Source organism: Dietzia massiliensis (assembly GCF_018390595.1).
Classification (GTDB): Bacteria; Actinomycetota; Actinomycetes; order Mycobacteriales; family Mycobacteriaceae; genus Dietzia; species Dietzia massiliensis.
In genome coordinates, this window is sequence record NZ_JAHBAV010000013.1 from 1 (window position 1) to 56,939 (window position 56,939).

A 56,939-nucleotide genomic window follows, 5' to 3' on the forward strand; every position below is an offset into this window, starting at 1 on the left:
CTGCGGTGACCACGGCGACGAGGGCGGCGCGACGCATGGGCACTCCTGTGGCGGGGGCGGGGGGCGGGGGCGCCCCCGGGGGCGCCGCCCCCCCCCCCCCCCGGGCCCCCCCACCAATTCTTTTCCTGCCCCCTCCCCCCTCTCCGCCTGCCCCCCCCGGGGGGGGCCCCCGCCGGGCCCCCCAACCCCCCCCGCGCCCCCGCCGCGCCCGCGCCCGCCGCACCGGCGTCCAAGTCCGGCCGGTGCGTGCGCCTCGCGCAGGCGCCGGACGACCGGTGCCTCCAGCGTCGACGACGCGGACTTGACGAACTCTCCCTGATCGCGGAGCTTCGTCAGAAGTTCTTTACTGGTGATACCGAACTCTTTGGCCAGTTCGTGTACCCGGGGCTTGCCTGCCACTGCTCTCCTCACTGCGAGGTCTCACGGCAGGGCTGGCCGCGCGACCTCGGTCTACATTCGATGGACGTTCATCGCTGGAGCTTCACGGTGTGCTCATCGTGTCTGGTCCGTTCCTCTTCTTGTGCTCCCCCGCCGGGCCGTACGGCCGACGGGTGGTGTCGTGCCCGGGGCGTAAGGCCTCGAGCACCTCCGAGATCGCGTCCTGGGACACGTTCCCGGCGACCCGCAGCGACCTGATGAAGGCCTTGCGGTCGAGTGCTGTCGCGATGCACCGCTCGTCGCGGTGCACCCAGGCTCCTCGTCCCACCGCCCGCCGGCGTGGATCGGGCGAGAGCGCCGCCGTCCGCGGATCGTGGACGATCCGCAGTAGCCGGGAGTCATTATCCCGGCCACGGCAACCGACGCAGGTCCGGATGGGACCCCCAGCCTCGATGGCGTCTGTCCGCCGATCCTGACGACCCGACATACGGCCACCTCGGTCTCTCGCCGCCCGACCCGTGGGGGCGGGTGAACGTGAAGTCACTGTGACAACTGATCAGTCTACAGAAGATGCTGTGTCGACACGAACGGCGCGCCCGACCGCGTGGCGCGGTGGCCGACGGGCCTCACTCCGCGTCGCTGTGGATGTCGATCCGCCACTGGGTGAGGCGGTGTGCCAGGCGGGCGTTCTGCCCTTCCTTACCGATCGCCAGGGAGAGTTGGTAGTCCGGCACGACGACCCGGGCCGCCCTCGCCTGCTCGTCCGCGACGGTGACCGAGATCACCTTCGCTGGCGACAGGGCGTTCCCCACGAACACGGTCGGGTCATCGTCGTAGTCGACGATGTCGATCTTCTCGCCGTTCAGCTCCGCCATCACGGCACGGACGCGTGCGCCGTTCGGGCCGATGCACGCACCCTTGGCGTTGAGACCGGAGATGGTGGACTCGACCGCGATCTTCGTGCGGTGCCCGGCCTCCCTCGCGATCGCCGCGATGCGCACCGAACCGTCGCCGATCTCGGGAACCTCGAGGGCGAAGAGCCCACGGACGAGATCCGGGTGTGTCCGGGACAGTGACACGGAGGCCCCGTGCGGACCCTTGTGGACACCCACCACGTGACACTTGATGCGGTCGCCGTGCCGGTAGCTCTCGCCGGGCACCTGCTCGGCCGGGGCGATCGTGCCCTCGGTGCCGCCGTTCTCCGGACCGATGTGGACCACCACGATGCCCCGGGCGTTGGCCCGCGAATCGGACTGGATGACGCCGCTGACGACCTCACCCTCGCGCGTGACGAGATCACCGTAGATGCGATCGGTCTCCGCTTCACGCAGGCGCTGCAGGATGATCTGCCGCGCGGTCGCGGCCGCAACCCGCCCGAAGTCGGAGGGGGTGACGTCGAACTCGCCGATGCGGTTGCCGTCCTCGTCGACCTCTGCTGCCAACACGGCGACGGTGCCGGCCTTGCGGTCCAGCGCGATCCGGGCCACGCGGTGCGCTCCGTCGGTTCGCTTGTAGGCGGTGAGAAGCGCGTTTTCCAGCGTCTGCACCAGATCATCCAGCGGGATCTCGCGCTCCAGGGACAGCATGTTGAGCGCTGCCATGTCGATGTTCAACGGTCTTCTCCTTCTCGCGCGCCACGACCGGGGTCCCCCGGCTCCGACAGCAGGTCCAGCTCGTCCTCCGGGGCGGGCCGGAACTCGACCCGGATCACGGCGTGGGCCACCTGGTCCAACGCCACCGGCTCCACCTTCTTCTCCCGCGCTCCGGACACGAGACGGACCACTCCCGCGCCCTCGTCCAGGTCGCCGACCCGTGCGCGGGACGGGCCCTTCGCGCCCTGTACGTACGTGATATCCACCTGGCGCCCACGGGCCCGACGCCAGTGCCTCGGCTGCTCGAGGGGTGCGTCGACCCCACGGCTGGTCACCTCGAGGGTCACCGGTCGGTCGGGCCCGCCCCATCCCTCGGCGAGCGGATCGAGGTCGGTCGACAGATCGGCCAGGTCGTCGAGTGAGACCCCGGCGTCCCCGTCCACGACGATCGTCACGCGCCAGGCGGACGAGCGGGCGTCCTCCCGGATGTCCTCGAGATCGAGGCCGCGGTCGGATACCGCTCTGAGAATGTGGGCCCTGTCGGGCTCGGGGACGATCACTGTGCTCCTGGAGTGCGGGCCGGGGAACCCGTCCGGGACGCGGACGGGCCGCATCACTGTACCGCCTCGACGCCCCCACCTCCGAGCCCTGGCAGGATGTCGGAGTGCCCCATTCCGCCCCCGTGGTCCTCTCCCGCCGTCGATTCGTGGGCGCGGCCGTCTGCGTCACCGGGTTCGCGGTCGCCGGCGGCTGCGCGCTGCCCGCGGTCGTCGACCGTCCGGACCCGCTGATCCCGTTGATCGACGCTGCCACCCGCGACGCCCGCGAGTTGGCGGCTGCGGACGCCACCCACGGGGACCGCGTCGGCGCGTTGCGCCGGATCGCCGACGCCCGTCGGATGCACGCCGACGCGCTCGCGGGACTGACGGACACCGCGGACGAGGGCGAGGGCGAGGAGCAGCCGGCGACACCGGCCCCGCCTCCGGTGTGCCCGCCCGTCGACGAGGTACGGGCCAGGTTGCGTGCGGACGCGGCGCTGGCCGCGGACGTCGCGGCGGAGATCGACGGGGCCCGCGCCGAGATCGCCGGTGCCGTCTCCGCGGCGTGCACGGCCGCCGCCGAGGTGGTGCTCGCATGAGCCGGGCCGTGGGACTGGCGGCGGAGGACGCCGCGGTGTACGGGTACGGACTCGTCCTCTCCCGCGCCGACGCGAGTATCCGCGCGGCCGTCCGGCGCGAACTGGCCGCCCACCGTGCCCGCCGCGACGAGGCGGAACGACTGTGGCCGGGATCCCCGCCGGCGCCGGTGGGGTACCTCGCGGGACCGGAGACCCCGTCCTCCCCGGTCCTCCTGGCCATCCGACTGGAGTCGGACTGCTGTGAGGCGTGGCGGGTGGAGCTCGGCCGTTCGGACTCGCCGGAGATGCGCAGGTTCTGCGTGGACGCCCTCAGCGCGGCGGCGGTGCAGCTCGCGCGATGGAGGACGTTGGTCCCGGGCGCCCCGTTCGAGGCGTTGCCCGGGTTCCCGCCCTCCGCCTGACGGCTCTAGTGCCCGGCGCCGATGAGCCGGATGATCTCCTCGGCGGCACCGTCGACCGCCACCTGCGTGACGTCGCCGGTGGCGCGGTGGCGGAGCTCGACCGTCCCCTCGGACCAGCCGCGACCCACCACGACGACCCAGGGCACGCCGATGAGTTCGGCGTCCTTGAACTTCACGCCCGGTGAGGCCTTGCGATCGTCGAAGAGGACCTCGAGTCGCGCCCGGTCGAACGCCTCCACGAGGGTCGCCGCCCCGTCGATCGCTGCCTGGTCCTTGTTGGCGATCACCACGTGCACGTCGGCCGGCGCGGCCTCCGCGGGCCAGACGAGGCCCTTGTCGTCGGCGAACTGCTCGGCGAGGACGGCGACCAGGCGCGAGACGCCGATCCCGTACGAGCCCATCGTGACGCGTGCGGGCTTTCCGTTCTCCCCCAGCACGTCGAACCCGAAGGCATCGGTGTACTTGCGGCCGAGCTGGAAGATGTGGCCGATCTCGATACCGCGGGCGAGCGTGAGGGTGCCGTGACCGTCCGGTGCCGGATCGCCCTCGCGGACCTCGGCGACCTCGATCGTCCCGTCGGGCGTGAAGTCGCGCCCGCACACCAGGTCCACGACGTGGCGGCCCGGCGCGTCGGCGCCGGTGATCCATGCGGTGCCCTCGACCACCCGGGGATCGACCAGGTACCGGACCTCGTTGTCCCGGAGCGCCCGGGGGCCGATGTACCCCTTGACGAGGAAGGGGTTGGCGGCGAAGTCGGCTTCCTCCAGGATCGCGACCTCGGCGGGCTCGAGGGCGGCCTCGACCCGCTTCATGTCCACCTCACGGTCGCCGGGCAGGCCCACCGCCAGGAGCTCCCACTCCTCGCCGGGGCGGCGCACCTTGAGCATCACGTTCTTCAGCGTGTCGGCGGCGCCGACCTCTCGGCCGAGACCGGCGGTGTTCGCCCACGCGACCAGCGAGTCGATGGTCGGGGTGTCGGGTGTGTCGTGGACGGTCGCCTCGGGCAGCCCCTCCAGCGGACGTGCGGGGGGCGCGGGGGTGACGACGGCCTCGACGTTGGCCGCGTACGCTCCGTCCGTCGATCGCACGAACGTGTCCTCCCCGGCGGCCGACACCGCGAGGAACTCCTCCGACGCCGATCCGCCCATCGCGCCGGACGTGGCCGCACAGATGACGTACTCGATGCCCAGTCGGTCGAAGATCCGCTGGTACGCGTCACGATGCGCCTGGTACGAGCGCTCGAGCCCGGCGTCGTCGACATCGAAGGAGTAGGAGTCCTTCATGACGAACTCGCGGCCGCGCAGGATTCCGGCGCGGGGCCGCTCCTCGTCGCGGTACTTGGTCTGGATCTGGTACAGGGTGACCGGCAGGTCCTTGTACGACGAGTACTCGCCCTGCACCGTGAGCGTGAAGAGCTCCTCGTGGGTGGGCCCGAGCATCATGTCGTTGCCCTTGCGGTCCTTGAGGCGGAACAGGGCCGGACCGTATTCGGTCCACCGGCCGGTGGTCTCGTACGGCTCGCGGGGCAGGAGCGCGGGCAGGCTGATCTCCTGGGCGCCGAAGGCGTCCATCTCCTCGCGGACCACCTGCTCGACCCGCCTGAGCGTGCGCAGCCCCAGCGGGAGCCAGGAGTACACACCGGGCGCGACGCGGCGGATGTAGCCGGCGCGGACGAGCAGCTTGTGGCTGAGGACCTCGGCGTCCGACGGGTCGTCGCGGAGGGTGCGGAGGAACAGGTGGGACAGGCGCGTGATCACGGTGATCCAGAGTAGCCGCCGGGGGTGCCGGACCGGCCCGACGGTAGCCTCTGCCGGGTGCGTATCCTCCTCTCGCCTTCCGAGACGAAGTCCGTCGGCGGCTCCGGTACCCCGCTCGATCTCACGGCGCTCTCGCTACCGTCTCTCGGCGACACCCGGAAGATGGTCGCCGACTCGCTGGTCTCCCTGTGCACCGGTGACCCGGAGGCTGCGCGCGCCGCTCTGGGGCTGAGCGAGCGACTCGCGGGCGAGGTCGACCTGAACGCGCAGCTGTGGTCGTCCCCCACCGCCCCGGCCTTGAGCCGGTACACGGGCGTCCTCTACGACGCGCTCGACCAGCCGTCGCTGAGCGGCGCCGCGCGATCACGGGCCGAGGCGCGCCTGTGGATCGGCTCCGCGCTCTACGGCCTCGTCGGCGCCTCCGACCCGATTCCCCACTACCGGCTCTCCGCGGCGACGAAACTGCCCGGGCTGGGGACGCTTCGCTCGGTGTGGAAGCCGTCGCTCACCGCCGCCACCGCGGCGTGGGCCGACGACCTCGTCGTGGACCTCCGTTCGGGCGGCTACCACCAGCTCGGTCCAGTCCCGGGCGCGGTGACGGTCGACGTGGTCACGGAGTATCCGGACGGCACCCGCAAGGTGGTCTCCCATTTCTCCAAGTTCCACAAGGGGCTGCTCGCGCGGACCCTCGCGACGTCGCGGGCGGAGATGGACGACGTCGCCTCGCTGCTCCGGGTGGCACGTCGTGCCGGCCACACGGTCGAGCACGAGTCCGACTCGGTCGTCACGATGGTCACCGCCCCCTGAGCCGACGACCCCGCACGGGGCATCGCCCCCGGGCGGGCCTCCCCGGGCGGCCTCCCCGGGCGGGCCACCGTCACCCGGCGGGGATCAGCGCCAGCCCAGCTCCGGCGCGACATGGTTGAGGATCGACTCGAGCAGGTGGGCGTTGTAGTCGACGCCGAGCTGGGTCGGAACGGTCACGAGCAGGGTGTCGGCCGCGCTGATCGCCTCGTCGGCCCGGAGCTGTTCGACCAGCTCCTCGGGCTCGGCCGCGTACGAGCGGCCGAAGACCGCACGCAGGCCCGGTTCGATGTCCCCGAACTGATCTCCGCGTTGCCCGCCGCCCAGGAAGTAGCGCCGGTCGGCGTCGGAGGTGATGGCGACGATCGACCGGGATACCGAGACCCTCGGCGCGAAACCGTGGTCGTGGCGCGCCCACTCCTCCCGGAACGCCTCGATCTGCCGGCGCTGCTGGACGTGCAGCGGCTCTCCGGACTCGTCCGCCTTCAAGGTGGAGGACATGAGGTGCATCCCCGTCGAGGCGGCCCACCGGGCGGTCGCGTCGGAGGCGGCGCCCCACCAGATGCGTTCCCGCAGGCCCTCGGAGTGGGGCTCGATGCGCAGGAGCCCCGGCGGGTTGGGGAACATCGGACGCGGATTGGGTTCGCCGAACGCCGCGCCCTCGACCGCCCGGAGGAAGACCTCCGTGTGGCGGCGGGCCATGTCCGCGTCCGTCTCCCCCTCCCCGGGCCGGAAACCGAAGTAGCGCCAGCCGTCGATCACCTGCTCGGGCGATCCACGGGAGACCCCGAGCTGGACGCGCCCGCCGGCGAGGAGATCGGCAGCAGCGATGTCCTCGGCGAATCCGAGCGGATTGACGTAGCGCATGTCCACCACGCCGGTACCGATCTCGATCCGACGGGTCCGGGCGCCGACGGCCGCGAGCAACGGGGCGGGGGTCCCGAGCTGGCGGGCGAAGTGGTGGACCCGGAAGTACGCGCCGTCCGCGCCGAGTTCCTCCGCCGCCTCCGCGAGCTCGACGCTCTGGAGCAACGCGTCGGAGGCGGACCGGACCGCGGAGTCCGGATGGTCCATCCAGTGTCCGAAGGACAGGAAGCCGATCTTCTTGGGTGTGCCCACGACGCCATCATGCCGGAGGTCGGCGCGGAACCGCGGCGCCGCGGGCGCGACCGGGTGCGTCAGTCGGCGGCGAGCACCTGTGGGAGGCCGGTGACGTCGCCGATCACGACGATGGCCGGCGGCCGCACCTCGTGCTCGTCGAGGGTCGCGGCCAGGGTGCCGAGGGTGCAACGGTATGTCGACTGGCCCTCGAGGCTGCCGTCGACGACCACCGCGGCCGGAGTCTCGGGCGACCGGCCGCCGGCCATGAGCGACCCGGCGATCGCCGGCGAATTCTTGACGCCCATCAGCACGACGAGCGTGCCACGCATCCGTGCGAGCGCCTCCCAGTCGATGAGGGACCCCGGGTGCCCGGGGGGGAGGTGTCCGGAGACGACGGTCAGCTCGTGGGTCATCCCGCGGTTCGTGACGGGGATGCCCGCGAGGGCGGGTACGGCGAGCGCGCTGGACACGCCCGGCACGACCGTGCACGGGATCCCGGCCTCCGCGCAGGCCTGGGCCTCCTCGAAGCCACGTCCGTAGAGGAAGGGGTCGCCGCCCTTGAGCCGCACCACGAACTTCCCGGCCCGCGCCCGGCTCACGAGTACCTCGTTGATCGCGTCCTGGGCCATCGCGCGGCCGTACGGGATCTTCGCTGCGTCGACGATCTCGACGTCCGCGCGTAGTTCGGCGAGCGGACGCTGCGGGGCCAGCCGGTCGGCGACCACCACGTCGGCGCGGGCGAGCAGTCGGCGCCCACGGACCGTCATGAGGTCGTCCGCCCCCGGCCCCCCTCCGACGAGGGCGACGGTCCCGCGTAGGGATTCGTCGACCTCCGGGGCCTCGGCACCGGCCTCGTCGAGGGCCTTCGCGACGACGTCGCGCGCCTCGGCGGTCCGGTCGCGGTCACCGGTGAGGACCGACACGAGCATCTGCCCCCGCCGGACGACGGCGGGGGTCACGGCTGTGCCGGACGTGACGGCGTCGGAGCGGACGCAGAAGGTACGGTACTGCTCCGCCTCTGCGGCGACGCGGGCGTTCACCAGGGAGTTCCTGGTCGCGGCCACCGCATACCACGCGCCCTCGAGATCCCCCGTCCGGTACTCGCGGGGTTCCCACCAGACACGGCCCGCGTCGATGAGCCCCTGGAGAGTGGGCGTGACCTCCGGGCTGATGAGGTGGACGACCGCGCCGGCCTCGAGCAGCACGGGGACGCGGCGTTGCGCCACGGATCCACCGCCGATCACCACGACGCGACGGCCCTCGAGGTCCAGGCCGACGGGGTACGGGTTCACTGGCCGGATCATGCCCCGATCCTATCCGCCGTCGGCGGCGTCCCGGTCGTCGACCCGGGCCGTGTGAGACGACTCATCCCCCGGCCTCGTCGAGGAGGCGGCCGGGGGATGAGGGCGTCGGGACGGCGGCGCGACGGCGCCGGTCGATCAGACCTTCTGGTCGAGCTTGAGTGTCCGGGTGGACCGCTCGAACTGCTCGGTGAACAGCGCCGGCTCCTCGGCGAGCTTGCGACCCAGCGACGGGATCATCTCCTCGAGCGCGGGCTTCCACTCGGCGAACCGGCTCGGGAAACAGCGCTGGAGCACGTCGACCATGGCGTCGACAGCGGTGGAGGCGCCGGGCGACGCGCCGAGCAGGCCGGCGATGGACCCGTCCGCGGCGTTGACCACGGCGGTGCCGAACTCCAGGGTGCCGCCGCGACCGTTGGGCTTGATCACCTGCACCCGCTGGCCGGCGACGACCTTCTCCCAGTCGCCCTCCTGCGCGGACGGGACGAAGTCGCGCAGGGACTCGACGCGTGCGCCGTGGTTCTTGGCCAGCTCGGTGATGAGGTACTTGACCAGACTCATCTCGGTGAGACCGATGTTGGCCATGGGCAGGAGGTTGCCGAGCCGGATGCTCGACGGCAGGTCGAGGAAGCTGCCCATCTTGAGGAACTTGGGGGTCCAGCCGGCGAAGGGACCGAACAGCAGGCCCTTCTTGCCGTCGATGACGCGGGTGTCCAGGTGCGGAACGGACATCGGGGGCGCGCCGACGGAGGCCTGGCTGTACACCTTGGCCTGGTGCTGCTCGACGAGCTCGGGGTTGGTGCAGCGCAGCCACTGGCCGCCGACCGGGAATCCGCCGATGCCCTTGATCTCGGGGATGCCGGACTTCTGCAGCAGGTGCAGGGCACCGCCGCCCGCGCCGACGAACACGAACTTGGCGTCGACGGTGCGCTCGTCACCCGTGTGGCGGTTGGCCACCGTGAGGCGCCACGTCCCGTCGGTGTTGCGCTCGAGGTCCTTGACCTGGTTCTGGTAGTGCACCTCGGTGCCCGTGCGGGTGAGGTACTTGACCAGCTGACGGGTGAGGGCGCCGAAGTTGACGTCGGTGCCGTTGGAGAAGTGGCTCAGCGCGAACGGCTGCTCGGGCGAGCGGCCCTTCGCCATGAGGGGGACGAGCCGCTCCAGCTCGGAGAAGTCGGTGGTGTGGTTCATGCCCGGGAACAGCGGGTGTCCGGCGAGCTTGTCGTACCGCTTCTGCAGGTAGTCCTGGCCGTCCTTGCCGGCGACGAAGCTCATGTGCGGCACGGGACGGATCCACTCCGTCGGGTCGCCGAGGATGGTGTTCTCCACCGCGTAGGACCAGAACTGGCGGGAGACCTGGAACTTCTCGTTGACGTTCACGGCCTTGGTGATGTCCACGTCGCCGTCGGCGGTCTTGGGCGAGTAGTTGAGCTCGCACAGGGCGGAGTGGCCGGTACCGGCGTTGTTCCACGCGTCGGAGGACTCCATGGCGGGGCCCTCGAGCCGCTCGAAGACCTGGATGTCCCAGTCCGGCTGGAGCCGACGCAGCAACGCCCCCAGGGTCGCGCTCATGGTGCCCGCGCCGATGAGCGCCACATCCGTCGTTCCGTGCTTTGCCACCTGGTCTGAAGTCACCGGCTACCCTCGCTCATTGGTCGTGGACCCGAATCTCACGTCGACGCGGGGCGGTCCCTCGGGGGCCCGCGCCCACAGGGCTACAAGCCTACTCACGGGGACGCCGCCGCGGCACACCGGACTAGGGTGGTCGTCGTGTCGCCGCACTCCCCCGATCCCGCCGCCCACGGAGACGACCCGCGATGGATCCCCGATCTGCTGGGCCCGTCCTATCGTCGGCGCGAACTCCCGCTCGGGACCGATCCGGACGGCGAGGGGCCGATCTCGGCGACCCTGGTGCGGCACGAGGACGCGCCGTTCCGGCCGGACGCCGCGGTTCTCGTGGTCCACGGACTGTCCGACTACTTCTTCCACACGCACCTGGCCGAGTTCCTCGCCGCGCGGGGGATGGCGACGTACGGCATCGACCTGCGCAAGTGCGGCCGGTCGAGGCGGGAGGGTGTGACGCCCCATTTCACGACGGACCTGGAGAGGTACGACGACGAGCTGGATCAGGCGCTCGAGGTGATCGTCGCCGAGCACCCGGGCGTGCCCGTGTTCGTGTTCGCGCACTCCACGGGTGGCCTGGTGGTCCCCCTGTGGCTGGCGCGGCGTCGCGACCGGTCCGCGCTGGAGCCCGTCGTGGGAGTGGTGCTGAACTCCCCCTGGTTCCAGCTCGACGTGCCGGAGCGCGCCCGGGCCGTGCTCGATCCGGTGATCCGGACGTTGGGCTCGGTCCGCCCGTTCTACCGGCTGCCGTTGCCCACGTCGGACCGGTACGTGATCAGCACCCACGTCGACCACGACGGTGATTTCCACTTCGACACCACCCTCAAACCCCCCGGAGGGGTGGGTGTCCGCGCCGGGTGGCTCGCCGCGGTACGCCGCGCCCAGCGCCGCCTGCAGGCCGGCGTCGGTCTGCCGTTGCCTGTGCTGCTGTTGCGTTCGACCGCATCGTCGGTGGGGACGAGGTCCCGCGGCGGCGAGATCGACGTCGACACGGATCTCATCCTCGACGTCCGGTCGATGCAACGGTTCGCCGATCGCGTCTCCGCGGACGTCACGGACGTCGCCGTCGACGGCGCCCGCCACGATGTCTTCCTCTCCCGCGCCGACGTGCTCGAGGTGGTCTTCGATCATCTCGGGCGTTGGCTCGACCAGACCTTGTCCGCACACCCCAAGGAGTCCTGACCGCAATGACACAGACCCCCTGCCGCCACTTCGATCTCGTCGTCATCGGCACGGGCAGCGGCAACTCGCTGGTCGACGAGTCGTTCGCCGACAAGTCCGTCGCGATCTGCGAGAAGGGGACGTTCGGCGGCACCTGCCTCAACGTCGGGTGCATCCCCACCAAGATGTTCGTCTACGCGGCGGACACGGCCACCTCGGTCACCCATTCGTCGACCTACGGGGTCGACTCGACGCTTGACGGCGTCCGGTGGCCGGACATCGTCTCGCGGGTCTTCGAACGCCGGATCGACCCCATCGCCGCCAGCGGCGAGGACTACCGGCGTCACCGCTGCGACAACATCACGGTGTACGACGGTCACGCGCGGTTCGTCGGGCCGCGCACGATCGACACCGGTACCGGGGAGATCATCACCGCCGACTCCGTCGTCATCGCCGCCGGCGGCCGTCCGTCGATCCCCGACATCGTCACCGAGGCCGGCGTGGCCTACCACACCAGCGACGACGTGATGCGTATCCCGGAGCTGCCGAAGTCCATCGTCATCCAGGGATCCGGCTTCATCGCCTGCGAGTTCGCACACATCTTCTCCTCCCTCGGTGTGGAGGTCACCGTGATCGGCCGCTCCGACGTGCTGCTCAAGCATCTCGACCGCGAACTCGCGGAGCGGTTCACCGCCGCGGCCGGGCGTCGCTGGGACGTGCGACTCGGTCAGGAGATCACCAGCATGACCGCGACCGGTGAGGACCGTCGGGGCGTGGAGATCAGCTTCGAGGACGGCTCGAGCTGCTCGGGCGACGCGCTCCTCGTCGCGACCGGGCGCACGCCGAACGGCGATCTGCTCGGGCTCGACTCCGCCGGGGTGGAGATGGACGGCGCCCGGGTCCGGGTGGACGAGTACGGCCGCACGACCGCCGACGGGGTGTGGGCGCTGGGCGACGTGAGCTCGCCGTTCCAGCTCAAGCACGTCGCCAACCACGAACAGCGCGTGCTCGGGCACAACCTGCGTCACCCCGACGATCTGCACCCGTTCCACCACAGCAACGTCCCGTACGCGGTCTTCACGTGGCCGCAGATCGCGTCGGTCGGCCTCACCGAGTCGGAGGCGCGGGCCGCGGGGTACGACGTGACCGTCAAGACCCAGGACTACGGCGACGTGGCCTACGGCTGGGCGATGGAGGACTCGGTCGGCTGCTGCAAGCTCATCGCCGACCGGGCGACCGGCCTCCTGCTCGGCGCCCACATCATGGGTGCCCACGCGCCGTCGCTGATCCAGATCCTCATCCAGGCGATGGAGTTCGAGATCACGGTGCCCGATCTCGCGCGGCGTCAGTACTGGATCCATCCGGCGATGGCCGAGGTGGTCGAGAACGCGCTCCTCGGGCTGGACTTCCCCGACCGCGGTTTCTAGTCCGCGGCCGACGCGGTCAGGTGAGGACGAAGTCCTCCGGGTCCACGGCGCGGACCTGCTCGCGGTACCGGAACGTGAACGTCGGCCACTGCAGCGAGTTCCGGCCGCGCGAGTCGATGTACCAGCTCGAGCATCCGCCCTGGTTCCACACCGTGTGGGCCAGCTCGCGGTCCATGCGATCGGCGTAGGCCCGCTCCACCTCGGCCCGCACCTGGATCGTCCCGCTCCCCGACCGCTCCGCCAGTTCGACCAGGCGGAGGACGTGCCCGGCCTGCGATTCCAGCATGTACACGATCGACGAGTGCCCCAGATTGGTGTTGGGTCCGTAGAGCAGGAACAGGTTGGGGAAGTCGGCGACGGTGACGCCATTGTGGGCGCGCGGGCTACCGTCCCAGTGCTCGGCGAGCGTGCGGCCGTCCGCTCCGGTGATCACCTTCGAGATCGGTGGCTCGGTCGGCTGGAACCCGGTGCCGAAGATGATCACGTCCGCCGCGTGCTCGGTCCCGTCGTCGGCGACCAATCCTCGCGGCGTGACCGCGGACGCCGCTCCGGGGACGAGGGTCACGTCGGGGCGCGTCAGTGCGGGGAGCCAGTGGCTGGTGAGCAGGACACGCTTACAGCCGATCGAGAAGTCCGGGGTGAGCGCTCTGCGCATGCGGCGATCGCGGACCTTGAGGAAGAGGTAGAACCGCGCGAACCACTCGAAGAAGCGCAGCAGGAACTGCGCGCGGGTGAACACGACGACGTACAGCTCGCGCCCCAGATAGATGCGCCCGCGGACGAGTTTCTGCAGGATCGGCAGTCGCCGGTACAGCTTCTTGCGGCGTTCGGAGATCGGACGGTCGAGCCGGGGCAGGATCCACCCGGGTGTCCGCTGGAACACCGTCACGTGCTCGGCCGTCCCCGCGATCTCGGGGACGAACTGGACGGCGGAGGCCCCGGTGCCCACCACCGCGACCCTCTTGCCCTCGAGTGGGATGTCGTGTCGCCACCGGGCGGAGTGGAACACCTCCCCCTCGAACGAGTCGAGTCCCGGGAGACGGGGAACCGACGGTGCGGAGAGAGCGCCCGTCGCCGCCACGAGGTGACGCGCCCGCACCTGCCCGCGACTGGTGTCGACGACCCACGTCCCCTCGGTCGCGTCCCACTTCGCCGCGGTCACCTCACACGACGTGACGAGCCGCTCACGTAGGCCTATACGGTCGGCGACCGACACCAGGTAGGAGTGGATCTCGGGCTGGCGTCCGAACGAGTGCGACCACCCGGGGTGGGCGTGACGGGACAGCGAGTACAACGCCGTCGGCACATCGCAAGCGCAGCCCGGGTACGTGTTGTCGCGCCAGGTCCCGCCGACCTCGTCGGCGGCCTCGAGGACGAGGAAGTCGCGGCCCCGCCCCTCGCGCAGGAGACGGTCGGCCATGGCGATACCGCCGAAACCGGCGCCCACCACCAACAGGTCGATCTGGTCCACGGGTCCGCGGGGCGAGTCGATCATGCTGGACAGTATGCACTGTCGTGTCCACGCTCGAGGCCGCATCGGGACGACCGTCCATATCCCGGTCGCCACGGGCCGGGCGCGCGCCCGGCGACATACGGGCCGGGCCGCGTCCGGTCCGGGCGGGTCAGGAGCCGGAGGGCAGGGTGAGGATCTCGTAGCCGTCCTCGGTCACGACGACCGTGTGCTCGAACTGAGCGGTCCACGCCTTGTCCGCGGTCGTCACGGTCCAGTCGTCGTCCCAGACCTCGAATCCCGGGCCGCCGAGGGAGATCATCGGCTCGACGGTCAGCGTCATGCCCGGCTCGAGCACCTCGGTCCGCGACGGGTCGTCGTAGTGCAGGACGACCAGACCGTTGTGGAAGGTCGGCCCGACGCCGTGACCCGTGAACTCACGGACCACCGTGTAGTCGAACCTCCGGGCGTAGGACTCGATGACGCGACCGATGACGTTGACCTCGCGTCCGGGGCGGATGGCCTTGATCCCGCGGTTCATCGCCTCCTCGGTCCGCTCGACCAGCAGTCGCACCTCGTCGCTGACCTCGCCGGCGAGGAACGTCGCGTTCGTGTCGCCGTGCACGCCTTGGATATAGGCCGTCACGTCCACGTTCACGATGTCTCCGTCCCGGATCACCGTGGTGTCCGGGATGCCGTGGCAGATGACCTCGTTGAGCGAGACGCAGCACGACTTGGGGAACGCCTTGTACCCCAGCGTCGACGGATAGGCCCCGTGGTCACACAGGTACTCGTGGACGACCCGGTCGATCTCGTCCGTGGTCACGCCCGGCGCGACGGCCTCGCCGGCGGCGACGAGCGCGTCCGCCGCGATCCTGCTGGCCACGCGCATCGCGTCGATCACCTCGGGCGGCTGCACCCACGCCTCGCCGTTGGCCTCGTCGACGCGGTCGCGCCACACGTACTCCGGACGCGGGATCGAGTCGGGCACCGTCCGTATCGGGGTGGGATCACCGGGGACGAGGGGCTGGCGGGTGGAGGTGGTCATACCACCAGGATAGGCCGCGTCGAGCCGACCGGCCCCGCCGGTGCTCACGGGCGGGGGCGGCGGGTCACCAGATGACGAAACAGATCGAGGCGATGATCACCATGGCCCCGAAGAGGCACATGGTGAGCACGTCGCCGCCCGGGGACCGGCCGGTCTCGTCGGGCTCCACCCGGTCGTCCTGCTCGGCCCCGGTGTCGGGGTTCTGTCGCGGATCCATCACATCACCCCCAACCGGCTCAACTCGGAGACCATGGCCACGCCGAGGATGACGAACACGACGCCCATGAAGGCGGTGTAGGTCCAGCGCCGGGCGTGGTCGGACGCCCAGAAACGCCGCACACTCACCATTCCGTTGACCACGGCGATGACGCACAGCGCGATGCCGACCGGGGCCGCCACCCACCCGGACAGGCTGAGCAGCGGCACGAGGATCGGGATCGCGAGGTACGTGATGAGGCAGCGCACGGCGGACACGAGAACGGAGATCCGGAACGCCCGGTGCGCGCCCGAGCCGGCCTTCCTGTCGATCTCGTGGATACCGAGGAGGCGTCGCATGACCCGGTCGGCTCCACGCTGCGACCGGAAACCCGGATCGGCCACGGCACCGCCGACCGGCGCCCCGGTGACGGGCGCAGTCGTGACGGCCGCGGTGGTGACGGGCCCAGTGGTGACGGGCCCAGTGGTGACGGGTCCAGTGGCTGGGGCGGGAACGCTCACGCGGCCCTCCCCTGCGAGGTGCCGTGTCCGGTGATCACCGTCGCTGTCCTGTCCATCGCCGTCCTACCCTCCGTGCGATTCGAGAAATCCGAGCTCACGATCCGACTTCCGGTCCACTGTCCCACAGCGCCCGACCCGGGCCGAAGCCGCGGTGGCCGCGGTACCCCGCTCGGGGTCGGGCCCGCGCGGCGGCGGCCGTGCCGATCACAGCAGGACCGTCGCGTAGTCGACGGCGTCGGTCATGCCGACGCGGCGGTAGGCGGCGCGGGCGGCGACATTGGCCCCGTTCACCACGAGCGACGGCGTGAGCCCGCGGGACCGGAGCGCCGCGCACACCGCGGCCGTCCCCCCCGATCCGAGACCGGCGCCCCGCTTGTCCCGGTGGACCCAAATGCCCTGGATCTGCGCGACCCGCGGGGCGAGAGCGGCGACGTCGGCCTTGAAGACCACCTCGCCCCGCTCGAGCCCGATCCAGGTCCGTCCCCGCGCCAACGAGCGGGCGACGCGACGACGGAACGGGATCCCCGCTCCCACGGCGAACGGGTCGGCGCGCAGCTCCTCGCGATACATGGCCGCGGCGGCCGCCAGAACCGGCTCGAACTCCTCCAGGGTGGCCGGACGGATCCCGTCGGGAATCATGGCGGGATCCACCGGGCGCTCCAGCGTCATGAGGTACTGCTGGTCCCGGTACTCCCTGGCCTCCCCCCAGGCGTCACGGAGGGCCGGCCACAGGGAGGCCACCTGCTCCCGCCGACCGTGGACGGACATGGGACCGAGCCCGAGGCCGGCGACCGCGCGGCCGAGCGCGCGGTGATCGGCGTCGTCACCGCGCAGCGGCAGCACGGAGCTGCCGACGAAGACCAGCGACCGCGCGGGACCGCCGAGGGTGAGGAACCGCCCGTCCGCACCGGCCACCACGCCCGACGTCGCGAACTTCTCCGCGGCGGGCGCCGCGACCAGCGGATCGGACGCCAGCACATCGGACACGGCCCGGGACTCGCCCGGGCCGACCTCCCGGCACCCACCGATCCCGGTGTCCGGCGCAGCCGTGTCGGTCACGGCCTATCGCGTGACCTTGACCTGGGGGCCCTGGCCCTCAGTGGCCTCCCCCACCGTCTCGCCCATCTCGTCGGCGATCCGCATGGCCTCCTCGATGAGGGTCTCCACGATCGCCGCCTCCGGCACCGTCTTGATGACCTCGCCCTTGACGAAGATCTGCCCCTTGCCGTTACCCGAGGCGACACCCAGATCGGCGTCACGCGCCTCGCCCGGTCCGTTGACCACGCAACCCATCACGGCCACGCGCAGCGGAACGCTCATCCCCTCCAGGCCGGCGGTGACCTCCTCGGCGAGCTTGTACACGTCGACCTGCGCGCGACCGCAGGAGGGGCACGAGACGATCTCCAGCTTCCGCGGTCGCAGGTTGAGCGACTGCAGGATCTGCGCGCCGACCTTGATCTCCTCGGCCGGCGGGGCCGAGAGGGAGACACGGATCGTGTCGCCGATGCCCTCGGCCAGCAGGGCGCCGAACGCGACGGCGGACTTGATGGTGCCCTGGAACGCCGGGCCCGCCTCCGTCACGCCGAGGTGCAGCGGGTAGTCGGTCTGGGCGGCGAGCTGTCGGTACGCCTCGACCATGATCACCGGATCGTTGTGCTTGACCGAGATCTTGATGTCACCGAACCCGTGCTCCTCGAACAGGGACGCCTCCCACACGGCGGACTCCACGAGCGCCTCGGGCGTGGCCTTGCCGTACTTGGCCAGCAGCCGCGGGTCCAGCGAGCCCGCGTTGACGCCGATACGGATCGGGATGCCCGCGTCACCGGCCGCCTTGGCGACCTCCTTGACGCGCCCGTCGAACTCCTTGATGTTGCCCGGGTTGACGCGCACCGCCGCACACCCGGCGTCGATCGCCGCGAAGATGTACCTGGGCTGGAAGTGGATGTCGGCGATCACCGGGATCGGCGACTTGCGGGCGATCGTCGACAGCGCGTCGGCGTCCTCCTGACGCGGGCAGGCCACGCGGACGATGTCGCAGCCGGACGCCGTGAGCTCGGCGATCTGCTGCAGCGTCGAGTTGATGTCGTGCGTCTTGGTGTTGGTCATGGACTGGACCGAGACCGGGTGATCACTGCCCACGCCGACCGGGCCGACGTACAGCTGCCGGGTTCTGCGCCGCGGCGCCAGCACCGGCGGCGGTGCGTCGGGCATACCCAGTCCGACCGGGATCGAGGATGAGTCGTTCACAACAGGCCTTCCGTAGGGGCTGCGGGCCGGGTGCCCACGAGTCCCGACCGCCATTATCCGGGTAACCGGCGACGGGGGCGAGGTGGGTGTGGGTCGGCTCAGCCCGGCAGCAGGATCGGGTTGACGAAGTCGGCGGTGATGACGATCGCGGACACGCCGATCAGCAGGACGAACACCGCCATCGTCAGCGGCGCCAGCTTCTCGTAGTCGGCCGGGCCGCCGGGGGCCAGCCCGCGCAGCCTCCGCACCGCGTCGCGGATCTTCTCGTAGAACACCACCGCGATGTGGCCGCCGTCGAACGGCGTCAACGGCACGAGATTGAACGCGCCGAGGAAGAGATTGAGCCCGGCCAGGAAGAGCAGGAACAGACTCCACAGCCCCTGCTCGACCGCCTGTCCGCCGATGTAGCTGGCCCCGACCACTGACACCGGCGAGTCCTCGGCCCGCTCCGCTCCGAAGATCGACGCCGCGACGGCCGGGATCTTCGCCGGGAACGAGATCAGCCCCTCGACGGTCGCCTCCACCATCTCGCCGGTGAAGACGAAGGTCGCGGGCACCGCGGAGAGCGCGTCATAGGTGTTGACGGTCTGATACGCGGGGTCGTCGAGGATCTCCTGCGGGATCCCGTCCTCCGAGAGCCGGACACCGAGCGCTCCACGCTCCTGACCGTCGACGGTCGACGACGTCAACCTCGTCGTCGTCGTCACCTCCTCCCCGTCCCGCTCCAACGCCACCGGCACGGTCTCGCCGGGGCGCGCCGACACCACCTCCGACAGGTCGGCCCAGCTCACCACGGGGACCCCGTCGACGGCGGTGATCCGGTCGCCCGGGAGGATCCCCGCCTCACCGGCGGGGCCCACGCCGATGCCACAGTCGTCCGCACTCGCGCACGTGTCACCGACCACCGCGGCGACCCGGTCGGTCGGGATCGGTTGGACGTCCCGGTTGGCCAGCCCCCACCCCAGGGCGACCGTGTAGAAGAGGGCGATCGCCAGCACGATGTTCATGAACGGCCCCGCCAGCAGCACCGCGACGCGCTTCCACCACGCCTGACGCCACATGGCCTTCGGCTCGTCCTCAGGAGGCAGCCGGTCGTACGCGGTCATCCCCGCGATGTCGCAGAAGCCTCCCAGCGGGATCGCCTTGAGCCCGTACTCGATCCCGCCCCGCCGCACCGACCACATGGTCGGGCCGAAGCCCACGAAGAACCGGCGCACCTTCATCCCCGACCACAGGGCCACCCTCATGTGCCCGTATTCGTGGAGCACGATCGATACCATGATCCCCAGCGCGAACAGGACGATCCCGACGATCAGCACGACTCAGCCCTCCAGGCCCGTGACGATGGCCGCGGCGTGCCGCCGCGCCCAGGACTCCGCCGCCGCGACGTCGTCGGGATCCCGCGGATCAGACGACCACTCGTCCGCGGCGCCGACGGTCTCCGCCACCACGTCCACGATGTCCGTGAACCGGATCCGACCGTCGAGGAACGCCGGCGCGGCCTCCTCGTTGGCCGCGTTGAACACCGCCGTGCGCAGGCCACCCGCCTCGCCGGCCGCGCGGGCCACCTCGACCGCGGGGAAGGTCCCGGTGTCGACCGGCTCGAACGTCCACGTGTGCGCGCGGGTGAAATCCAGCGGCGTCGACGCACCCGGGATGCGGTCGGGCCAGCCCAGGGCCAGCGCGATCGGGAGCTTCATCGACGGCGGCGACGCCTTGGCCACCGTCGCGCCGTCGACGAAGGTCACGGCCGAGTGCACCACCGACTGCGGGTGGACCGTGACGTCGATCCGGTCGTAGGGCACCCCGAACAGCAGGTGCGCCTCGATGAGCTCGAGAGACTTGTTGACCAGCGTCGCCGAGTTGAGCGTGATCATCCGGCCCATCGCCCACGTGGGGTGGCGCAGGGCCTCCTCGGCCGTGACGTCGGCCAGCTCCGCGCGCGTCCGACCGCGGAACGGGCCACCGGACGCGGTGAGGACCAGCGAGGCCACCTCGTCGCTCGCGCCCGCACGCAGGCACTGCGCCATCGCGGAATGCTCCGAGTCCACCGGGATCAACTGCCCCGGCGCGGCCGCCCCCGTGACGAGCGCGCCCCCGGCGACGAGCGACTCCTTGTTGGCCAGAGCGAGCCGGGCGCCCGAGCGCAGGGCGGCGAGGGTCGGCCCCAGTCCCCTCGACCCGTCGATGCCGTTGAGCACCACGTCCGACTCGACCGCGTCCACCAGTCGCGTCGCCGCGGACGGGCCGGACAGGACCGTCACGTCCGGGAACGCCGAGCCGATTCGCCCTGCCGCGGTCGGGTCCGACACCGCGACGAAGCGCGCACCGGTCGTGCGGATCTGCTCCGCGAGGAGATCGACGCGGCCACCACCGGCGGCCAAACCGACCACCTCGAAGCGGTCGGCGCCGGCCTGCGAGGTCACCTCGAGTGCCTGGGTCCCGATCGAGCCGGTACTGCCGAGGACGAGAACGCGCGTGGTCACCCCGCCATTGTCCACGCCGACGGCCGTGTGTGCCGCATCGGACGACCCCCTCGGGGCCTCCCGCGGCGGGTTAGGCGTCGACCTGAGAACGCGGTGTGACAAACTGGGCACGATGTCGGCGGCCCGCAGGGCTGCCAGCGAGCCGTGAGGAGAACCGGGGAGCATGAGCGCTGACGGACACCACACCAGCAGGGAGATCGTCGTCAACGGGATCAGTTCCGTGGACGAGCCCTCGGTCGCCTGGGGCTGGCACAAGCACAGCAGGATGGTCGGCGTCGCCGTGGGCGGGTTCTTCGTCCTGTTCCTCCTGGCGATGCTCTTCGGGAACCACATCGGCCGGGTCGAGAACATCTGGCTGGTGAGCATCGCCGCGTTCCTGGCCATCTGGATGGTCATCTCGCTGCGTCCCAAGAAGGACGACACCCTCAAGAAGAGCCGGATCCACGAGGTCTCCGCTCACCACTACGCCGCGGCCAGCGCTGTCGCGACCGGCGAGGCAGCCCGGAACCCGGAGGGCGTCGCTCCCGCCAAGCACTGACGACGGGCGGACCATGACGAAGGGCCGCCATCGCTCCCCGGAGCGGTGGCGGCCCTTCTCGTCGGTGAGGCGATCAGCCCTCGGCCGCCAGCTGGCCGCACGCGGCGTCGATGTCCGACCCGCGGGTGTCGCGGACGGTGCAGGAGACGCCGGCAGCGCGCACGGCCGCGACGAAGGCGTCCTGCTGGTGGCGGGGGCTGGCGTCCCATTCGCTCCCCGGGGTCGGGTTGAGCGGGATGAGATTGACGTGCGCCATGGGTCCGAGCCGCTGCGCGAGCAGCCGACCGAGCATCTCCCCACGCCAGACCTGGTCGTTCACATCGCGGATCAGCGCGTACTCGATGGACACGCGCCGGCCCGTGGCGTCGGCGTAGTGGCGGGCGGCGTCCATCACCTCGGTCACCGGCCACCGGTTGTTCACCGGCACCAGGGTGTCGCGGAGCTCGTCGTCGGGGGTGTGCAGCGACACGGCGAGGGTGACCTGGAGTCCTTCCTCGGCGAGCTTGTGGATGGCGGGGACGACCCCGACCGTCGACACGGTCACCGACCGCTGCGAGAGCCCGAAACCGGACGGCGGGGGCGAGATGATCCCGCGGACCGCGGCGAGGACGCGCTTGTAGTTGGCCAGCGGCTCACCCATCCCCATGAACACCACGTTCGACAGGCGCCCCGGTCCCCCCGGGATCTCGCCGTCCCGCAGCGCCCGCGCCGCCACGCGGACCTGCTCGAGGATCTCCGCCGTCGACAGATTCCGCTGGAGGCCGCCCTGACCCGTCGCGCAGAACGGGCACGCCATGCCACAGCCGGCCTGGCTCGAGATGCACACCGTCGCCCGATCCGGGTAGCGCATGAGCACGCTCTCCACCAGCGAGCCGTCGTGCAGCTTCCACAGCGTCTTGCGGGTGGTGCCCTCGTCCGCGGAGACGTGACGCAGCGACGTGGTGAGCGGCGGGAAGAGTTCCTGCCCCACCCGGTCACGCAGATCGGCCGGGAGGTCGGTCATCTCGCGCGGGTCCGCCTCGAGCCGCCCGAAGTACTGGTTCGCCAGCTGCTTCCCGCGGAACGAGGGAACCCCGAGGTCACCCATCGCCACCGCGCGGCCGTCGGAGTCGAGGTCGGCGAAGTGGCGCGGGGGCAGCCCGCGGCGGGGGGCGTCAAAGACGAGGGGAAGAGGATCAGCCATGATTCGGCCATTCTGTCAGAAACGAACGCGCAGGACACACCGCCAACGGTGCCGCCCGGGGAGATGAGCACATACAGTTCTGCTATGGCCACACGATCACACGATCCCGTCGACCCTGATCATCCGGGCGCAGACGACGCGCCGGGCGGGCTGCCCGCCGCGCGAACCGATGTCGGCGACTCGGCGCCGGCCCCCCTGGACGGGGCGACCGATAGTCCACGACCGGGCCGGGCAAGCGGGGATGACGTCTACCCCGACACCGCCGGCGGCCTCCTGGGATCGGCATGGGTCGGTCTCGTCCTGGGCGCACTGGTGACGGTCCTGCTGCTGATCTTCATCGCGCAGAACACGACCTCGACCGACGTCCGCTACCTCGGGTGGGAGTTCAGTCTCCCACTGGGGGTGCTGATCCTCCTGGCGGCGATCGCCGGGGCGCTCATCATGGCACTGTTCGCCGGATTCCGGATCCTCCAGCTGCGGATGCGCGCGCGCAAGGCCCGCAAGCTCTCGGCCCGCGCGCACTGACCACGTCGGGCCGGCGGCTCCCCACGCCGTCGGCCCGGGCGGTCCCGCGGCCGGCCCATACGGGCCCGGCCGCTCAGGTGGGCACGACGTAGGTGAAGACGACCCAGACGACGACGGCGCTGGGCAGCACGGAGTCGAGGCGGTCCATGAAACCGCCGTGGCCCGGCAGCATCGTCCCCATGTCCTTAATGCCGAGGTCCCGCTTGACCTGCGATTCGACGAGGTCGCCCAGCGTCGCGGTGAACACGGTGAGGACGCCGAGCAGGATCCCCTTCCAGACGCTGTCGTCGAACATCGTCGCCACGACGGTGGCGCCGCCGACCGTGGCGAACAGCAGCGACCCCGCGAAACCCTCCCAGGACTTCTTCGGGCTGATCGCCGGGACCATCGGGTGTCTGCCGAACAGCACCCCTGCGACGTAGCCACCGACGTCCGAGCACACGACCAGCAGGATGAGCGCCACGACCCGCTGCGCCCCGAACTCTCCGTCAGACAGCATGGCGCCCAGCGAGCCCGGGACGGCGATCCACACCAGGACGAACACCGCGACCGAGGCGTCCCGCATGTAGTTCTTCGGCGCGGTGGTCAACCCGCCCATGAGCAGTCGCCACACCAGCACCACGACGGTGGTCACGGCGAACGCGGCGAAGGCGCCCTCCGCCCCGCTGAGGAAACCCGCCCACACCGTCGCCTGGCCGCCCAGCAGGAGCGGGATCAGCGGGAGCCGGAACCGCGCCTGGCGCAGACGCTTGAACACCTCCCAGGTGCCGATCGCGACTGCTCCCGCGGCGACGATGTACCAGGCGCGGGGGGCGAAGGCGATGCTCGCGATCACGAGCGCGCCGAGGCCGACCCCGACGGGAATGGCTCGGGTCAGGTCCCGGCCGGCGCGCGACGGAGGTGCGGCGGCCGCGGCGGTGGGCCCGGGCGGTCCGGGGGGAGCGGTGTCCACGGCGTACTCCTCGACTGTGAAGGGCGGATCGGGGTGGGAGGTCAGACCTCCATCAACTCGCCTTCCTTGACCTTGACCAGGTCGTCGACATCGGCGACGTAGCGCTGGGTGAGCTTGTCGAGCTCCTTCTCGGCGGCGGTGACCTCGTCCTCGCCGGCCTCGCCGTCCTTCTGGATGCGCTTGAGCTCGTCCATCGCCTTGCGACGGACGCCGCGGACAGCGATCCGGCCGTCCTCGGCCTTGGCCTTGGCCTGCTTGACCAGGTCACGACGCCGCTCCTCGGTGAGCTGCGGCACCGTCACGCGCAGGACCTGCCCGTCGTTGGTCGGGTTGACGCCGAGGTCCGAGTTGCGGATCGCGTTCTCGATGGGGCCGATCTGCGACATCTCATACGGCTTGATGATCAACATCCGCGGCTCGGGGACGGTGATGCTGGACATCTGGGTGATCGGGGTGAGCGTCCCGTAGTACTCACAGAGCACACGGTTGAACATGCCCGGGTTGGCTCGGCCGGTGCGGATGGAGGCGAGCTCGTCACGGACGTGCTCGAGTGCCCTCTCCATCTTCTCCTCGGCCTCGAGCAGAGTGTCGTCGATCATGTGCGTCTCTTTTCGTTCTCGTCGGTGGCTGTGGTCCGGTGGCGGGCGGGTCGGTCCGGGCTGCTCCGGTCAGAGCTGCTCCAGTCAGAGCTGCTTCAGTCAGAGCTGCTGACCAGGGTCCCTATCTGCTCACCGGCCACGGCGCGAGCGATGTTGCCCTCGGTGAGGAGGTTGAAGACCAGGATGGGCATGTTGTTGTCCATGCAGAGGCTGAACGCGGTGGCGTCGGCCACCTTCAACCCGCGTTCGAGGCACTCGCGGTGCTCGATGCGGGTGAACAGCTCGGCATCGGGGTTCGTGCGCGGATCGTCCGAGTACACTCCGTCGACGGCCTTGGCCATCAGCAGCACGTCGGCCTTGATCTCCAGCGCGCGCTGCGCCGCGGTGGTGTCGGTCGAGAAGTAGGGCATGCCCATGCCGGCTCCGAAGATCACGACGCGCCCCTTCTCCAGGTGCCGCTCGGCGCGCAGCGGGATGTACGGCTCGGCGACCTGCCCCATGTGGATGGCGGTCTGGACGCGCGTGGAGACACCCTCCTGCTCGAGGAAATCCTGGAGGGCGAGGCAGTTCATCACGGTGCCCAGCATCCCCATGTAATCGCTGCGGGCGCGGTCGAGGCCACGCTGCTGCAGCTGGGCGCCGCGGAAGAAGTTCCCGCCCCCGATCACGATCGCGATCTGCGCCCCCGTGCGGGACACCTCGGCAATCTGACGGGCGACCGACTGGACCACATCCGGGTCGATACCCACGCCGCCGCCGCCGAACATCTCGCCGCCCAGCTTGAGCATCACTCGCCTGTAGCCGTCCCGCGGGTCGGTCATCGTTCTCCTCGTCCCGGGCGGATCGAGCCCGTGTCGCGCGTCAACGCCCCCGACGGGGTGTCGTCGGGGTGGCGTGCGGCCCATGGTGGGACCGCGTTCATTCTGCCCTATCGCCCCTGCCGCCACACCGCAGCCCGCCGGACGCGGGGACACCCGGGTCTGCAGACCGCCGACAGACGCCGACGGCGGCACCCGGGATTCCCCCGGGTGCCGCCGTCGTGTGGGACCCCTGGTGACGGGTCCGGGTCGGATCAGGCCTGGCCGACCTCGAAGCGCAGGAAGGCCGAGACCTTCGCGCCGGCCTCGTCGAGCAGGGCACCGACGGTCTTCTTGCTGTCGGTGACCGACGGCTGGTCGAGGAGGCAGACGTCCTTGAAGAAGCCGTTGAGGCGACCCTCGACGATCTTCGGGAGGGCCTGCTCCGGCTTGCCCTCCTCGCGGGCGGTGGCCTCGGCGATCTCGCGCTCCTTGGCGACGATGTCGGCGGGGACGTCGTCGCGGGAGACGTACTGGGCCTTGAGCGCGGCGATCTGCATCGCGGCGGCGCGGGCGGCGGACTCGGCGGCCTCGCCCTCACCCGAGTAGGCGACCATGACGCCGACGGCGGGCGGCAGGTCGGAGGAGCGCTTGTGCAGGTAGACGGCGACCGGGCCGTCGAGCTTGCCCACGCGGCGCAGGACCAGCTTCTCGCCGGACTTGGCGGAGAACGACACGACGGCGTCGGCGACGGTGGCACCGTCGAGCTCGGCGGCGTTGAGGGCGTCGAGGTCCGAGATGCCCTGCGAGGCGGCCACGTCGACGATCTTGTCGGCGAGCGCGATGAACTCGGCGCTCTTGGCGACGAAGTCGGTCTCGGAGTTGAGCTCGATCATGACGCCGTCCTTGATGGCGACCAGGCCCTCGGCTGTGGTGCGCTCGGCGCGCTTACCCACGTCCTTGGCACCCTTGATGCGTAGGACCTCGACGGCCTTGTCGAAGTCGCCGTCGGTCTCCTCCAGGGCCTTCTTGCAGTCCATCATCCCGGAGCCGGTGAGCTCACGCAGACGCTTGACGTCGGCAGCGGTGTAGTTCGCCATTGTGGGGCGACCCTCCTTAAAGGGGTTCGTGATGTGTCGGGAAAGGTGTTGAAGAGTCGGTCGGCGGGCGCGATCGTCTCCACCCTAGACGCCGGGGCGTCCGGGGACGGCCGCCCACCGCCTCAAGACACCTCGGGCCCGGCCCCCGGAAGATCCCCTGGGGATCGTGGGCGGCCGGGCCCGATGGCGCTCGAGCTGGAGGTGCGGATCAGGCCTCGGTGGCCGGGGCCTCGGCGGGGACCTCGGCCGCGGGGGCCTCGGCGGCGGGCGACTCGGTGCCCGTGACGTCCGCGGCGGGACCCTCGGTGCCCTCGGTGGCGGCGCCACCGGTGACCTGGTCGAGCTGCTCGGTCTCCCACTCGGCGAGCGGCTCGGCCTCCTCGCCGGTGGCCTTGCCGGCCTGCGAGCGGGCCTTCAGTCCCTCGGCGACGGCGGAGGCGATGACGCGGGTCAGCACGGTGACCGAACGGATGGCGTCGTCGTTCGCCGGGATCGGGTAATCGACGACATCCGGGTCACAGTTGGTGTCGAGCAGCGCGACGACCGGGATGTTGAGCTTGCGCGCCTCGCCGACGGCGATGTGCTCCTTGTTGGTGTCGACGACCCACACCACGGAGGGGACCTTACTCATGTCACGCATACCGCCGAGCGTGCGCTCGAGCTTGTTCTTCTCGCGCGTGAGCATGAGGATCTCCTTCTTGGTGCGACCCTCGAATCCACCCGTCTGCTCCATCGACTCGAGCTCCTTGAGCCGCAGGAGCCGCTGGTGCACGGTCTGGAAGTTGGTGAGCATGCCACCCAGCCAACGCTGGTTGACGTACGGCATCCCGACCTTGGCGGCCTCCTCGGCGATGGCCTCCTGGGCCTGCTTCTTGGTGCCGACGAACAGGACGGTGCCGCCGTGGGCGACGGTCTCCTTGACGAACTCGTACGCCTGGTCGATGTACGTCAGGGTCTGCTGCAGATCGATGATGTAGATGCCGTTGCGGTCGGTGAAGATGAACCGACGCATCTTCGGGTTCCAGCGGCGGGTCTGGTGGCCGAAGTGGGCGCCTGCGTCGAGCAGCTGCTTCATGGAGATGACTGCCATGATGGGTTGAGGGCTCGTCCGGCTTGAAAGCAGCCGGACCGCGAGGCCCTCGTCCTCGCTTTCTGGTACGTATCGGGTTGTGCCCACTCGCCGGGCGGCGGCGGGCCCTGGTGTCCGCGCCGGGCCGGACCCCCTGTATACGGGGGCACCTGCTGGTCCGACGTCCGGGAAGGCCGGGGCTCTTCTGCAGCCCCGGGGCCCGGATGCGGCGCCGTTGACCGGGTCGCCGCAGGACACGCGAAGTCGATCGACGAGAGTCGACCGCACGGGAGAGCATATCCCCTCGGCCTCGCACAGCCAAGGCGGGCCTCTCGCCACCGGTCGCCTGACCCTGGGGATGGTCGTCCACCCTGTCCACAACCGGCGCGCCGCCCCTGGCGGTGGGCGGGCCGGTGCGGTGCACTCGTGGCGTGGCGATGATCAGGTCCCGCGGACGGGGTGGACGCGACGGGGCGCCCGCCGGCGTCGTGACCGCGGCGCTCGTCGTCGTCCTCGTCGTCGTGCCCCTCGCCTCCGCCGCTCCGCCCGCCTCCGTGCCGCCCGCCTCGGGGCCTTCCGCCTCGGTGCCCTCCGCCTCGGTGACGTCCGCGGGCGCCGTGTCGGTCGGTCCACGTCCGGCGATGGTCGGCCCCGTGCCGGGCCCGCTGTCGGTGGTCACCCCGTTCGACCCTCCGGCGCGGCGGTGGTTACCCGGCCACCGCGGGGTCGACCTGGCCGCGGAGCCGTACTCACCCGTCCTCTCCCCCGCCGACGGGACGGTGTCCTTCGCAGGCGCCGTGGCCGGGCGGCCGGTGGTGTCGATCGACCACGGCGGCGGGCTGCGCACGACGTACGAACCGGTCGCCGCCGAGGTGAGCGCCGGGGACGTCGTCGCCGCGGGTGCGCGGATCGGCCGACTCCTCGCCGGCCACCCCGGGTGTTCGGTGGTGGCGTGTCTGCACTGGGGCGCGCGGGTGGCCTCGGGAGGCCCGTCCGGTGACGACGACGACTACGTCGATCCGCTCGCGCTGTTGGCCGCCACCCATCGTCCGATACGTCTCAAGCCCACACTGCCCGGCGACGGCGTCGGCTGAGAAGCGGCGGCGGCCCGATCAGGCGCGGGGATGGGCTCCGCGGTAGGCGGCGCGGAGGCGCTCGGCCGATACGTGCGTGTAGATCTGGGTGGTCGCCGGCGTGGAGTGCCCGAGCAGCTCCTGGACGTGTCGCAGGTCCGCGCCGCCCTCGAGCAGGTGCGTGGCCGAACTGTGGCGCAGCGCGTGGGGCGAGACGCGGGGCGCGCCCGGCGTGGCCTCGCTGACCTCGTTGACGATCCTGCGGGCCGCCCGAGGGTCCAGGCGTCCGCCGCGGGCACCCAGAAGGAGGGCCGGCCCCGAGCGGGCGTTCGTCAGGGCCGGTCGGCCGGTGTCGAGCCAGGCGCGCAGTGCCCGGTCGGCGGGCGCCCCGTACGGGACGGCACGCTCGCGGTCGCCCTTGCCGATCACGCGGAGGAGTCGCCGTTCCGCGTCGACGTCGTCGACGTCGAGGCCGCACAGTTCGGCCACCCGGATGCCGCACGAGTACAGCAGCTCCACCACGAGGCGGTCGCGGACGGCGAGGGGGTCGCCCTCGGCCGCGCCGAGTTCGCTCGTCCGGATGGTCTCGCCCGCCTGGGCGGCGTCGAGGACCTCGGGCAGGTGCCGTCGGGCGCGCGGAGCCTCCAGTCTGGCCGCGACGTCGGTCGGGAGCAGCCCGGTGCGCGCCGCCCACGTGCTGAACGAGCGCGCCGCCGCGACCCGGCGTGCGACGGTCGACCGCGCGGCTCCGGCGGCCACCTGGGCGGCGAGCCAGCCCCGCAGGGCGGGCAGGGTCAGCGCGGCTCCGAGCTCCGGGCCGGTGGTGGGCCCGCCGTCGCCCGCCGCGAGGTGGCCGAGCAGTCCGCGGACGTCCGATCGATAGGACCGGGCGGTCGCCTCGGAGCGAGACCTGCCGGTGAGGAGGTGCTCGACGTAGTCGTCGAGCACCTCCTCGAGGTGGTCGGACAGCGCGTTCCCATCGTCCTCACGAGTGCGCGTCTGTCCCATGGACACCGATTGTTGCGGTCCTTCGACGGGCACGCAACCATCCGGAACCGGGCCCCGCCTCAGGACACCGGCAGGCTGAGCTGCGTCCCGCCGTCGCCGGATCTGCGCCAGCCCCCCGGGCCGCGCACGGCCGCGCCCGTCGACATCAGCCGGCCGAGTACGGCCCGCACCGTGGTCGGCGCGATCCCGGCCGACCTGGCGACCTCCGCGGGAGCGGCCCCTCCGGAGGTCGGGAGCGCCTCGAGGATCCGCCGCGTCACGTCGTCCATCCCATCCCACGACGTGGCCTCCCCGGCCGGCGGCGGCGCCGTCTCCCCCATCTCGCCGGCCAGCTCGACCACGTCCGCCGTGCGCCCGATCAGCACCGCCCCACGGTCCCGGAGGAGGAGATGGCATCCGACCGACGCGACCGAGGTGACCGGACCCGGTACGGCACCGACCGGCCGGTCGAGGGCCGCCGCCCACGCCGCCGTGCTCAGCGCACCGCTGCGGGCCGCCGCCTCGACCACCACCGTCGCGCTCGTCAACGCCGCGATGATGCGGTTGCGGTCGAGGAACCGGTACCGCGTCACCCCGGTCCCCGGCGGCTGCGCGGAGATGACCGCGCCTGTCTCCGCGACCTCACGGAGCAGGCCGTCGTTGCCGCGCGGGTACAGACGGTCGACGCCCCCGGCCAGGACCGCGATCGTCGGGCCGCGCACCCCGAGCACGGCGCGGTGCGCGGCCGCGTCGATGCCGAACGCGCCTCCCGAGACCACGGTGAACCCCTCCGCCGCGGCCCCGGCGCTCAGATCCGCGGCCACCGTCCGGCCGTACGGCGTGGGCGCCCGGGTGCCCACCACCGCAACCGACCTGCCCAGAGCCGTCGCCGGCTCGGCCGGCCCCCGCCACCACAACCCGAGTGGGCGCAACGCGGTGGGCACCCCGCCCGCGCCGTCCCGGCGACGCCCGCGTGGCCGGTCGAGTGGCGCGAGCGCGTATCCCGGCCAGCCCGGGTCGCCCGGCACCACCAGGCGGGCACCCACGGTCGCGGCCGAGTCGAGCAGGGCCGCCCCGTCCACGTGCTCGCGACGGGACTCGGCCTGGGCGTTCAGCGTCTCGCCCGCCCGCCCGGCCCGGATGAGGTCCCGCGCGGCGACCGGACCGACCGAGTCGACCAGGTCCCACACCTGCGCGGTCGGTCTTTCGGTGACCGCTCCCAGATACGCGTACGCCTCGCGGACGTCCCACGGCACCGCCACGGCCTCTTGCTCGCCCACCGACATCAGTCCTCTCCTCGCAGCATCAACGCCTCGGCCACATGGGGCTCACGCGGCACGGTCGCCCCGTCCAGGTCGGCGACCGTCCACGCCAGGCGCAGGCATCGATCGACGCCCCGCGCGGACAGCACCCCGTGGGCGAGCGCGCGGTCGAGCGGCTGCACCGCGCTCCGATCGAGCCCCCACACCGAGCGCAACACGCGCCCGGGTACCTCGGCATTGGACCGGGCGCCCGCCGCGTCCGGGCACCCCGCCCACCTCTCGGCGGCTGCCGCGCGCGCCGCGGCCACCCTGGCGCGTACCGCGGCCGTGTCCTCCACCTCCCCGACCGCGAACAGACCCGATCCGATCGGCAGGGTGCGGGCCGCGATATCGATGCGGTCCCGCAGTGGGCCCGTCAGCGAGCGGCCGTACCTCCGCCGCGCGTCCGGCGTGCAGGTGCACGCGTCCGGTCGCGCGCTGCCACACGGGCAGTCGTTGGCGGCCATCACCAACTGGAATCGCGCGGGATAGACCGAGATACCGTCCCGGCGGGCGATCCTCACCTCCCCGTCCTCCAGAGGGGTGCGCAGGCTGTCGAGCACGCGGGCGGGGAACTCGGCGCACTCGTCGAGGAACAACACCCCACGGTGCGCGAGCGTCACCGCCCCCGGACGCGCGACGTTGTTCCCGCCCCCCACCAACGAGGCCACCGAGGCCGAGTGGTGCGGGGCGACGAACGGCGGCCGACGCAGCAGCGGATCCCTCGGGGCGAGCTTGCCCATCACCGAGTGGACGGCCGTGGCCTCGAGCGCCTCGCACTCCCCCAGATCCGGCAGGAGGCCGGGCAGTCGACGCGCCAGCATCGTCTTGCCTGTCCCCGGCGCCCCGCGGAGGAGAAGGGCGTGCCCGCCGGCGGCCGCGATCTCCACCGCCCGACGGCAGTCGTCCTGGCCGTGCACCTCGGCGAGGTCCTCGCGGGGCCGCCCGCCCACGGCACGCGCGGCCGGCGCGTCCGACACCAGCGCCCCGCCACCACGGCTCCACACCCCGAGCATCGCCAGCGAGTCCACGCCCGCGGAGTCGATTCCGCGCACCAGCCGGGCCTCCGCGAGGTTGGCGGTCGGGACGATGGCCCGGGGCAGCCCGGCGTCCCGGGCGGCGAGCACCGCGGGAAGGACCCCACGGACCGCACGGACCCGCCCGTCCAGGGCGAGCTCACCCACCAGCAGCGTGCCGTCGAAGCAGGACGCGGGCAGCTCCCCGGACGCGGTGAGGGTCCCCACCGCGAGCGCCAGGTCGAAACCGGAGCCCCGCTTGGGCAGACCCGCCGGCGACAGGGACAAGACGACCTTGCCCACTGGCCACGACAGTCCGCTGTTGATCACCGCCGCCCGAATCCGCTCCCGGGCCTGCAGGACCGCCGAATCCGGCAGCCCCACGATGCTCACCCCCGGCAGCCCGCGGCCCACGTCCGCCTCGACCTCGACGATCTGACCGCCCACCCCGTGCAGGGTCACCGCCCACGTCCGCCCGAGCGCCACGGCTAGAACACGTCCTCGAACAACTCGAGCCGGGGGCGCGAGCGATCGGCCAGATCCACCCCGACCACGTCGAAGCACACCTGACGCCAGCGACCCGGGTGCTCGGCCAGCCAATGGGCGGCCAGCAGGCGCAGGCGCCGGCGCTTCTTCCCCGTCACGGACTCGGCCGGGCTGCCGAAATCTTTACCGGTGCGGGTCCTCACCTCGACGAAGCGCAGTCTGCCCGCGGAGTCCAGGACCACCAGGTCGAGTTCTCCGACCGGACACCGCCAGTTCCGGCTGATCACCACCGCACCGCGGGCCTCCAGCAGGCCCGCCGCGTGTTCCTCCCCGATCCGACCCGTCCGCACCCGCTGGTCCGCGCCGCCCCTGGCGCGTCCCGCCCCGTCCCCTGTCATCGCCGTCCTCCCGGCGGCCCGGCCCGTCCGGGTCCGCCGGGGCACACCCTTCCGGACGACGACGGCCCGATCCGCTGGTCGCGGACCGGGCCGGGAGCCTCCTGTGGAGGCGGATCGGGCTGTGGAGAACCGGGGCCGAAGACTACTCCGGCAGGCGCAGCTCGGGCTTGTCGAGTTCCTCGATATTGACGTCCTTGAACGTCAGGACGCGCACGTACTTGACGAAACGAGCAGGTCGGTACATGTCCCACACCCACGCGTCGGACATGCGTACGTCGAAGTACACCTCCCCGTCGGCGGACCGCGGGATCAACTCGACGGCGTTGGCGAGGTAGAAGCGCCGCTCCGTCTCGACGACGTAGGTGAACTGACCCACGATGTCGCGGTACTCGCGGTACAGCGAGAGCTCCATCTCGGTCTCGTAGTTCTCCAGATCCTCGGCGCTCATCTCGTGCTGCTCCTCGAATGCGCCTGCGCGGCGCGACGGACGTTGGCGTACGACATCCGATGGATGTCGCTGGGACCGAGCTGCTCGATCGCCCTGGCGTGACCCGTGGTGCTGTACCCCTTGTGGGCGGCGAAGCCGTAGCCCGGATACCGCGAGTCGAGGTCCACCATAATCCGATCGCGCGTGACCTTCGCGAGGACACTCGCGGCGGCGATGGATGCGACCACCGCGTCACCCCCGATCACCGCCGTGGACTGACACCCGAGACCGTCGACCGCGAACCCGTCCGTCAGGACGAACCCGGGTCGCGGGTCCAGGGCGGCGACCGCCCGGCGCATCCCCTCGATGTTGCAGCGGTGGATTCCCCGCGCATCGATCCGATCCGGTTCGATCACGACGACCGAGACAGCCCTCGCGCGCCGCAGGACCGCGTCGTGGAGCCGGTCGCGGGCCGCGGCGGTGAGCTTCTTGGAGTCGTCCAGGTCCGCGAGTTCCGGGTGGAGGCGGTCACCGAGCACACACGCCGCCACGACGAGCGGTCCCGCACAGGAACCGCGGCCGGCCTCGTCGACGCCCGCGACGGGACCCAGCCCCCGTCGGGTGAGCGCGGCCTCCAGCGCGAGCCGGCCGTCCCTGCGGGTCACCCGCGCCCGGGTGGGCAGCAGGCGGTGCCGTCGCGACCGCTCGGGACGTGCCCGGGTCACCCCGCGCTGATGTCCGGCGAGGAGACCGTCCCGATCCGGTCGAACGGGAGGATGATCGCCTGCACCTTGCCGATGATGTTCTCCGCCGGCACCGTGCCCTGGTGTTCGTCTCCCATATGGAAGCGGGAGTCCGCGGAGTTGCCGCGGTTGTCGCCCATCACCCAGTAGTTGCCCTCCGGAACGGTGACGGGACCGAACGCGCAGTTCAACGGGTTACGGGCGGGCGACGGGTCCTCGTTGAGGTAGGGCTCGTCCAGCGGTTTGCCGTCGACGAGGAGCGACCCGTCCGGCGCACATCCCCCCACGGTCTGCCCGCCCACCGCGATCACGCGCTTGACCATGTCGTTCTGGTCGGGCGGGACGATGCCGATCACGCCGCCGATGTTCTGGAGGGTGCGGATGACGGGGTTGTCCGACCGGATGGACTGGTACCCCTCGTTCCACGACTCGGGCCCCTCGAAGACGACCACGTCGCCGGGCCGGGGATCACCGAACCGGTAGCTGATCTTGTCGACGAAGATCCGGTCGCCCGTGCAGCCCGCGCAGCCGTGCAACGTGGGTTCCATGGACTCGGACGGGATCTGATAGACGCGACCGACGAAGGTCTGGAAGACGAACACCAGAGCCAGGGCGATCACCACCAGCAGCGGGATCTCGATGTACCAGGGCTGGCCCTTCTTCTCGACGCCGCGAGCCGGGGCCCCGTGATCACGGGGTCCCGGCTCGGCGGTGTCGTGTCCGGGCGTGTCGGTGCTGCTCACCCGGATGAGCGTAGTCGATCCCGCACCGCTGACGGCGGTCGAGTCCGACGCGCTCTATGCGCTCAGCGCTTCTCCTTGATCTTCGCGGCCTTGCCGCGGAGCTCACGCAGGTAGTAGAGCTTGGCGCGGCGGACGTCGCCACGCACGAGCACGTCGATGCGGTCGATGTTGGGCGAGTGCACGGGGAACGTGCGCTCGACGCCGACGCCGAACGAGACCTTGCGGACGGTGAAGGTCTCGCGGACGCCGCCGCCCTGGCGACGGATCACGACGCCCTTGAAGACCTGGATGCGCTCCTTGGAGCCCTCGATGACCTTGACGTGCACGTCGAGCGTGTCGCCGGCACGGAACTCCGGGATGTCGTCCCGGAGGGACTTATTGTCGATGAAGTCGAGAGTGTTCATTGTGTTCCTTGCATGTCAGGAATGAGGACAGAGGACCCTGGCGCCCGCCGTCAGGCGGGTCGACCGGTTCGTGCCCCGGATCAGCGCGACCGTCCCCGGGCGCGCGTGCGCCCGAAAGGTCAACCTCGCTAGTGTGCCATCCCCGCCGGGGGTGGTCCAAATCAACCCTCTGGCGGTTCCCAGCCCAGCTCGGCCAGGGTCTGCAGGTCGGCGGCGCTGAGCGGGGCCCCGCCCAGGAGGTCCGGGCGCCTCTCCGCGGTCCGCCGCAGCGATTCGTCGCGGCGCCAGCGTGCGATCCTCGCGTGATCGCCGCTCTTGAGGACGTCGGGCACCGGGCGGTCGCGCCATATCTCGGGGCGGGTGTAGCTCGGTCCCTCGAGGAGACCGTCGGAGAAGGAATCCTCCTCGTGACTACGCCGGTTCCCCAGCACACCGGGCAGGAGGCGTACCACGGCCTCCGCGATGACGAGGACGGCTACCTCGCCTCCGATCAGGACGTAGTCCCCGATGCTGACCTCTTCGACGTCCATGCGCTCGGAGGCCTCGTCGACCACGCGCTGATCGATGCCCTCGTAGCGGCCGCACGCGAACACGATCCGACGGCGGCGGGCGTACCTGTGGGCGTCGGACTGGGAGAAGGGCCGCCCGGCGGGGGTCGGGACGATCAGCAGGGGCCGGGAGTCCGGATCCGAGGCGGCCGGCCCGGTCGTCAGCCCGGTGTCGGTCTGGGGAACTAGGTCGTCGAGCGCGTCGCCCCACACCGTCGGCCGCATCACCATCCCCGGCCCGCCGCCGAACGGGGTGTCGTCGACGGATTTGTGCACGTCGTGGGTCCAGGCGCGCAGATCGTGGACGCCGACCTCGATAATGCCCCGGTCGACGGCGCGACCGAGGAGGGCGAGCCGGAGCGGCGCAAGGTAATCGGGGAAAACGGTGACGACGTCGAGACGCATGATCGGCCCGCGCCGCTCCTCGGCGGCGGGCCCGGTCACGACGTGCCCAGGTCGAGCAGCCCCTCCGGTGGGTCGATGACGCACGTCCCACCGGGGACGTCCACCTCGGGGACCATCTCGGTGACGAAGGGCACGAGCGCGTCGGCACCGTCGGTCAGTCGGATCCCGAGGAGCTCACCGGCGGGGGTGTGGACGATCTCGGTGACCTCGCCGAGCGGTGCGCCCGAGGTGTCGAGGACCCGGAGCCCGACGAGCTGGTGATCGTGGTACTCGTCCGGGTCCTCTGGATCGGGGAGCTCGGCGGAGTCGACCAGCAGGAGCATGCCGCGCAGCGCGTCGGCCGTGTCGCGGTCGGATACACCGGCCAGGCGCACGAGAAGCCGCCCGGAATGGCTCCGGGCGGCTTCCACTGTGACGTCACGGTCGGTGGCGCGGTCCCCCTTGCCGACGCGGCCGGTGAGCCGCGCGCCGGGGGCGAAGCGCTCCTCGGGCGAGTCGGTACGGACCTCCACCACGAGCTCGCCGCGGACGCCGTGCGATTTGACGACGCGGCCCACGACGAGCTCCATGGTGTGTCAGGTCCTCCGGTTGTCGGCGCGTACGGGGGGGGGGATCAGCGGTCGGTGTCGACCACGTCGACCCGGATGCCCTCTCCCCCGACGGCGGAGACGATCGTCCGGATGGCGGACGCGGTTCGACCGCCCCGCCCGATGACACGGCCGAGATCCTCGGGCGCGACCGCCACCCGGATCACGGTGCCGCGCCGACCACCACTCGACCGGACGGACACGGCGTCGGGATCCGACACGATGCCGCGGACGAGGTGGTCGACGGCGTCGACGACCATGTCGTTCATCTGTCTCAGGCCTCGGCGGTCTCGGCGTCAGCCGACGCGGCCTCACCCTCGGCGGAGTCGGTCGACGCGGCGGCCTCCTGCTCGGCCTTCTTGGCCTCTTCGGCCTTCTTCGCCTTGTCGGCCTTGCGCTTGGCGGTGATGGCCTCGGCGGACGGCTCGCCCTGGGCCTCCTCGAGCGCCTTGTTGAACAGGTCCAGCTTGGAGGGCTTGGCCTCCGGGGCGCGCAGGGTGCCCTCGGCGCCCTCGATGCCCTTGAACTTCTGCCAGTCGCCCGTGATCTTGAGCAGCTGCTCGACGGCCTCGGTCGGCTGGGCGCCCACGCCGAGCCAGTACTGGGCCCGGTCGGAGTCGATCTGGATGAAGCTCGGCTCCTCCTTCGGGCGGTAGAGGCCGATGGTCTCGATGGAGCGACCGTCGCGGCGGGTACGGGCGTCGGCGACGACGACCCGGTACTGCGGGTTGCGGATCTTGCCGAGTCGGGTGAGCTTGATCTTGACGGCCATGAGCGCGTCTCACTTCCTGTAGTGGGTCACATGGCGATTCAGCGACGCCCGCGCTGCTCGCGGGGTCCGGTTTCGCCTTCCGGGTGACCGCCGTTCGGCCCGGACCCCCGCGTGGGGACCCACCGGTGACGGCGTCCAGCGGTCCAGTCTAGACACGCGCGGCCCGCGCGCACCAATCGGCGCACACGGGCCGTCGGGTCACCGCTTGGGGAACTTGAGGTTGTCCAGATCGATGCCCTCGAGGCCGGGCGGGAGCTGGTCCAGGCCCGGCGGCATCTGGGACAGGTCCGGCATGCCCCCGGGCGGCATGCCCGGCATCCCACCGGGCGGCATCCCCGGCATCCCAGGCATCCCAGGCATCCCCGGCATACCGGGCATCATGCCGCGGTTCTTCGGCGGCGTGGGGCCGCGCCCCTTGCCCTTCCCCTTGCCCTTCTTGCCCTTGCGCTGGTTCTTGCGCCCGGCCCCGGGCATCCCCATCTGGCCGGCCATCCGGCTCATCATCTTGCGGGCCTCGAAGAACCGGTCGACGAGCTGGTTGACGTCGGTGACGGTGACGCCCGAGCCGTTGGCGATGCGTTGGCGGCGGGAACCGTTGATGATCTTGGGATCGGCACGTTCCTCAGGGGTCATGCCGCGGATGATCGCCTGGATGCGGTCGAGGTGCTTCTCGTCGATGTCGCCGACGGCGGCCTTCATGTCCTTGCCGCCGGGCAGCATGCCGAGCAGGTTCCCGATGGGACCCATCTTGCGGATCATCATCATCTGGTCGAGGAAGTCCTCGAGCGTGAGCTCGCCCGAGCCGATCTTGGCGGCGGTCTTCTCGGCCTCCTTGGCGTCGAAGACCGTCTCGGCCTGCTCGATGAGCGACAGGACGTCGCCCATGCCGAGGATCCGGCTCGACATGCGCTCCGGGTGGAAGACGTCGAAGTCCTCGAGCTTCTCGCCGTCCGACGCGAACATGATCGGGGTGCCCGTGAGTTCGCGGACGCTCAGCGCGGCGCCGCCGCGCGCGTCGCCGTCGAGCTTGGTGAGCACGACGCCGGTGAAGCCCACGCCCTCGCGGAACGCCTCGGCGGTGACCACCGCGTCCTGACCGATCATGGCGTCCAGGACGAAGAAGGTCTCGTGCGGCTGGACGGCGTCGCGGATGCCGCGGGCCTGGGCCATCATCTCCTCGTCGATGCCGAGGCGGCCGGCGGTGTCGACGATCACTACGTCGTGCATCTTGGCGCGTGCGTGGGCCAGCCCGCGCTGCGCCACGGACACCGGCTCCTGGACGCCGATTTCCGCGCCGTCCCCGCCGACCGAGGTGCCGGGGTGTGGGGCGAAGGTCTGTACTCCGGCGCGCTCACCGACGATGCGTAGCTGGTCGACCGCGCCCGGGCGTTGGAGGTCGCACGCCACCAACAGCGGCGTGTGCCCCTGGCCCTTGAGCCAGTACGCGAGCTTTCCCGCCAGCGTGGTCTTACCCGCACCCTGGAGGCCGGCCAGCATGATCACCGTCGGTGGTTGCTTGGCGAACTCGATCCGGCGGGCCTCGCCACCGAGGATGGCGGTGAGCTCGGCGTCGACGATCTTGACGACCTGCTGGGCGGGGTTGAGCGCCTCGGAGACCTCGGCGCCCTTGGCCCGTTCCTTGACCCGGGAGATGAAGGCGCGCACGACCGGCAGTGCGACGTCGGCCTCGAGCAGCGCGAGTCGGATCTCGCGGGCCGTCGCGTCGATGTCGGCGTCGCTCAGCCGACCTTTTCCGCGCAGGTCCTTGAGCGCCCCTGTGAGACGGTCGGACAAGGATTCGAACACGGCAACAGCTCCCTGGTTCGCGTCCCGGGAGCGCGCGCGTCCCGGCGTCGTCGGCGACGACTGATCACAGGGTATCGGCACGCGCGACGACGGGCGTCGCGGGCTCGTGTCCCGGCAGCAGTGACTCGACCTGACCGGCCGTGCTGAGGACCGCACCCGGGCCGGAGAGGGCGAACACGTCCTCGACCGCGGCACCCCTGGTGCGGACCACCACCCAGTCGATCCGGGCGCCCGTCTGCAGGATCGCGGAGACGATCCGGGCGAACAGCCCGGGTCGGTCCTCGGCGCGGACCTCCATCATCACGCCGTCCGCGTCGGAGCGGTGCCCGACGAGGACCGAGGATCTGGCCCGCGGGGGACCGATGGGCAGGGCCTCGCCCCGAGAGAGGGCCGCGCGCAGCGATCCCGGCAGGCCGGCGTCGATCGACCGTCGCAGGTCCTGCCGGAGCACGCGGGCGTCCACCGGGTCGCCGAACCGCGTGGAGACGGTCATCCTCGCGCGCATACCCCCGGGCGGCCGCAGGTCGATCTCCGCGTCGACGATCTCCAATCGGTGGGCGGCGAGTACCTCCGCGGCCACCGCCAATGACCTTCCGGCACCGGGGGCCACGAGGGTGACCTCGTGTGTGGTGCCCGTGCCCGCCGCACGGAGGTCGACGACGACGTCGGGGGGACCGTGCCGTCTCGACGCCCGCACCGTCGGGGCCTCGACGGCGGCCGGGCGGGGTCCCACCTGGGCGCGGCACGCCGCGACGAGCGCCGTGTGCACGCCGGCCCGTCCCGCCGACCACACGGTCGGTCCGGTGGCGATCGAGTCGGCCTCGGTGAGCGCGGCCAACACGTCCAGCGCGACCGTGTCCCAGTCCAGGGTATCGAGGACGAACTGGGCGGTCTCCGGGTCGGAGGGGTCGCGGCGTGCGGCGGTCCTCGCGAGGAGGAGGTGGTGTCGGACCAGTCGTTCCAGGGTCTGGGTGTCGCGCACGCTCAACCCCATCCTCTCGGCGATCGGCCGGATCATCACCGCGCCGTTCTCGCTGTGGTCGCCCACGCGGCTCTTGCCGAGGTCGTGGAGGAGCGCCGCGAGCAGCAGGAGGTCGGCCCGCGCGACCGAGGTGGTGAGCCGCGACGCCTCGACCGCCGTCTGCACGAGGTGCCTGTCGACGGTGTAGACGTGCGTGCGTTCGCGGGCGGGCAGGTCCCGCACGCCGGACCACTCCGGCAGCAGGCGTTCCCACAGTCCGCAACGGTCGAGGGCCTCGTGAACGGGGATCTGCGCCTCCCCAGAGCCCAGCAGGACCAGCAGGTCGGACAGCGCCTCCGCGGGCCAGCGGCCGTCGGGGGCGGGGCTGCGCTCGGCCAGGACGCCGAGGGTGGACCCCGCCACAGGGAGGGAGAAGCGCGCGGCGGCGGCCGCCACGCGCAGGGGTAGCCAGGGCTCCTCCTCGACGCGCGCGCCACGGGCCAGCGCCACCTCGCCCGCGTGCTCGACCACGCCGTCGTCCAGCGGCCGGCGGACCGGGGACCGCCTCAGCAGCCCGGTGAGTCCCCGCGTCGACAGGGTGGCGCACGATCCGCGGATCGCCTGGTCAGCGGTGAACGCGATCGTGCGGGAGGCGTCGCTGAGGGCACGGGCGAGGTCGAACCGGTCACCGAGTCCGAGGGCACGGCCGACCTCGTCGCCGTACTCCGCGTGTAGCACCTCGCGGGCTCGTCCGGCGACCCGGTGCAGCTCGGTGCGGGCGTCGAGCACGAGCCGGTGCGCGGCGGCCATCCCCCCGGGCACCACCGGCCGGCCGTCGCTGAGGTGCGCCAGCGCCAGGGCGGTGACGAGCTGTGCGTCGCGCAGCCCCCCGACACCGTTCTTGAGATCCGGCTCGCTGCGGTGGGCGATGACGCCGGCGCGGTGGCGCCTGGCCGCGGCCGCGGCGACGAGGTCGTCGAAGCGGGAGGCGATCTGGTCACGCCACTGGCGGCGGGCACCGTCGACGACCAGAGCACCGAGATCCGCGTCGCCGGCGATCACCCGCGCGTCGAGCAGGCTCAGGCCCACCGAGACGTCAGCCGCGGCGACGGCCAGGCACTGGTCGACCGTGCGGACGCTGTGGTCGAGGCCGACCCCGGAGTCCCATAGCGGGTACCACAGCGCGTCGGCGAGCTCGCTCACGTCGCGGTCGGTGCGGCGCTCGTGCACGAGCACCAGGTCGAGGTCGGAATGTGGCAGGACCTCCCTGCGACCGAGTCCGCCGAACGCGATGAGGGCGAATCCGGAGCCCGGGTCGACGCCGGCCTCCTCGGCGAGCCTCGCCAACTCCATCTCGTAGAGCTCGCAGAGGGCGGCCCGTAGCGCCGCGGCCGGTAGATCCTCGCGTCGCGCGGAGAGGATCCGTGCGCGTCCGGCCCGCAGTGCCGTGGCACGTTCGCCGTCAGCCGTCGCTGTCATCCCTCTCCCCTTCCCCACGTCCGTCGGATCCAGAGTCCCGCGCCCGTGTCACCCCGCCGGGGCGGGCGTGTTTCGCTTCTGTGAACGGCCCCGCACGGAGCAGGCGCGCACGAGCGCGCGCGGGCCGTCCCCGTCGGGGACGACCCGCGCGCGGAAGCGGGGTGTGCGTGGGTGAACGGGCGGGGCCGCTCAGATGGCGTCGACGCCCTCCTCGCCCGTGCGGACACGGACGATGCTATCGACGGCGGTCACCCAGACCTTGCCGTCGCCGATCTTGCCGGTGCGGGCCGCATCGACGATCAGCTGCACGACCGTCCCGGCGGTGTCGTCGTCGACCACCACCTCGACCCGGATCTTCGGGACGAAGTCGACGGCGTACTCGGCGCCGCGGTAGACCTCGGTGTGGCCTTTCTGGCGGCCGTAGCCCTGGACCTCGCTGATGGTCAGTCCGTGGATGCCGGCCTGCTCGAGGGCGGCCTTGACGTCGTCGAGCGTGAACGGCTTGACGATCGCGGTCACGAGCTTCATGTCGTGGTTCCTTTCGAGGTGGTCGGGTCAGCGGATGAGCGCGCTGGTGGAGGGCTCGTACGCGGTCTCCGCGTGCTGGGCGCCGTCGATGCCGGCCTGCTCGTCGGACTTGTCGATCCGCCACCCGAGGGGGCGGCAGATCGCCCAGGCGATCGCGGTCATCACCGCGGTGAACACGAGCGCCGCGACGGCGATCACGATCTGGACCACGAGGAGCTTCCATCCCTCGCCGGAGTAGAAGATCCCGGGGGCGGTGTCAAAGGTGCCGGTGGCGAACAGCCCGATCGCGATCGTGCCCCACAGGCCGGCGACCAGGTGGACGCCCACCACGTCGAGCGCGTCGTCGTAGCCGAAGCGGTGCTTGAGTCCCACGGCGAGGGCGGACAGCACACCCGCGATCGCGCCGAGAGCGATGGCACCGAGCGGGTGGACCGACCCCGCGGCGGGGGTGATGGCGACCAGTCCGGCGACGACGCCGGAGGCCGCGCCGAGGCTGGTGGCGTGCCCGTCGCGGATACGCTCGGCAAGGAGCCAGCCCAGCATCGCGGCGGCGGTGGCGGCGGTGGTGTTGACCCAGGCCAGGCCGGCCGTGCCGTTGGCACCGAAAGCGGAGCCGGCGTTGAACCCGAACCAGCCGAACCACAGCAGCGCGGCGCCGAGCATGACCAGGGGCAGGCTGTGCGGGCGGAAGGCGGTGCGACCGAAGTCGAGCCGCTTGCCGATGAGCAGGACGAGCACCAGGGCGGCCATGCCGGCGTTGATGTGCACGACGGTTCCACCGGCGAAGTCGACCGGGCCCACGGCGGCGGTCAGACCGCCCTCGCCGTCGTCGACCGTCCCGAAGATCATGGCGGCCAGACCACTGTCGGAGTGGGAGAGCAGTCCCCCGCCCCACACCATGTGGGCGAGCGGGAAGTACGCGAGGGTGACCCACACCCCGGCGAACGCGAGCCAGGTGCCGAACCGGACGCGCTCGGCGATCGCCCCGGAGATGAGCGCCACGGTGATGATCGCGAACGTCACCTGGAAGGCGACGTCGACGACCGCCGGGTAGGCGCCCGAGCCGGACATCATCCAGCCGCTCGCGTCCCCGATCACCCCGGACAGTCCGAACATCTCGAAGGGGTTGGCGAACAGTCCGGCCACGGACTGGCTGCCGTAGGACATCGACCAGCCCCACAGCAGGTAGACGACGCCGACCAGCCCCATGGTGCCGAACGACATCATCATCATGTTGAGTACCGACTTCTGCCGGGACATACCGCCGTAGAAGAGCGCCAGGGCTGGCGTCATGAGCAGGACCAGGGATGCCGCCATGAGCATCCAGGCCGTGTCTCCCGTATCGAACTCCGGCGTCGCCTCCTGGGCGAGCAACGCGACACTGTCACCTATCACGGTGCGGTCCTCCTCGTTTCATCGCGTGGTGAGCGTCTTCTCGCTCCCCGGTCGCCTGTAGAGGTTTCCGCTGCCGTGTTGCGGTGGATGTCCGCGTGTGTTTCCTGACGGTTACACGCGGCGGGCCCCGGTTCCGGTTGTGTATCGCGGCCCGCCGCCCCGGGCCTACGTCCCGAGCAGGGCGTCCACGAACGCCTCGGGGGTGAACGGCGCCAGGTCGTCGGCGCCCTCCCCCAGTCCGACGAGCTTCACCGGCACGCCGAGCTCGTGCTGGACCTGGAAGACGATCCCGCCCTTGGCGGTGCCGTCGAGCTTGGTCAGGACGACGCCCGTGATGTCGACGACCTCCTTGAACACGCGGGCCTGCATGAGGCCGTTCTGCCCGGTGGTCGCGTCGATCACGAGCAGCACCTCGTCGACGGGGGTCTTCTTCTCGACGACCCGCTTGACCTTGCCGAGCTCGTCCATGAGGCCGGCCTTGGTGTGGAGGCGGCCCGCGGTGTCGACGAGCACGGCGTCCACGCCGGTCTCGACGCCACGCCTCACCGCGTCGAAGGCGACCGAGGCGGGATCGGCGCCCTCCTTGCCGCGCACGACCTCGGCGCCGACGCGCTCCGCCCAGGTCTGGAGCTGGTCCGCCGCGGCGGCGCGGAACGTGTCCGCGGCGCCGAGGAGGATGGCGCGGCCGTCGGCCACGAGGACGCGGGCGAGCTTGCCGGTCGTGGTGGTCTTGCCGGTGCCGTTGACGCCGACGACGAGGAGGACGGCCGGCGTCCCGTCGTTCGGCAGCGCACGGAGCGATCGGTCGTACTCGGGGTGGAGGTTGTCGATGAGGGTCTGCCGGAGCAGGTCCCGCACCTCGGCCTCGGTGCGGACCTGGCGGGTCGCGATCTCCTCCCGCAGCCGGTCCACCACGCGCTGGGTCGTGGTGGCCCCGAGGTCGGCCATGATGAGGGTGTCCTCGATCTCCTCCCAGGCGTCCTCGTCGAGGTCGCCCGCGCCGAGGAGGCCGAGGAGCCCCTGGCCCACGGTGTTCTGCGAGCGGGCGAGCCGGCCCCGGAGGCGGTCGAGTCGGCCGGTGGCCGGATCGATGCGCTCGACCGGTGCGACCGGCTCGGGGGTCCCGGTGATGACCTCGGTGGTGGGCGCCGGGATCTCGTCGGAGGGTACCTCGGGCGGCACGACCACCGGCTCGACCGGGGCGGGCTCGACGACCTCGGTGTCCGCGCTCGGACCGGGTTCGACATCCGGCTCGACGACAGGGATCTCGGGTCCGGCGTCGACGTCGCGCCCGGGCGCGGGCGACGGCTCGGACGGCGTCGGGGTCTCCGGTGCGGCAGGGGCGTCCGGCCGTGCGTCGGTCGGCGTCGCGGGTGGCGCGGCGGGCGGCGCGGCAGCGGAACGGGGCTCCTCCCTGGGGATCGGCTCCTTGGCGGGCGCGGCCACTCCGCCGCCCTGTGCGAAGGAGAACCCCGTCCCGGCCTGGTAGTTGCCGGACCGCTCCTCGCGGGTGAGCTCCTTGCGTTCCTCGGCCTTGGTCAGGGAGATCTGCCGCTTCTTGCGCAGCTGCAGGCCCACGACCAGAGCGATGACGGCCAGCAGCAGCACCGCGGCGACGGCGATGATGATCCAGGTGGTGGTAGTCACGGTGCCCAGTATGGCCGAGGGCGTCCGTCAGACGTCGTCCTCCCCGACCGGGCCGCCCTCGCTGTCCCATCGGTCGATCATCCTGACTTACTCGGGGGCGTCGGTGAGGGTCTGCACGGTGAGGGCCTGCACCTCGGTGTCGTCGAGTTCACCGATCCCTCGCTCGTAGTCGCGGATCTTCTGCTCGTCCACACCGGCCGCGGGTCGCGTCCGGCGGAGCGGGGGCCTGACGCCCCGGTCAGCGCATGCGTTGCGAGATGACTTTGGAGATCCCGTCGCCCTGCATGGAGACGCCGTAGAGCACGTCGGCGACGTCCATGGTCGGCTTCTGGTGGGTGATCACGATGAGCTGGCTGGTCTCCCGCAGCTGCTCGAACAGCCCGATGAGCCGCCGCAGGTTGGTGTCGTCGAGCGCGGCCTCGACCTCGTCCATCACATAGAAGGGGCTGGGTCGGGCCTTGAAGATCGCCACCAGCATCGCCACCGCCGTCAGCGACTTCTCGCCGCCGGACAGCAGCGAGAGCCGCTTGACCTTCTTCCCGGGCGGCCGCGCCTCCACCTCGATGCCGGTGGCGAGCATGTCGTCGGGCTCGGTGAGCACCAGCCGGCCCTCGCCGCCCGGGAACAGCACCGAGAAGACGTCGCGGAACTCACGTTCGACGTCGATCCACGCCTCGGTGAAGATCTGCTCGATCCGGTCGTCGACGTCGTCGATCACGCCCTCGAGGTCCGCGCGGGCCTTCTTGACGTCGTCGAGCTGGGCCGACAGGAACGCGTAGCGCTCCTCGAGCGCGGCGAACTCCTCCAATGCGAGCGGATTGACCTTGCCGAGCGTGGCCAGGTCCTTCTCGGCTCGCCTGAGGCGCCGCTCCTGCTCGGACCGCACGAACGGCATGGGCGGCGGCGGGGTGACGTCCTCGCCGCGCTCGCGGGCCGCCTCGTACTCCGACATCTCCAGCGCGGACGGCGGCAGATCGACGTCGGGCCCGTACTCGGCGACCAGCGCCTCCGGCTCGATCCCGTGACGCTCGAGCACCGCCGCCTCGAGCTCCGAGACCTTGACCTCGAGCTGGGCGCGGACGATCTCGTCGCGGTGGGCGGCGTCCCCCAGGCGTGAGACCTCCGACTCCGCCGCTGTGAGATCACCTCGCAGGGCGGTGGCCCGGGCACTCGCCTCCGCGCGCGCGGCCGCCAGCCGGTCGCGTTCTGCCGAGGCGGCCGTGATGAGCTCGTCGAGGCGGGCCAGCAGCCGCGCGCCGAGCTCCTCCACCACGCCGGCGACCTCGGCGCCCCGTCGGCGCTCGGCCGCCGCCCGGGCCGCGCGGGCACGGGACTCGCGCTCGGCCTGGGCGGCCCGCCGCAGGGACGCCGCCTTCCCGCGGACGCCGGCGGCCCGCTCCTCGGCGGAGCGGTGCGCGAGCCTCGCCTCCAGTTCGGCGGCCCGGGCTGCCGCCACCTCCGCCTGCGCCGCGACCCGACCGTCGTCCTCGGGCGGCCTGACTTCGTCGTCGTCGTCACCCGCCCGGACGAGCCGGTCGGACAGCTCGGCGTGCTCGGCGCGCGCGGCGTCGAGCTTGTCCACGGCGATGCGCCGCGACTGCTCGAGGCGGCGCACGTCCGCCTCGGCGCGACGCCTCCGCTGTCCGATGCGGGCGAGCTCGGCGTAGATCTCCTCGATCGCGGCGTCGGACTCCCCGATCGCGGCGAGGGTCTCCGAGTAGCGGTCGGCGCGCTCGGCGTCCTCCGCCTCGGCACCGGCCAGCTCGGCGCGCGTCGTCTCGATCTCGGCACGGACCGAGTCACGTTCGGCGACCGCGGCGTCGATCGCGGACTGGATCTCCAGACCCGTGCGCCCGGACGCCGAGCCACCCACGGTCCACCCAGCGCCGGCGAGCTCCCCGCCCCGGGTCACCGCGCGCACGCGCCGGTCCGCGTCGACCTGCGCGTGGGCGGCGGCCAGGTCGTCGACGACGACCACGTCCACCAACAGGGCGGTCACAGCGGCGACCAGGTCCTCGGGCACGTCCACCACGTCCAGGGCCCACCGGGCGCCGTCGACGAGGTCCACCTCGAGCCGGTAGTCCCCGCCGGGTACTCCGCGGCCCACGAGCCCCGCCCGACCGGCGTCGGCCTCGCGCAACGCGGCGAGCACCTCCCCACGGTCCACGCGAGCGTCCACGACCACCGCGTCGACGGCGGGGCCGAGCGCCACACCGATCGCGCGCTCCCAGCCGTCGCGCACGCCGAGCGACTCCCCCACCGTGCCCGCCACGGCGTCCGCGCCGAGGTGCCGCACGACCCAGTCGGCGCCGTCACCGGCGCCCTTGTTCTGTTCGAGGGTCTCGATGCGCGCGGCCAACCGCGCGATCCGCTGATCGGCCTCCCGCTCGAGGCGCTGCAGCTCGGCCAGTCGCGCCCGGGCGGCCAGGTGGGCGCGCTCCGCGCGGCCGAGGTGCTCGTCGAGGGTGCGCTCGCTCTCGGAGTGGGCGCCGATCCGGGCGTGCACGGCGTCGAACTCGGCCTCGGCGTCGGCCACGGCGGCGCGGGCGGCGGCTGCCTCGGCGTCCAGCCGCGCGATCTCCACCTCGGTCGACTCCACGCGCGCGGCGAGCGTCTCGACCTTGCCGGCGAGGCGCGCGACGCCCTCCCGCCGGTCGGCGATCGCACGGACCGCCCGAAGGTGCTCGGCCTCGAGCTCGGCCAGGGCCGCCTCGGCCGCGCCCAGCGCCTCCGTCGCGCGGCGGGCCCGGTCGGCGGCGGCCTCCACCTGGCCCGCGAGGTCCTGCTCGTGCGCTGCGGCGCGCTCGGCCTGCCGGTCGAGCTCGTCGGGATCCGTGCCGTGATGGACCGCGACCTCGGCCGCGAGCGAACGGGCGCGGTCGGACGCGATTCGGGCGGTCGCGCGGGCCCGCTCGGCCAGGGTCGACAGGGCGAACCACCGCTGCTGGGCGGCGTCGGCCTCGGGGGTGAGCCTGTCGAGCTCGGCCTGGGTCTCCGCCGCGGCGCGGGCCAGCTCGTCCCGGCGGTCGACCGCCTCGGCGACCCGGTCGGCCAGGCGGGCGCGCACGCTCTCGGCGTCGGCGAGCTCGCGCCGGCGGGTGACGAGGTCGTCGGCGGCCAGCCGGAACGTCGCGTCGCGCAGGTCGGCCTGGATGGTCTGCGCCCGCCGCGCCACCTCCGCCTGTCGCCCCAGCGGCTTGAGCTGGCGTCGCAGTTCGGTGGTGAGGTCGGTGAGCCGGTCGAGGTTGCCCTGCATCCCGGCGAGTTTGCGCTGCGCCTTCTCCTTGCGGCGGCGATGCTTGAGGATACCGGCGGCCTCCTCGATGAACGCGCGTCGCTCCTCGGGTTTGGACTCGAGGATCTCGGCGAGCTTGCCCTGGCCGACGATCACGTGCATCTCGCGCCCGATGCCGGAGTCCGACAGCAGTTCCTGCACGTCCATGAGGCGGGCGCGGTCGCCGTTGATCTCGTACTCCGCGGCGCCGTCGCGGAACATCCGGCGGGTCAGGGAGACCTCGGCGTAGTCGATCGGCAGGGCGCCGTCGGAGTTGTCCAGGGTGAGCGTGACCTCGGCGCGGCCGAGCGGCTGCTTACCGGCGGTGCCGGCGAAGATGACGTCCTGCATCTTCCCGCCGCGCAGGGTCTTGGCGCTGTGCTCACCCATGACCCAGGTCAGCGCGTCGACGACGTTGGACTTGCCCGAGCCGTTGGGGCCGACGACGCAGCAGATGCCGGGCTCGAACTTCAGGGTCGTCGGCGCCGCGAAGGACTTGAAGCCCTTGAGCGTCAACGACTTGAGATACACGGGAGTCGATCCTAGGTCAGCGTTCGACGAATCCCGTCAGTCCGCCTCGCGCCGGTTCGTAGGTGTCGACGACGAGGTCCACGCGTCCGGGGGTGTCGCCACCGCGGAGGAGTTCGAGCAGGCTGGAGCATGCGGCCTCGTCGCCCTCGGCCACCACGTGGACGCGGCCGTCCGGCTTGTTGGCCGCGTACCCGCTCAGGCCCAGTTCGAGGGCGCGGCTGCGCGTCCACCAGCGGAAGCCCACCCCCTGGACGTGGCCGTGCACCCACGCGACCAGGCGGACCGGGTCCCGTCCCGGGGCGCTCACTCGGGATCGCGCCCGGTCTCGAAGTGCAGCGCGACCTCGGTACCCGCGGTGATCGTCCGGCCGACGGTGCACGTGGCGTCGACCGAACGGCGGATCATGTCGAGCACGCGGTCGGCCATCGCCGGGTCCAGGCCCGACAGGTCGAGCTCGTAGGTCTCCTCGAGGCGCGGGTAGCGCTCGTTCTCGCGGTCGGCGTCGCCGGAGACGCGGACCGTTGCGGCGTAGTCGTCACCGAGCCGGCGGGAGACGGTGAAGTCCGACGCCATGGCCGTGCACGCACCAAGAGCGATCTTGAGCAGCTCGCCCGGGGTGAACACCCCCTCGACATCGGCCGACCCGATCTCGACCCGTGCCCCGCGCGAGGAGGTGCCCACGTAGCGCCGGGTGCCGATCCGGTCGACCCGGAGCTCCGGGCCGGTGCCCGGGGTGGGGGCGTCCCCGGCGGCGGGTGCGGGATCCTGCGGTGCGGGCTGAGGCGTCTGGGTCATGCGGTCATCGTACGACCGGGCGCCGACGCGCCCCGCTCCGGCGGCGGGGCGCGGGCTGGCACACGGGGCAGAAGTGCGAGCCCCGGTTCATGAAGTCCTCGCGCACGACGGCGGTCCCGCAGCGGCTGCACGGCAGGCCCGCGCGGCCGTAGACGTCGAGCGACCGGTCGAAGTAGCCGGACGCGCCGTTGACGTTGACGTACAGCGCGTCGAAGGAGGTGCCACCGGCGTCGAGGGCGTCGGCCATCACGTCGCGGGCATGCTCGAGCACTCCCGTGACGGCGCGCAGGGTGATCGCGCCCGAACGTCGCCGACCGTGCAGGCCGGAGCGCCACAGCGCCTCGTCTGCGTAGATGTTGCCGATGCCGGACACGACGGTCTGGTCCAGCAGGAGCCGCTTGATCTCGGTGTCGCGGCGTCGGATGACCCGGGCGGCGGCGACGGGGTCGAACCCGGACTCGAACGGGTCCGCGGCGATGTGCGCGGCCGGCGCGGGCAGCAGCACCCCGCTGCCGTCGCGGGCCCCGGCCAGCGGCACGACCGTCCACCCGCCGAACGTGCGCTGGTCGACGAACCGGAGCTCGTTGCCGTCGTCGAGGGCGGCCCGGGCGTGCAGGTGGCGCACCGGCGGTGCGCCGGCACCCGTGACGAGCATCTGACCGCTCATGCCCAGGTGGACCAGGAGGCAGTCCGCACCGGCCGCGTCGTCGCCGTCGAGGGTGAGCCACAGGTACTTGCCACGCCGCCGCGCCCCGCTGACGGTACGCCCGGTCAGCCGCGCGACGATCTCGGCCGCGCCCCCGGGCTGGCGACGGGCCGTGCGCGCCCCGGTGACCTCGACGGAGACGAGCGTGCGGCCCACGACGTGATCGGCCAGTCCCCGGCGGACGACCTCGACCTCGGGAAGTTCGGGCACGTCAGCCGGCGGTCCGGTTCGCCGTGGTCCCGTCCAGGGCCGCCCAGGCCTGCTCGGCGGCCTTCTGCTCGGCCTCCTTCTTGGTGCGGCCGGTGCCCTCGCCGAGCGCGTCGTCGCCGACGAACACCACGGCGGAGAAGGTCTTGTCGTGATCCGGTCCCGTCGCGGTGATCTCGTACCGCGCCTTGGGCCGGCCGAGCGACGCGCACTTCTCCTGCAGACTGGTCTTCCAGTCCAACGCCGCGCCCAGATGGGGCACGACCGTCAGGCGGTCGCCGATGATCTTCTCGATCAGGCCGCGGGCCGTTTCGAGGCCGTGGGTGAGGTAGACCGACCCGAACACCGCCTCGAGGGTGTCGGCGAGGATCGAGTGCTTGTCCCGACCGCCGGTGAGCTCCTCCCCGCGGCCGAGCCGCAGGTGCCGGCCCAGTCCGCCGTCGCCGAGCTCGCGGGCGATGTCGGCCAGGACGTAGGTGTTGACCAGGCTCGCGCGGATCTTGGCCAGGTCGCCCTCGGGGCGATCCGGGTACGCGTTGTAGAGGTACTCCGTCACGACGAGCTCCAGCACGGCGTCGCCGAGGAACTCGAGGCGCTCGTTGTGTGGCAGCCCCCCGTGCTCGTAGGCGTAGGAGCGGTGGGTCAGCGCCTGGGTCGCCAGGCCGGCGGGCAGGGCCACGCCCAGGACGGCGTCCAGCGCGGAGGGCTGGTCGGTCACGCGCGGTCCCCGTCGGTGTCGGCCGGGTCGGTCATGCCGAACTTCTCCGCCAGTCCGGCCCAGCGCGGGTCGATGCGGCCGGTCTCCTCGCCGGAGACCCCGTCCGGGGCGGGCGTCTCGGGGTTCACGCACTCGTCGTGTCCGTAGTCGGTGCACGTGGGCGACATGGGGAACTCGAGCCCGAACGCGTCGACGAGAGCTGGTTCGAGATCGATCAGCTCGCCGTCGAGCAGGCGCACCTCGTCCTCCTCGGCGCCGTCGGCCGCGGCGGTCCCGGGGGTCGCGTACATCTCGGTCAACTCGACGGCGACGTCGGTGGTGAACTCACCGAGGCAGCGCGCGCACTCGACGTCGGCCCGGCCGCTGACCGACCCGGTGACCAGCACGCCCTCGTCGACGAACGTCATCATGAGGTCCAGCTCGACCTGCGACCCGCTCGGGATCCGGATGAGCTCGACGCCGATGTCGGAGGGCAGCACGGCGGCGCGCCGCACCGGCTCCATCGCGCCGGGTGTGCGGGACAGCACGCGGGTGTCGAGGACGAGCGAATCGGCGGCCGGGCGGCCGTGGCGGGGGGTGCGGGAGGTGGTGGACACGCCCAGCAGACTACCCGCCTGGCTCAGTAGTCCCCGTACCCGTCGCCGAAGCGCTCGTCGTCACGGGTGCCCCTGCGCGCGGCCGGATCGCGCCGCGCGGTGGGCGCGACACCGTGCAGTTCCTCGCGGCCGCGGGCGACGGTGCGCAGCGTCGCCCCGAGGAACTCCTCGAAGCGGGCCATCTTCTCGTCGATGTAGGCGTCGCACTCCTCGCGCCGGCGCTCGCTCTCGGCGTGGGCGGCGTCGCGCACGCGGGCGGCCTCCTCGTCGGCGATCCGCACGACCTCGGACTCGGACAGCATGCGCTGCTGCTCCTGGCGGGCCTCGGTGATCGTGCGGTCGTAGAGGATGTTGGCCTGCTCGACCAGCCGGTCGGCCTCGGCGCGGGCGCGGGTGGTGGTGGACTCGGCGTCCCGGCGGGACCGGTCCAGCAGCTCGGCGGCCTCGGCACGGGCGTCGCCGACGAGCCCGTCGGCGTGCGCGGTGGCCTCGGCGACCATGCGGTCGGCGCGGGACTTGGCGTCGGCGAGCATCGCGTCGGCGTCCTCGCGGGCGTCGCGCAGGGTCCGGTCCGCCTCGGCGTCCGCGGCGGCGATGGTCTCGCGGGCGGTGGCGTCGGCCTCCGCGAGCACCCGGTCGCGCTGGTCGAGCACGTCCTGGGCGTCGTCGAGTTCACCGGGGAAGGAGTCGCGGATGTCGTCGAGCAACAGCAGGGACTCGTGCCGGGGCACCACGCAGTTCGCGGTCATGGGCAGACTGCGGGCGTCCTCGATCATCGCGTTCAGCTCGTCGAGGGCCTGGAACACTCGGTACACGCTCGTCCCTTCACCGGATCGTCACATTCGTCCCATCAGTGTGCCCGCAACACACGGCGGCGGGCCGGTGCGGAGACGGTGTGTCCGGTGGTCGGACGATTTCGACCGGGGCGTTCCCGCAGCGCGACGGTTCAGCCCAGACGCTCTCGCAGCGCGACGGCGACCGGCTCCGGCAGCAGGTGCGAGACGTCGCCGCCGAGCCGGGTGACCTCGCGGCACAGCGACGACGACACGAACGCCAGGTCGGCACGCGTCGGCAGGAAGACGGTGTCGACGCCCGCGATCGACCGGTTCATGTGGGCCATCGGCAGCTCGTAGTCGTAGTCGGTGGAGTCGCGCAGGCCCTTGATGACGGCCGTCGCCCCCTGATCGCGGCAGTAGTCCACGAGCAGTCCGTAGAAGCTGTCCACCCGCACGCCGGGCATGTCCGCGCACACCTCGTCGATGAGCGCCTTGCGCTCGTCGATCGTGAAGGTGCCCTGCTTGTTGGGATTGGCGACCACGCACACGACCACGTCGTCGAACAGCTCCGCGGCGCGGCGGATGATGTCGAGGTGCCCGAGGGTCACCGGGTCGAAGGAGCCTGGGCACACGACGGTCGTCATGGGGCGACCGTATCAACCGGCCTGGCCATCTCGATCGTGGTCTCCCCGTACGTGCGCTCGAAGATCACGTCGTAGCCGGCGGGCCAGCGTATGGCGGGGTCCCGCTTCGAGCGCTCCCACACGACGAGAGCGTCCTCCGCGAGCCAGCCCCCCTCGAGCAGCGCGGCCAGAACCGGCTCGTCGAGCACGGCCGAGCGCTCGTACGGCGGGTCGGCCAGGACCAGGTGGAATCCGCCGGGCACGGGACAGTCGCCCTCGACGGCTGCCGGGAGGGCCGCCCGTCTGACGGTGGTGCTCAGGGAGGGGGACGACGACGAGGCCCCTGCGGTGTTCTTCTTCAGGCAGGCCACCGCCCGGGGGTTCTCCTCGACGAACCACGCGGTGTCGGCTCCCCGGGACAGGGCCTCGAGCCCGAGCGCCCCGGAGCCGGCGAACAGGTCGAGGACGGCGGCGCCGTCGAGGTCCACCCGGCTGTCGATGGCGCTGAACAGCGCCTCGCGGACCCGGTCGGTGGTGGGCCGTGTCCCGGCCGGCGGCACGGTGATCGACAGCCCGCGCAGGCGGCCGGAGATGATGCGGGTCATTGGGGTTCCCGTCGCGTCAGTATCTGAACAGGTAGTCGGATTCCTCGGAGCCGGCCAGTCGGCGGACCCGCTCGGCGAGCGCGGGGTGCCGGTGCAGCCCCGGGTCCGCCTCGAGGATCTCCTCGGCGTGGCGGCGGGCGATCTCGATGACGTCGCCGTCGTCGACCACCGACAGCAGCCGTAGCGCTGACAGCGCCCCGGACTGCGCGTCCCCCAGGACGTCCCCCTCGCGCCGTTGGACGAGGTCCAGCTGGGCCAGGACGAACCCGTCGGTCGTGGCGGCGACCGCGTCGAGCCGCTCCATGGACCGACTCCCCGCGCGGGAGTTGGTCACGAGCAGACACAGACCCGGCAGCCCGCCGCGGCCGACCCGACCGCGCAGCTGGTGGAGCTGGCTCACACCGAAACGCTCGGCGTCCATCACCACCATGACCGTGGCCTCGGGGACGTCCACACCGACCTCGATGACGGTCGTGGACACGAGCACGTCGAGGCGGCCCGCGGCGAAATCGGCCATGGTGGCGTCCTTCTCCTCCGACGGGAGCCGGCCGTGCAGGAGGCCGATTCTCAGCCCGGCCAGCGGGCCGGTGGACAGGTACTCGTGCAGATCCACGGCGGCGACCAACGGCGGTCTGTCTCCGCCCTCGTCGTCGTCCCCCTTCGTCGCGTCGTCGGACCTGCCGTCGTCGGCGTCGATGCGGGAACACACCACGTACGCCCGGTGGCCGGCGGCCACCTCCTCGCGCACCCGCTCCCACGCCCGCGCCAACCACGCCGGCCGCTCGCGTGCGGGCACGACGGACGTCGAGATCGGACGCCGACCCCCGGGGAGCTCGTCGAGCTCGGAGACCTCCAGGTCGCCGAACACCGTCATGGCGATCGTCCGCGGGATGGGGGTCGCGGTCATCACCAGCAGGTGCGGCACCATGCCGGCGCGGCCCTTGGACCGCAGGCGGTCACGCTGGCGCACCCCGAAGCGATGCTGCTCGTCCACCACCACCAGGCCCAGGTCGAAGAAGTCCACCGAGTCCTGGATCAGGGCGTGGGTGCCCACGACGATCCCCGCCTCACCGGTGACGATGTCGAGCAGGGCCGCCCGCCGCTGGGCGGTCGACATCGACCCTGTGAGCAGCACGACGCGGGTGGCCTCGTCGGCGGCGCCCAGCCGACCGCGCTCGCCGAGGTCTCCGAGCATCGCCGTGAGTGACCGGTGGTGCTGGACCGCCAGGACCTCGGTGGGGGCGAGCATGACGCACTGCCGTCCGGCGTCGAGCACCTGCAGCATCGCGAGCAGCGCGACCACGGTCTTGCCCGAGCCGACCTCACCCTGCAGGAGCCGGTTCATGGGCTCGTCCCGCGCCAGGTCGGCGGAGATCTCCTCCAGCACGGCCTTCTGTCCGTCGGTGAGCTCGAACGGCATGCGGGCGCCCATCGCCGCACGGATACCGTCGTCGCGCACCGGGCTCGCCGGCGCCGGGTCCCGCGCGACGAACCGGCGCCGCGCGCCGAGCAGCAGCTGCAGGGCGAGCGCCTCGTCGAAGCGCAGCCGGTGGCCCGCGTGGTCCTTCTCCCGCGCGTTCTCGGGCAGATGGGCCTTGCGCAGCGCCTCGTCCAGCCCCATCAACCCCGCCGCCGAGCGCACGGTGTCGTCCAGGGGGTCGACCACCGGCACCAGGGCCCGCAACGCGGTCACGACCGCGCCGAGCAGATCCCAGGAGGTGACGCCCTCCTTCGCGGCGTAGACGGGCAGCAGCGGGCGGTCGAACAGGCTCGGCCCGCCCTCGGCGTCGATCTTCGCCGCGAGCCGGGCCAGCGCCGCGAGGTCACCCGATCCCTTGAGCTGCCCGCCCTGCCCGGAGACCGGCCGCAGCACCAGGAACTCGGGGTGCTTGAGGTCCGGCGCGCGACGGAAATGCGACACGGTGCCGTCGAACATGGCGAGGGTGCCCACCGGGAGCAGGTACTTGATGCTGCGCCCGGCGAAGAAGACCACCCGGAACTCCGTGTCGCCGTCCTCCACGGTGAGCGTGAGCATCTCCCGGGGCTGGCCCTTCTTGGTGTGGTACGTCCTCGTCCGGGCCGTGGTGACCGTGCCGATGACCGTCACGCGCTCGCCGTCGACGAGCTGCCGCTTGTCGTAGCGTTGCCCGTGCTGGCGGTAGCGCCGCGGCAGGGTGTGCAGCAGGTCCCCGACGGTCCGGTGACCGAACGCCGTGGTGATCCGCTCCGCCAGCCCGGGGTCGAGCACCTCGACCAGGGGCGTGTCCGTGGTGGCGAGCGTCGTCATTCGACCCCGACGTGCGCCAGCGCCCGCCCCGGGCCCGCGGCGTAGCCGACGACCTCGATGTCGGGGTGCGCGCTGCGCAGCCTGGACAGCACCGACTCGGTCGCCGCCTCGTCGTACTCGTCTCCGAACAACACCGTCACGAGCTCCCCGCCGGCGGACAGCATGCGGTCGACCAGCGCGCACACCGCCTCGACCGCGTCGGTCTCGATGAGCGCGACGTCGTGGCCGACAACGCCGAGCAGGTCGCCCGCCGCGCACCGGCCGACCAGGGTGAGGGCGTCCTGCTCGGCGCGGACGAGGTGCGCGTGCCGGGTGCCCGCCGCGGCGTCGGCCATCGAGAACCCGTCCAGGGACAGGGTCGTGGTGGGGTCGTGCACGGCGAGCGCGGCCAGCCCCTGCACCACCGATCCCGTCGGCAGGATCAACGCGTGGCCGACGGCGTCCCGCAGGGCGGCGTCGAGCGCGCTGATCCGGTCGCGCGAGAGCTCCCCGTTGGGCAGCACGAGGAGCTCGTCGGCCTCCACGGCCAGCACGGCGTCGACCACACCCTCCCCGTCCTCGCCGGGGTCGACGGTCGCGGCGCCCGCGCCCGCGAACAGCTCGGCGAGCGGGCCGTCCGGGACGACGGCCACCACGCGACGCACGACCGGCTCACCGCCGGGACCGCCGCGCCTGGCGGCGCCGCCGGTGCCCGCGGTGTCACCGGCGGTGCCCGCGGTGT

At 71.9% G+C, this 56,939-nt stretch carries 57 protein-coding genes and 1 pseudogene (1 of these 58 running past the window's edge); 8 read left to right on the top strand and 50 right to left on the bottom strand.

Annotation, left to right across the window (positions count from 1 at the left end):
• Positions 1–248: 248 nt before the first annotated feature.
• From KHA85_RS05320 to rimP, 4 genes and pseudogenes are all read right to left on the bottom strand, one after another.
• Positions 249–399 (bottom strand): annotated as a pseudogene (locus tag KHA85_RS05320) (translation initiation factor IF-2 N-terminal domain-containing protein); the annotation flags it as partial.
• A gap of 82 nt (positions 400–481) precedes the next feature.
• Positions 482–865: a YlxR family protein gene (locus KHA85_RS05325; RefSeq protein ID WP_213185049.1), complete on the bottom strand. Its 384-nt coding sequence runs from the start codon at positions 863–865 to the stop codon at positions 482–484.
• Positions 866–1,004: 139 nt separating this feature from the next.
• Positions 1,005–1,991: a transcription termination factor NusA gene (gene nusA / locus KHA85_RS05330; RefSeq protein WP_213185050.1), complete on the bottom strand. Its 987-nt coding sequence runs from the start codon at positions 1,989–1,991 to the stop codon at positions 1,005–1,007.
• Positions 1,988–2,530, bottom strand: coding sequence for a ribosome maturation factor RimP (gene rimP, locus KHA85_RS05335; RefSeq protein ID WP_213185051.1), 543 nt, complete (start codon positions 2,528–2,530; stop codon positions 1,988–1,990). Before rimP ends, nusA begins: the two co-directional genes overlap by 4 nt.
• Positions 2,531–2,634: 104 nt before the next feature.
• Between rimP and KHA85_RS05340 the strand changes: the two genes are divergently transcribed.
• Both KHA85_RS05340 and KHA85_RS05345 read left to right on the top strand, forming a co-directional pair.
• Complete coding sequence (locus KHA85_RS05340) at positions 2,635–3,108, top strand: hypothetical protein (RefSeq protein ID WP_213185052.1); 474 nt, start codon at positions 2,635–2,637, stop codon at positions 3,106–3,108.
• Positions 3,105–3,509 (top strand): ferritin-like domain-containing protein, encoded by a 405-nt coding sequence (locus KHA85_RS05345; protein WP_213185053.1) that lies wholly within the window; start codon positions 3,105–3,107, stop codon positions 3,507–3,509. Before KHA85_RS05340 ends, KHA85_RS05345 begins: the two co-directional genes overlap by 4 nt.
• A gap of 5 nt (positions 3,510–3,514) precedes the next feature.
• Here the strand turns inward: KHA85_RS05345 and KHA85_RS05350 are convergent, their stop codons facing one another.
• Positions 3,515–5,266, bottom strand: coding sequence for a proline--tRNA ligase (locus tag KHA85_RS05350; RefSeq protein WP_213185054.1), 1,752 nt, complete (start codon positions 5,264–5,266; stop codon positions 3,515–3,517).
• Positions 5,267–5,323: 57 nt separating this feature from the next.
• Here KHA85_RS05350 and KHA85_RS05355 point away from each other — a divergent pair, with 57 nt between their 5' ends.
• The gene (locus KHA85_RS05355; RefSeq protein ID WP_213185055.1) at positions 5,324–6,073 is read left to right on the top strand and encodes a YaaA family protein; all 750 of its coding nucleotides are present in this window, start codon (positions 5,324–5,326) and stop codon (positions 6,071–6,073) included.
• Between the two features lie 84 nt (positions 6,074–6,157).
• Here KHA85_RS05355 and KHA85_RS05360 read toward each other — a convergent pair whose 3' ends face one another.
• From KHA85_RS05360 to mqo, 3 genes are all read right to left on the bottom strand, one after another.
• The gene (locus tag KHA85_RS05360; protein ID WP_213185084.1) at positions 6,158–7,144 is read right to left on the bottom strand and encodes an LLM class flavin-dependent oxidoreductase; all 987 of its coding nucleotides are present in this window, start codon (positions 7,142–7,144) and stop codon (positions 6,158–6,160) included.
• A 104-nt stretch (positions 7,145–7,248) separates the two neighbouring features.
• A complete protein-coding gene (gene cobA / locus KHA85_RS05365; RefSeq protein WP_213185056.1) occupies positions 7,249–8,475 on the bottom strand; it encodes a uroporphyrinogen-III C-methyltransferase in 1,227 nt (408 codons plus the stop codon).
• Between the two features lie 135 nt (positions 8,476–8,610).
• A complete protein-coding gene (mqo, locus tag KHA85_RS05370) occupies positions 8,611–10,107 on the bottom strand; it encodes a malate dehydrogenase (quinone) (RefSeq protein ID WP_081470475.1) in 1,497 nt (498 codons plus the stop codon).
• A 135-nt stretch (positions 10,108–10,242) separates the two neighbouring features.
• On the opposite strand from mqo, the gene KHA85_RS05375 reads away from it, so the two are divergent.
• Positions 10,243–11,277 (top strand): alpha/beta hydrolase, encoded by a 1,035-nt coding sequence (locus tag KHA85_RS05375; protein ID WP_231889045.1) that lies wholly within the window; start codon positions 10,243–10,245, stop codon positions 11,275–11,277.
• Positions 11,278–11,282: 5 nt separating this feature from the next.
• A complete protein-coding gene (gene mtr, locus KHA85_RS05380; RefSeq protein ID WP_213185057.1) occupies positions 11,283–12,683 on the top strand; it encodes a mycothione reductase in 1,401 nt (466 codons plus the stop codon).
• Positions 12,684–12,699: 16 nt separating this feature from the next.
• Here mtr and KHA85_RS05385 read toward each other — a convergent pair whose 3' ends face one another.
• From KHA85_RS05385 to dxr, 8 genes are all read right to left on the bottom strand, one after another.
• Entirely contained in the window at positions 12,700–14,178 is a 1,479-nt protein-coding gene (locus KHA85_RS05385) for a flavin-containing monooxygenase (RefSeq protein WP_213185058.1), read from the bottom strand.
• 127 nt (positions 14,179–14,305) lie between these two features.
• Positions 14,306–15,181, bottom strand: coding sequence for a type I methionyl aminopeptidase (gene map, locus KHA85_RS05390; protein WP_007626777.1), 876 nt, complete (start codon positions 15,179–15,181; stop codon positions 14,306–14,308).
• Between the two features lie 64 nt (positions 15,182–15,245).
• Positions 15,246–15,398, bottom strand: coding sequence for a hypothetical protein (locus tag KHA85_RS05395; protein WP_156482527.1), 153 nt, complete (start codon positions 15,396–15,398; stop codon positions 15,246–15,248).
• Entirely contained in the window at positions 15,398–15,736 is a 339-nt protein-coding gene (locus tag KHA85_RS05400; RefSeq protein ID WP_007626781.1) for a hypothetical protein, read from the bottom strand. Before KHA85_RS05400 ends, KHA85_RS05395 begins: the two co-directional genes overlap by 1 nt.
• A gap of 366 nt (positions 15,737–16,102) precedes the next feature.
• Positions 16,103–16,957 carry a GNAT family N-acetyltransferase gene (locus tag KHA85_RS05405; RefSeq protein ID WP_007626783.1) on the bottom strand — a complete coding sequence of 285 codons (855 nt, stop codon included), beginning with the start codon at positions 16,955–16,957 and terminating at the stop codon, positions 16,103–16,105.
• Positions 16,958–16,960: 3 nt separating this feature from the next.
• The gene (gene ispG / locus KHA85_RS05410; protein ID WP_165001176.1) at positions 16,961–18,109 is read right to left on the bottom strand and encodes a flavodoxin-dependent (E)-4-hydroxy-3-methylbut-2-enyl-diphosphate synthase; all 1,149 of its coding nucleotides are present in this window, start codon (positions 18,107–18,109) and stop codon (positions 16,961–16,963) included.
• Positions 18,110–18,243: 134 nt separating this feature from the next.
• Positions 18,244–19,464 carry a M50 family metallopeptidase gene (locus KHA85_RS05415; RefSeq protein WP_007626787.1) on the bottom strand — a complete coding sequence of 407 codons (1,221 nt, stop codon included), beginning with the start codon at positions 19,462–19,464 and terminating at the stop codon, positions 18,244–18,246.
• 3 nt (positions 19,465–19,467) lie between these two features.
• Positions 19,468–20,631 carry a 1-deoxy-D-xylulose-5-phosphate reductoisomerase gene (gene dxr, locus KHA85_RS05420; RefSeq protein WP_007626789.1) on the bottom strand — a complete coding sequence of 388 codons (1,164 nt, stop codon included), beginning with the start codon at positions 20,629–20,631 and terminating at the stop codon, positions 19,468–19,470.
• 163 nt (positions 20,632–20,794) lie between these two features.
• Between dxr and KHA85_RS05425 the strand changes: the two genes are divergently transcribed.
• On the top strand, positions 20,795–21,169 hold the full coding sequence (locus KHA85_RS05425; RefSeq protein ID WP_007626791.1) for a DUF2631 domain-containing protein: 375 nt from the start codon (positions 20,795–20,797) through the stop codon (positions 21,167–21,169).
• Between the two features lie 73 nt (positions 21,170–21,242).
• Here KHA85_RS05425 and rlmN read toward each other — a convergent pair whose 3' ends face one another.
• Positions 21,243–22,352 carry a dual-specificity RNA methyltransferase RlmN gene (gene rlmN / locus KHA85_RS05430; RefSeq protein WP_007626793.1) on the bottom strand — a complete coding sequence of 370 codons (1,110 nt, stop codon included), beginning with the start codon at positions 22,350–22,352 and terminating at the stop codon, positions 21,243–21,245.
• A gap of 84 nt (positions 22,353–22,436) precedes the next feature.
• Between rlmN and KHA85_RS05435 the strand changes: the two genes are divergently transcribed.
• Positions 22,437–22,877, top strand: a complete 441-nt coding sequence (locus KHA85_RS05435) for a LapA family protein (RefSeq protein ID WP_007626795.1) — start codon at positions 22,437–22,439, stop codon at positions 22,875–22,877.
• Positions 22,878–22,950: 73 nt separating this feature from the next.
• On the opposite strand, the gene KHA85_RS05440 is transcribed toward KHA85_RS05435, so the two are convergent.
• The 5 genes from KHA85_RS05440 to rpsB all read right to left on the bottom strand — a co-directional run bounded on the left by KHA85_RS05440 (position 22,951) and on the right by rpsB (position 27,415).
• A complete protein-coding gene (locus KHA85_RS05440) occupies positions 22,951–23,829 on the bottom strand; it encodes a phosphatidate cytidylyltransferase (protein WP_007626803.1) in 879 nt (292 codons plus the stop codon).
• Positions 23,830–23,870: 41 nt separating this feature from the next.
• Positions 23,871–24,428, bottom strand: coding sequence for a ribosome recycling factor (frr, locus tag KHA85_RS05445; RefSeq protein ID WP_007626804.1), 558 nt, complete (start codon positions 24,426–24,428; stop codon positions 23,871–23,873).
• A gap of 95 nt (positions 24,429–24,523) precedes the next feature.
• Positions 24,524–25,249 carry a UMP kinase gene (pyrH, locus tag KHA85_RS05450; protein WP_007626805.1) on the bottom strand — a complete coding sequence of 242 codons (726 nt, stop codon included), beginning with the start codon at positions 25,247–25,249 and terminating at the stop codon, positions 24,524–24,526.
• Between the two features lie 251 nt (positions 25,250–25,500).
• Positions 25,501–26,325 (bottom strand): translation elongation factor Ts, encoded by an 825-nt coding sequence (gene tsf / locus KHA85_RS05455; protein ID WP_213185059.1) that lies wholly within the window; start codon positions 26,323–26,325, stop codon positions 25,501–25,503.
• A gap of 208 nt (positions 26,326–26,533) precedes the next feature.
• Entirely contained in the window at positions 26,534–27,415 is an 882-nt protein-coding gene (rpsB, locus tag KHA85_RS05460; protein WP_007626807.1) for a 30S ribosomal protein S2, read from the bottom strand.
• Positions 27,416–27,831: 416 nt separating this feature from the next.
• Here rpsB and KHA85_RS05465 point away from each other — a divergent pair, with 416 nt between their 5' ends.
• On the top strand, positions 27,832–28,488 hold the full coding sequence (locus tag KHA85_RS05465; RefSeq protein WP_213185085.1) for a M23 family metallopeptidase: 657 nt from the start codon (positions 27,832–27,834) through the stop codon (positions 28,486–28,488).
• A gap of 18 nt (positions 28,489–28,506) precedes the next feature.
• Here KHA85_RS05465 and KHA85_RS05470 read toward each other — a convergent pair whose 3' ends face one another.
• From KHA85_RS05470 to KHA85_RS05605, 28 genes are all read right to left on the bottom strand, one after another.
• Positions 28,507–29,475, bottom strand: coding sequence for a tyrosine recombinase XerC (locus KHA85_RS05470; RefSeq protein ID WP_213185060.1), 969 nt, complete (start codon positions 29,473–29,475; stop codon positions 28,507–28,509).
• 59 nt (positions 29,476–29,534) lie between these two features.
• Positions 29,535–30,740 (bottom strand): DNA-processing protein DprA, encoded by a 1,206-nt coding sequence (gene dprA, locus KHA85_RS05475; protein WP_213185061.1) that lies wholly within the window; start codon positions 30,738–30,740, stop codon positions 29,535–29,537.
• Positions 30,740–32,257, bottom strand: coding sequence for a YifB family Mg chelatase-like AAA ATPase (locus tag KHA85_RS05480; RefSeq protein ID WP_070722804.1), 1,518 nt, complete (start codon positions 32,255–32,257; stop codon positions 30,740–30,742). The genes dprA and KHA85_RS05480 overlap by 1 nt, the downstream gene beginning before the upstream one ends.
• A 2-nt stretch (positions 32,258–32,259) precedes the next feature.
• The gene (locus KHA85_RS05485; RefSeq protein WP_070722803.1) at positions 32,260–32,655 is read right to left on the bottom strand and encodes a YraN family protein; all 396 of its coding nucleotides are present in this window, start codon (positions 32,653–32,655) and stop codon (positions 32,260–32,262) included.
• A 142-nt stretch (positions 32,656–32,797) separates the two neighbouring features.
• Entirely contained in the window at positions 32,798–33,103 is a 306-nt protein-coding gene (locus KHA85_RS05490) for a DUF2469 domain-containing protein (RefSeq protein ID WP_007632861.1), read from the bottom strand.
• On the bottom strand, positions 33,100–33,807 hold the full coding sequence (locus tag KHA85_RS05495) for a ribonuclease HII (RefSeq protein ID WP_007632863.1): 708 nt from the start codon (positions 33,805–33,807) through the stop codon (positions 33,100–33,102). The genes KHA85_RS05490 and KHA85_RS05495 overlap by 4 nt, the downstream gene beginning before the upstream one ends.
• Positions 33,804–34,568: a signal peptidase I gene (lepB, locus tag KHA85_RS05500; RefSeq protein ID WP_070722800.1), complete on the bottom strand. Its 765-nt coding sequence runs from the start codon at positions 34,566–34,568 to the stop codon at positions 33,804–33,806. The genes KHA85_RS05495 and lepB overlap by 4 nt, the downstream gene beginning before the upstream one ends.
• 62 nt (positions 34,569–34,630) lie before the next feature.
• Positions 34,631–34,972, bottom strand: coding sequence for a 50S ribosomal protein L19 (gene rplS, locus KHA85_RS05505; RefSeq protein ID WP_007632870.1), 342 nt, complete (start codon positions 34,970–34,972; stop codon positions 34,631–34,633).
• 161 nt (positions 34,973–35,133) lie between these two features.
• Complete coding sequence (gene trmD / locus KHA85_RS05510; RefSeq protein WP_043568704.1) at positions 35,134–35,925, bottom strand: tRNA (guanosine(37)-N1)-methyltransferase TrmD; 792 nt, start codon at positions 35,923–35,925, stop codon at positions 35,134–35,136.
• Positions 35,926–35,960: 35 nt separating this feature from the next.
• Positions 35,961–36,494: a ribosome maturation factor RimM gene (gene rimM / locus KHA85_RS05515; RefSeq protein ID WP_007632877.1), complete on the bottom strand. Its 534-nt coding sequence runs from the start codon at positions 36,492–36,494 to the stop codon at positions 35,961–35,963.
• A gap of 44 nt (positions 36,495–36,538) precedes the next feature.
• Positions 36,539–36,781, bottom strand: coding sequence for an RNA-binding protein (locus tag KHA85_RS05520; RefSeq protein ID WP_007632879.1), 243 nt, complete (start codon positions 36,779–36,781; stop codon positions 36,539–36,541).
• Positions 36,782–36,786: 5 nt separating this feature from the next.
• A complete protein-coding gene (gene rpsP, locus KHA85_RS05525) occupies positions 36,787–37,284 on the bottom strand; it encodes a 30S ribosomal protein S16 (protein ID WP_213185062.1) in 498 nt (165 codons plus the stop codon).
• A gap of 198 nt (positions 37,285–37,482) precedes the next feature.
• A complete protein-coding gene (gene ffh / locus KHA85_RS05530) occupies positions 37,483–39,090 on the bottom strand; it encodes a signal recognition particle protein (RefSeq protein ID WP_213185063.1) in 1,608 nt (535 codons plus the stop codon).
• 64 nt (positions 39,091–39,154) lie between these two features.
• Positions 39,155–41,530: a [protein-PII] uridylyltransferase gene (locus KHA85_RS05535; RefSeq protein WP_213185064.1), complete on the bottom strand. Its 2,376-nt coding sequence runs from the start codon at positions 41,528–41,530 to the stop codon at positions 39,155–39,157.
• Between the two features lie 189 nt (positions 41,531–41,719).
• A complete protein-coding gene (locus KHA85_RS05540) occupies positions 41,720–42,058 on the bottom strand; it encodes a P-II family nitrogen regulator (RefSeq protein ID WP_213185065.1) in 339 nt (112 codons plus the stop codon).
• 27 nt (positions 42,059–42,085) lie between these two features.
• Positions 42,086–43,381, bottom strand: coding sequence for an ammonium transporter (locus KHA85_RS05545; RefSeq protein WP_050797242.1), 1,296 nt, complete (start codon positions 43,379–43,381; stop codon positions 42,086–42,088).
• Positions 43,382–43,618: 237 nt separating this feature from the next.
• A complete protein-coding gene (ftsY, locus tag KHA85_RS05550; protein WP_213185066.1) occupies positions 43,619–45,100 on the bottom strand; it encodes a signal recognition particle-docking protein FtsY in 1,482 nt (493 codons plus the stop codon).
• 238 nt (positions 45,101–45,338) lie between these two features.
• Positions 45,339–48,905, bottom strand: coding sequence for a chromosome segregation protein SMC (smc, locus tag KHA85_RS05555; RefSeq protein ID WP_213185067.1), 3,567 nt, complete (start codon positions 48,903–48,905; stop codon positions 45,339–45,341).
• 16 nt (positions 48,906–48,921) lie between these two features.
• Complete coding sequence (locus KHA85_RS05560; protein ID WP_061227769.1) at positions 48,922–49,212, bottom strand: acylphosphatase; 291 nt, start codon at positions 49,210–49,212, stop codon at positions 48,922–48,924.
• Positions 49,209–49,700 carry an OsmC family protein gene (locus KHA85_RS05565; protein WP_174705790.1) on the bottom strand — a complete coding sequence of 164 codons (492 nt, stop codon included), beginning with the start codon at positions 49,698–49,700 and terminating at the stop codon, positions 49,209–49,211. The genes KHA85_RS05560 and KHA85_RS05565 overlap by 4 nt, the downstream gene beginning before the upstream one ends.
• Before the next feature lie 4 nt (positions 49,701–49,704).
• Complete coding sequence (mutM, locus tag KHA85_RS05570) at positions 49,705–50,616, bottom strand: bifunctional DNA-formamidopyrimidine glycosylase/DNA-(apurinic or apyrimidinic site) lyase (protein ID WP_213185068.1); 912 nt, start codon at positions 50,614–50,616, stop codon at positions 49,705–49,707.
• A 1-nt stretch (position 50,617) separates the two neighbouring features.
• Positions 50,618–51,331: a ribonuclease III gene (gene rnc / locus KHA85_RS05575; protein WP_213185069.1), complete on the bottom strand. Its 714-nt coding sequence runs from the start codon at positions 51,329–51,331 to the stop codon at positions 50,618–50,620.
• Positions 51,328–51,927: a YceD family protein gene (locus KHA85_RS05580; protein WP_106386201.1), complete on the bottom strand. Its 600-nt coding sequence runs from the start codon at positions 51,925–51,927 to the stop codon at positions 51,328–51,330. The genes rnc and KHA85_RS05580 overlap by 4 nt, the downstream gene beginning before the upstream one ends.
• 23 nt (positions 51,928–51,950) lie before the next feature.
• Complete coding sequence (locus KHA85_RS05585) at positions 51,951–52,742, bottom strand: DivIVA domain-containing protein (RefSeq protein ID WP_043566353.1); 792 nt, start codon at positions 52,740–52,742, stop codon at positions 51,951–51,953.
• 131 nt (positions 52,743–52,873) lie between these two features.
• Positions 52,874–53,347: a pantetheine-phosphate adenylyltransferase gene (gene coaD, locus KHA85_RS05590; protein ID WP_213185070.1), complete on the bottom strand. Its 474-nt coding sequence runs from the start codon at positions 53,345–53,347 to the stop codon at positions 52,874–52,876.
• On the bottom strand, positions 53,344–53,931 hold the full coding sequence (gene rsmD, locus KHA85_RS05595; RefSeq protein WP_213185071.1) for a 16S rRNA (guanine(966)-N(2))-methyltransferase RsmD: 588 nt from the start codon (positions 53,929–53,931) through the stop codon (positions 53,344–53,346). The genes coaD and rsmD overlap by 4 nt, the downstream gene beginning before the upstream one ends.
• A 16-nt stretch (positions 53,932–53,947) precedes the next feature.
• Positions 53,948–56,218 carry an ATP-dependent DNA helicase RecG gene (gene recG / locus KHA85_RS05600; protein WP_213185072.1) on the bottom strand — a complete coding sequence of 757 codons (2,271 nt, stop codon included), beginning with the start codon at positions 56,216–56,218 and terminating at the stop codon, positions 53,948–53,950.
• Positions 56,215–56,939 carry the final stretch of a DAK2 domain-containing protein gene (locus tag KHA85_RS05605; RefSeq protein ID WP_213185073.1) on the bottom strand. 1,066 nt of this gene lie beyond the right edge of the window, so the window shows 725 of its 1,791 coding nt (coding positions 1,067–1,791); its start codon lies beyond the right edge, outside the window; it ends in the stop codon at positions 56,215–56,217. The genes recG and KHA85_RS05605 overlap by 4 nt, the downstream gene beginning before the upstream one ends.

Bases quoted from the DNA above. Each gene is read 5' to 3' on its own strand.
- KHA85_RS05325 (WP_213185049.1), bottom strand. From the start codon at position 865: ATGTCGGGTCGTCAGGATCGGCGGACAGACGCCATCGAGGCTGGGGGT.
- KHA85_RS05345 (WP_213185053.1), top strand. From the start codon at position 3,105: ATGAGCCGGGCCGTGGGACTGGCGGCGGAGGACGCCGCGGTGTACGGG.
- KHA85_RS05360 (WP_213185084.1), bottom strand. From the start codon at position 7,144: ATGGACCATCCGGACTCCGCGGTCCGGTCCGCCTCCGACGCGTTGCTC.
- cobA (WP_213185056.1), bottom strand. From the start codon at position 8,475: ATGATCCGGCCAGTGAACCCGTACCCCGTCGGCCTGGACCTCGAGGGC.
- mtr (WP_213185057.1), top strand. From the start codon at position 11,283: ATGACACAGACCCCCTGCCGCCACTTCGATCTCGTCGTCATCGGCACG.
- KHA85_RS05385 (WP_213185058.1), bottom strand. From the start codon at position 14,178: ATGATCGACTCGCCCCGCGGACCCGTGGACCAGATCGACCTGTTGGTG.
- map (WP_007626777.1), bottom strand. From the start codon at position 15,181: ATGACCACCTCCACCCGCCAGCCCCTCGTCCCCGGTGATCCCACCCCG.
- KHA85_RS05395 (WP_156482527.1), bottom strand. From the start codon at position 15,398: ATGGATCCGCGACAGAACCCCGACACCGGGGCCGAGCAGGACGACCGG.
- KHA85_RS05400 (WP_007626781.1), bottom strand. From the start codon at position 15,736: ATGCGACGCCTCCTCGGTATCCACGAGATCGACAGGAAGGCCGGCTCG.
- ispG (WP_165001176.1), bottom strand. From the start codon at position 18,109: ATGCCCGACGCACCGCCGCCGGTGCTGGCGCCGCGGCGCAGAACCCGG.
- KHA85_RS05425 (WP_007626791.1), top strand. From the start codon at position 20,795: ATGAGCGCTGACGGACACCACACCAGCAGGGAGATCGTCGTCAACGGG.
- rlmN (WP_007626793.1), bottom strand. From the start codon at position 22,352: ATGGCTGATCCTCTTCCCCTCGTCTTTGACGCCCCCCGCCGCGGGCTG.
- KHA85_RS05435 (WP_007626795.1), top strand. From the start codon at position 22,437: ATGGCCACACGATCACACGATCCCGTCGACCCTGATCATCCGGGCGCA.
- frr (WP_007626804.1), bottom strand. From the start codon at position 24,428: ATGATCGACGACACTCTGCTCGAGGCCGAGGAGAAGATGGAGAGGGCA.
- pyrH (WP_007626805.1), bottom strand. From the start codon at position 25,249: ATGACCGACCCGCGGGACGGCTACAGGCGAGTGATGCTCAAGCTGGGC.
- tsf (WP_213185059.1), bottom strand. From the start codon at position 26,325: ATGGCGAACTACACCGCTGCCGACGTCAAGCGTCTGCGTGAGCTCACC.
- rpsB (WP_007626807.1), bottom strand. From the start codon at position 27,415: ATGGCAGTCATCTCCATGAAGCAGCTGCTCGACGCAGGCGCCCACTTC.
- KHA85_RS05465 (WP_213185085.1), top strand. From the start codon at position 27,832: ATGATCAGGTCCCGCGGACGGGGTGGACGCGACGGGGCGCCCGCCGGC.
- KHA85_RS05470 (WP_213185060.1), bottom strand. From the start codon at position 29,475: ATGGGACAGACGCGCACTCGTGAGGACGATGGGAACGCGCTGTCCGAC.
- dprA (WP_213185061.1), bottom strand. From the start codon at position 30,740: ATGTCGGTGGGCGAGCAAGAGGCCGTGGCGGTGCCGTGGGACGTCCGC.
- KHA85_RS05485 (WP_070722803.1), bottom strand. From the start codon at position 32,655: ATGACAGGGGACGGGGCGGGACGCGCCAGGGGCGGCGCGGACCAGCGG.
- KHA85_RS05490 (WP_007632861.1), bottom strand. From the start codon at position 33,103: ATGAGCGCCGAGGATCTGGAGAACTACGAGACCGAGATGGAGCTCTCG.
- rplS (WP_007632870.1), bottom strand. From the start codon at position 34,972: ATGAACACTCTCGACTTCATCGACAATAAGTCCCTCCGGGACGACATC.
- trmD (WP_043568704.1), bottom strand. From the start codon at position 35,925: ATGCGTCTCGACGTCGTCACCGTTTTCCCCGATTACCTTGCGCCGCTC.
- rimM (WP_007632877.1), bottom strand. From the start codon at position 36,494: ATGGAGCTCGTCGTGGGCCGCGTCGTCAAATCGCACGGCGTCCGCGGC.
- KHA85_RS05520 (WP_007632879.1), bottom strand. From the start codon at position 36,781: ATGAACGACATGGTCGTCGACGCCGTCGACCACCTCGTCCGCGGCATC.
- rpsP (WP_213185062.1), bottom strand. From the start codon at position 37,284: ATGGCCGTCAAGATCAAGCTCACCCGACTCGGCAAGATCCGCAACCCG.
- KHA85_RS05535 (WP_213185064.1), bottom strand. From the start codon at position 41,530: ATGACAGCGACGGCTGACGGCGAACGTGCCACGGCACTGCGGGCCGGA.
- KHA85_RS05540 (WP_213185065.1), bottom strand. From the start codon at position 42,058: ATGAAGCTCGTGACCGCGATCGTCAAGCCGTTCACGCTCGACGACGTC.
- KHA85_RS05545 (WP_050797242.1), bottom strand. From the start codon at position 43,381: ATGCTCATGGCGGCATCCCTGGTCCTGCTCATGACGCCAGCCCTGGCG.
- KHA85_RS05565 (WP_174705790.1), bottom strand. From the start codon at position 49,700: ATGACCCAGACGCCTCAGCCCGCACCGCAGGATCCCGCACCCGCCGCC.
- coaD (WP_213185070.1), bottom strand. From the start codon at position 53,347: ATGACGACCGTCGTGTGCCCAGGCTCCTTCGACCCGGTGACCCTCGGG.
- rsmD (WP_213185071.1), bottom strand. From the start codon at position 53,931: ATGACCCGCATCATCTCCGGCCGCCTGCGCGGGCTGTCGATCACCGTG.
- recG (WP_213185072.1), bottom strand. From the start codon at position 56,218: ATGACGACGCTCGCCACCACGGACACGCCCCTGGTCGAGGTGCTCGAC.